The sequence below is a fragment of the Actinoplanes sp. NPDC021490 genome (genome assembly GCF_055562135.1).
The window spans coordinates 670,181-727,851 of sequence record NZ_JBVHFW010000003.1 but is presented as its reverse complement, the minus strand read 5'-3'; the positions used below and the strand labels follow the sequence as shown (position 1 = coordinate 727,851).

General features: G+C 70.4%; 48 protein-coding genes and 1 tRNA gene (1 of these 49 cut by a window edge). 34 read left to right on the top strand and 15 right to left on the bottom strand.

Features of this window, described 5'->3' with window-relative positions; genetic code table 11:
- Positions 1-331 carry the 5' portion of a TIGR03085 family metal-binding protein gene (locus ACZ3I4_RS11710; protein WP_465381832.1) on the bottom strand. Its footprint begins 281 nt before the window's first position, so the window shows 331 of its 612 coding nt (coding positions 1-331); it begins with the start codon at positions 329-331; its stop codon lies off the left edge, out of view.
- Positions 332-442: 111 nt separating this feature from the next.
- On the opposite strand from ACZ3I4_RS11710, the gene ACZ3I4_RS11705 reads away from it, so the two are divergent.
- Both ACZ3I4_RS11705 and ACZ3I4_RS11700 read left to right on the top strand, forming a co-directional pair.
- On the top strand, positions 443-2,227 hold the full coding sequence (locus ACZ3I4_RS11705) for an ABC transporter ATP-binding protein (RefSeq protein WP_465381831.1): 1,785 nt from the start codon (positions 443-445) through the stop codon (positions 2,225-2,227).
- Positions 2,228-2,291: 64 nt separating this feature from the next.
- Positions 2,292-4,049 (top strand): ABC transporter ATP-binding protein, encoded by a 1,758-nt coding sequence (locus ACZ3I4_RS11700; RefSeq protein WP_465381830.1) that lies wholly within the window; start codon positions 2,292-2,294, stop codon positions 4,047-4,049.
- Between the two features lie 224 nt (positions 4,050-4,273).
- On the opposite strand, the gene rpsD is transcribed toward ACZ3I4_RS11700, so the two are convergent.
- Positions 4,274-4,882: a 30S ribosomal protein S4 gene (gene rpsD, locus ACZ3I4_RS11695; RefSeq protein ID WP_465381829.1), complete on the bottom strand. Its 609-nt coding sequence runs from the start codon at positions 4,880-4,882 to the stop codon at positions 4,274-4,276.
- A 124-nt stretch (positions 4,883-5,006) separates the two neighbouring features.
- Between rpsD and ACZ3I4_RS11690 the strand changes: the two genes are divergently transcribed.
- Positions 5,007-5,732: a DUF2470 domain-containing protein gene (locus ACZ3I4_RS11690; RefSeq protein ID WP_465381828.1), complete on the top strand. Its 726-nt coding sequence runs from the start codon at positions 5,007-5,009 to the stop codon at positions 5,730-5,732.
- Positions 5,733-5,832: 100 nt separating this feature from the next.
- Here ACZ3I4_RS11690 and ACZ3I4_RS11685 read toward each other — a convergent pair whose 3' ends face one another.
- The 4 genes from ACZ3I4_RS11685 to ACZ3I4_RS11670 form a co-directional block, all read right to left on the bottom strand.
- Positions 5,833-6,444: a TetR/AcrR family transcriptional regulator gene (locus ACZ3I4_RS11685; protein ID WP_465381827.1), complete on the bottom strand. Its 612-nt coding sequence runs from the start codon at positions 6,442-6,444 to the stop codon at positions 5,833-5,835.
- 7 nt (positions 6,445-6,451) lie between these two features.
- Positions 6,452-7,189, bottom strand: coding sequence for an ABC transporter permease (locus ACZ3I4_RS11680; protein WP_465381826.1), 738 nt, complete (start codon positions 7,187-7,189; stop codon positions 6,452-6,454).
- Complete coding sequence (locus tag ACZ3I4_RS11675; protein ID WP_465381825.1) at positions 7,186-7,908, bottom strand: ABC transporter ATP-binding protein; 723 nt, start codon at positions 7,906-7,908, stop codon at positions 7,186-7,188. The genes ACZ3I4_RS11680 and ACZ3I4_RS11675 overlap by 4 nt, the downstream gene beginning before the upstream one ends.
- A 101-nt stretch (positions 7,909-8,009) precedes the next feature.
- Entirely contained in the window at positions 8,010-9,383 is a 1,374-nt protein-coding gene (locus ACZ3I4_RS11670) for a hypothetical protein (protein WP_465381824.1), read from the bottom strand.
- A gap of 3,066 nt (positions 9,384-12,449) precedes the next feature.
- Here ACZ3I4_RS11670 and hisI point away from each other — a divergent pair.
- The 3 genes from hisI to ACZ3I4_RS11655 are packed head-to-tail and all read left to right on the top strand — an operon-like array spanning position 12,450 to position 15,006.
- Entirely contained in the window at positions 12,450-12,839 is a 390-nt protein-coding gene (hisI, locus tag ACZ3I4_RS11665) for a phosphoribosyl-AMP cyclohydrolase (protein WP_465381823.1), read from the top strand.
- Positions 12,836-14,368: an anthranilate synthase component I gene (locus ACZ3I4_RS11660; RefSeq protein ID WP_465381822.1), complete on the top strand. Its 1,533-nt coding sequence runs from the start codon at positions 12,836-12,838 to the stop codon at positions 14,366-14,368. Before hisI ends, ACZ3I4_RS11660 begins: the two co-directional genes overlap by 4 nt.
- A complete protein-coding gene (locus ACZ3I4_RS11655) occupies positions 14,365-15,006 on the top strand; it encodes a Trp biosynthesis-associated membrane protein (protein WP_465381821.1) in 642 nt (213 codons plus the stop codon). The genes ACZ3I4_RS11660 and ACZ3I4_RS11655 overlap by 4 nt, the downstream gene beginning before the upstream one ends.
- 114 nt (positions 15,007-15,120) lie before the next feature.
- Here ACZ3I4_RS11655 and ACZ3I4_RS11650 read toward each other — a convergent pair whose 3' ends face one another.
- Positions 15,121-15,381 carry a hypothetical protein gene (locus ACZ3I4_RS11650; RefSeq protein ID WP_465381820.1) on the bottom strand — a complete coding sequence of 87 codons (261 nt, stop codon included), beginning with the start codon at positions 15,379-15,381 and terminating at the stop codon, positions 15,121-15,123.
- 375 nt (positions 15,382-15,756) lie between these two features.
- Here ACZ3I4_RS11650 and trpC point away from each other — a divergent pair, with 375 nt between their 5' ends.
- From trpC to ACZ3I4_RS11625, 5 genes are all read left to right on the top strand, one after another.
- A complete protein-coding gene (gene trpC / locus ACZ3I4_RS11645; protein WP_465381855.1) occupies positions 15,757-16,560 on the top strand; it encodes an indole-3-glycerol phosphate synthase TrpC in 804 nt (267 codons plus the stop codon).
- Positions 16,557-17,798 carry a tryptophan synthase subunit beta gene (gene trpB, locus ACZ3I4_RS11640; RefSeq protein ID WP_465381819.1) on the top strand — a complete coding sequence of 414 codons (1,242 nt, stop codon included), beginning with the start codon at positions 16,557-16,559 and terminating at the stop codon, positions 17,796-17,798. Before trpC ends, trpB begins: the two co-directional genes overlap by 4 nt.
- The gene (gene trpA, locus ACZ3I4_RS11635; protein ID WP_465381818.1) at positions 17,795-18,598 is read left to right on the top strand and encodes a tryptophan synthase subunit alpha; all 804 of its coding nucleotides are present in this window, start codon (positions 17,795-17,797) and stop codon (positions 18,596-18,598) included. The genes trpB and trpA overlap by 4 nt, the downstream gene beginning before the upstream one ends.
- A 63-nt stretch (positions 18,599-18,661) precedes the next feature.
- Entirely contained in the window at positions 18,662-19,834 is a 1,173-nt protein-coding gene (lgt, locus tag ACZ3I4_RS11630) for a prolipoprotein diacylglyceryl transferase (protein WP_465381817.1), read from the top strand.
- Complete coding sequence (locus ACZ3I4_RS11625) at positions 19,834-21,012, top strand: FAD-dependent oxidoreductase (protein WP_465381816.1); 1,179 nt, start codon at positions 19,834-19,836, stop codon at positions 21,010-21,012. Before lgt ends, ACZ3I4_RS11625 begins: the two co-directional genes overlap by 1 nt.
- Positions 21,013-21,017: 5 nt before the next feature.
- Here ACZ3I4_RS11625 and ACZ3I4_RS11620 read toward each other — a convergent pair whose 3' ends face one another.
- The gene (locus tag ACZ3I4_RS11620) at positions 21,018-21,884 is read right to left on the bottom strand and encodes a GNAT family N-acetyltransferase (protein WP_465381815.1); all 867 of its coding nucleotides are present in this window, start codon (positions 21,882-21,884) and stop codon (positions 21,018-21,020) included.
- A 191-nt stretch (positions 21,885-22,075) separates the two neighbouring features.
- Here ACZ3I4_RS11620 and gltB point away from each other — a divergent pair, with 191 nt between their 5' ends.
- The 4 genes from gltB to ACZ3I4_RS11600 all read left to right on the top strand — a co-directional run bounded on the left by gltB (position 22,076) and on the right by ACZ3I4_RS11600 (position 30,638).
- Complete coding sequence (gltB, locus tag ACZ3I4_RS11615; protein WP_465381814.1) at positions 22,076-26,626, top strand: glutamate synthase large subunit; 4,551 nt, start codon at positions 22,076-22,078, stop codon at positions 26,624-26,626.
- Entirely contained in the window at positions 26,619-28,091 is a 1,473-nt protein-coding gene (locus ACZ3I4_RS11610; RefSeq protein ID WP_465381813.1) for a glutamate synthase subunit beta, read from the top strand. Before gltB ends, ACZ3I4_RS11610 begins: the two co-directional genes overlap by 8 nt.
- Before the next feature lie 226 nt (positions 28,092-28,317).
- Positions 28,318-29,757: a pyruvate kinase gene (pyk, locus tag ACZ3I4_RS11605; RefSeq protein ID WP_465381812.1), complete on the top strand. Its 1,440-nt coding sequence runs from the start codon at positions 28,318-28,320 to the stop codon at positions 29,755-29,757.
- Positions 29,754-30,638, top strand: a complete 885-nt coding sequence (locus ACZ3I4_RS11600) for an acyl-CoA thioesterase (RefSeq protein ID WP_465381811.1) — start codon at positions 29,754-29,756, stop codon at positions 30,636-30,638. The genes pyk and ACZ3I4_RS11600 overlap by 4 nt, the downstream gene beginning before the upstream one ends.
- A gap of 75 nt (positions 30,639-30,713) precedes the next feature.
- Here the strand turns inward: ACZ3I4_RS11600 and ACZ3I4_RS11595 are convergent, their stop codons facing one another.
- Positions 30,714-31,370, bottom strand: coding sequence for a hypothetical protein (locus tag ACZ3I4_RS11595; RefSeq protein ID WP_465381810.1), 657 nt, complete (start codon positions 31,368-31,370; stop codon positions 30,714-30,716).
- Between the two features lie 147 nt (positions 31,371-31,517).
- Here ACZ3I4_RS11595 and ACZ3I4_RS11590 point away from each other — a divergent pair, with 147 nt between their 5' ends.
- The gene (locus ACZ3I4_RS11590; protein ID WP_465381809.1) at positions 31,518-32,060 is read left to right on the top strand and encodes an RNA polymerase sigma factor; all 543 of its coding nucleotides are present in this window, start codon (positions 31,518-31,520) and stop codon (positions 32,058-32,060) included.
- A 40-nt stretch (positions 32,061-32,100) separates the two neighbouring features.
- Positions 32,101-32,964 (top strand): hypothetical protein, encoded by an 864-nt coding sequence (locus tag ACZ3I4_RS11585; RefSeq protein WP_465381808.1) that lies wholly within the window; start codon positions 32,101-32,103, stop codon positions 32,962-32,964.
- Positions 32,965-33,235: 271 nt separating this feature from the next.
- Here the strand turns inward: ACZ3I4_RS11585 and ACZ3I4_RS11580 are convergent.
- Positions 33,236-33,318, bottom strand: a tRNA-Leu gene (locus tag ACZ3I4_RS11580).
- 128 nt (positions 33,319-33,446) lie between these two features.
- Between ACZ3I4_RS11580 and ACZ3I4_RS11575 the strand changes: the two genes are divergently transcribed.
- The 10 genes from ACZ3I4_RS11575 to polA all read left to right on the top strand — a co-directional run bounded on the left by ACZ3I4_RS11575 (position 33,447) and on the right by polA (position 44,817).
- Complete coding sequence (locus ACZ3I4_RS11575) at positions 33,447-34,070, top strand: ANTAR domain-containing response regulator (RefSeq protein ID WP_133872228.1); 624 nt, start codon at positions 33,447-33,449, stop codon at positions 34,068-34,070.
- A gap of 209 nt (positions 34,071-34,279) precedes the next feature.
- On the top strand, positions 34,280-35,446 hold the full coding sequence (locus ACZ3I4_RS11570) for a branched-chain amino acid ABC transporter substrate-binding protein (protein WP_465381807.1): 1,167 nt from the start codon (positions 34,280-34,282) through the stop codon (positions 35,444-35,446).
- Between the two features lie 82 nt (positions 35,447-35,528).
- Positions 35,529-36,479, top strand: a complete 951-nt coding sequence (locus ACZ3I4_RS11565; RefSeq protein ID WP_465381806.1) for a branched-chain amino acid ABC transporter permease — start codon at positions 35,529-35,531, stop codon at positions 36,477-36,479.
- Positions 36,480-36,570: 91 nt separating this feature from the next.
- Positions 36,571-37,677, top strand: coding sequence for a branched-chain amino acid ABC transporter permease (locus ACZ3I4_RS11560; RefSeq protein ID WP_465381805.1), 1,107 nt, complete (start codon positions 36,571-36,573; stop codon positions 37,675-37,677).
- Between the two features lie 73 nt (positions 37,678-37,750).
- Positions 37,751-38,644 (top strand): ABC transporter ATP-binding protein, encoded by an 894-nt coding sequence (locus ACZ3I4_RS11555; RefSeq protein ID WP_465381804.1) that lies wholly within the window; start codon positions 37,751-37,753, stop codon positions 38,642-38,644.
- A complete protein-coding gene (locus tag ACZ3I4_RS11550) occupies positions 38,634-39,344 on the top strand; it encodes an ABC transporter ATP-binding protein (RefSeq protein WP_465381803.1) in 711 nt (236 codons plus the stop codon). The genes ACZ3I4_RS11555 and ACZ3I4_RS11550 overlap by 11 nt, the downstream gene beginning before the upstream one ends.
- A 27-nt stretch (positions 39,345-39,371) precedes the next feature.
- Positions 39,372-40,277 carry an ABC transporter substrate-binding protein gene (locus ACZ3I4_RS11545; RefSeq protein ID WP_465381802.1) on the top strand — a complete coding sequence of 302 codons (906 nt, stop codon included), beginning with the start codon at positions 39,372-39,374 and terminating at the stop codon, positions 40,275-40,277.
- A gap of 8 nt (positions 40,278-40,285) precedes the next feature.
- Positions 40,286-41,290, top strand: a complete 1,005-nt coding sequence (locus ACZ3I4_RS11540) for an amino acid ABC transporter permease (protein WP_465381801.1) — start codon at positions 40,286-40,288, stop codon at positions 41,288-41,290.
- Positions 41,287-42,060, top strand: a complete 774-nt coding sequence (locus ACZ3I4_RS11535; protein WP_465381800.1) for an amino acid ABC transporter ATP-binding protein — start codon at positions 41,287-41,289, stop codon at positions 42,058-42,060. The genes ACZ3I4_RS11540 and ACZ3I4_RS11535 overlap by 4 nt, the downstream gene beginning before the upstream one ends.
- Positions 42,061-42,114: 54 nt before the next feature.
- The gene (gene polA / locus ACZ3I4_RS11530; protein ID WP_465381799.1) at positions 42,115-44,817 is read left to right on the top strand and encodes a DNA polymerase I; all 2,703 of its coding nucleotides are present in this window, start codon (positions 42,115-42,117) and stop codon (positions 44,815-44,817) included.
- 326 nt (positions 44,818-45,143) lie between these two features.
- Here polA and ACZ3I4_RS11525 read toward each other — a convergent pair whose 3' ends face one another.
- Positions 45,144-45,590, bottom strand: coding sequence for a hypothetical protein (locus ACZ3I4_RS11525; RefSeq protein ID WP_465381798.1), 447 nt, complete (start codon positions 45,588-45,590; stop codon positions 45,144-45,146).
- 288 nt (positions 45,591-45,878) lie between these two features.
- Between ACZ3I4_RS11525 and ACZ3I4_RS11520 the strand changes: the two genes are divergently transcribed.
- The gene (locus ACZ3I4_RS11520; protein WP_465381797.1) at positions 45,879-46,214 is read left to right on the top strand and encodes an ArsR/SmtB family transcription factor; all 336 of its coding nucleotides are present in this window, start codon (positions 45,879-45,881) and stop codon (positions 46,212-46,214) included.
- A gap of 4 nt (positions 46,215-46,218) precedes the next feature.
- Here the strand turns inward: ACZ3I4_RS11520 and ACZ3I4_RS11515 are convergent, their stop codons facing one another.
- From ACZ3I4_RS11515 to ACZ3I4_RS11505, 3 genes are all read right to left on the bottom strand, one after another.
- Positions 46,219-46,548, bottom strand: coding sequence for a DUF3140 domain-containing protein (locus ACZ3I4_RS11515; RefSeq protein ID WP_465381796.1), 330 nt, complete (start codon positions 46,546-46,548; stop codon positions 46,219-46,221).
- Entirely contained in the window at positions 46,541-46,759 is a 219-nt protein-coding gene (locus ACZ3I4_RS11510; protein WP_465381795.1) for a hypervirulence associated TUDOR domain-containing protein, read from the bottom strand. Before ACZ3I4_RS11510 ends, ACZ3I4_RS11515 begins: the two co-directional genes overlap by 8 nt.
- Before the next feature lie 116 nt (positions 46,760-46,875).
- Positions 46,876-47,691 carry a class I SAM-dependent methyltransferase gene (locus tag ACZ3I4_RS11505; RefSeq protein WP_465381794.1) on the bottom strand — a complete coding sequence of 272 codons (816 nt, stop codon included), beginning with the start codon at positions 47,689-47,691 and terminating at the stop codon, positions 46,876-46,878.
- A 327-nt stretch (positions 47,692-48,018) separates the two neighbouring features.
- On the opposite strand from ACZ3I4_RS11505, the gene rpsA reads away from it, so the two are divergent.
- From rpsA to ACZ3I4_RS11480, 5 genes are all read left to right on the top strand, one after another.
- Positions 48,019-49,527 (top strand): 30S ribosomal protein S1, encoded by a 1,509-nt coding sequence (rpsA, locus tag ACZ3I4_RS11500; RefSeq protein WP_465381793.1) that lies wholly within the window; start codon positions 48,019-48,021, stop codon positions 49,525-49,527.
- A 148-nt stretch (positions 49,528-49,675) separates the two neighbouring features.
- Positions 49,676-50,860 (top strand): dephospho-CoA kinase, encoded by a 1,185-nt coding sequence (gene coaE / locus ACZ3I4_RS11495; RefSeq protein ID WP_465381792.1) that lies wholly within the window; start codon positions 49,676-49,678, stop codon positions 50,858-50,860.
- Between the two features lie 349 nt (positions 50,861-51,209).
- Positions 51,210-53,321, top strand: coding sequence for an excinuclease ABC subunit UvrB (uvrB, locus tag ACZ3I4_RS11490; RefSeq protein WP_465381791.1), 2,112 nt, complete (start codon positions 51,210-51,212; stop codon positions 53,319-53,321).
- Between the two features lie 36 nt (positions 53,322-53,357).
- On the top strand, positions 53,358-54,215 hold the full coding sequence (locus ACZ3I4_RS11485; protein ID WP_465381790.1) for a GNAT family N-acetyltransferase: 858 nt from the start codon (positions 53,358-53,360) through the stop codon (positions 54,213-54,215).
- Positions 54,216-54,285: 70 nt separating this feature from the next.
- A complete protein-coding gene (locus ACZ3I4_RS11480; RefSeq protein ID WP_465381789.1) occupies positions 54,286-55,014 on the top strand; it encodes a VOC family protein in 729 nt (242 codons plus the stop codon).
- A 266-nt stretch (positions 55,015-55,280) separates the two neighbouring features.
- On the opposite strand, the gene ACZ3I4_RS11475 is transcribed toward ACZ3I4_RS11480, so the two are convergent.
- The gene (locus ACZ3I4_RS11475) at positions 55,281-55,574 is read right to left on the bottom strand and encodes an antibiotic biosynthesis monooxygenase family protein (RefSeq protein WP_465381788.1); all 294 of its coding nucleotides are present in this window, start codon (positions 55,572-55,574) and stop codon (positions 55,281-55,283) included.
- Between the two features lie 492 nt (positions 55,575-56,066).
- On the opposite strand from ACZ3I4_RS11475, the gene ACZ3I4_RS11470 reads away from it, so the two are divergent.
- Positions 56,067-57,056 (top strand): TerC family protein, encoded by a 990-nt coding sequence (locus ACZ3I4_RS11470; RefSeq protein WP_465381787.1) that lies wholly within the window; start codon positions 56,067-56,069, stop codon positions 57,054-57,056.
- The last annotated feature ends 615 nt before the right edge of the window (positions 57,057-57,671 follow it).

The window sequence follows — 57,671 nt, the reverse complement described above, 5'->3', positions numbered from 1 at the left end:
GCGCGTCCTCGTGGTGCACGAAGAACTCGATGGTGTTGGCCGCCTCATCGGTGAGAGGGTTGCTCACCGGGCTCCACCACGGCGGCGTCCGCACCTCGTGCACGACCTCCTCGTACGGGCGAGCCGCCGTGCGCAGCCGCACGCGTTCGCCGTGGTCGTGCAGGGCCTTGATCATCGCGCCGGCCGCCGCGTCGGGCCGCCGGTCCCGCACGGCCAGGTGCGCGGCGAGATCGCGAGTGGTCCATCCCTCGCACAGGGTGGGCTGGTCGGGTCCGAGGCGAAGCAGCAGGTCGGCGAGTAGGCGCCGCTCCCGCTGGGCATAGGCGGTCACAGACGTGATCGTAGACACATGTTACGAAGGTGAACCCGGGGCGGCTCGTTCGGCAGGATGGGAATGTAAGGCCGGAACAGTCGGCGAACACTTACCAGTCAGGTAGGAAATTTGAGCACCAGGACCAGCCGCGATGTGCTGGGACGGGGACTGCGGGTGCTGGGCCAGGCGATTCGGACTGAACCGCGCCTGTTCGCCATCGGGGTCGCCGGCAGCAGCCTGTTCGGTCTGCTCGTCATCGCCAACTCGTACGTGGTCGGCGCGGTCATCGGCCGGGTCGTGGTTCCGGCCTTCTCCAGCGGGTCGACCGGCCGGGGCACGCTCGCGCTGATCGCCGCCGTCTTCCTCGGGCTGAGCGCGCTGCGGGTGGCCACCATCTTCGGCCGCCGGCTCGGCGCCGGTTACATGCAGTTCCGGCTGCAGGCCCGTTACCGCCGGGCGGTGACCCGGCGCTACCTCTCGCTGCCGCCGGCCTGGCACCAGAAGCACGCCACCGGCACGCTGCTGTCCAACGCCAACTCCGACGTCGAGGCCGCGTGGGTGCCGATCGCGCCGCTGCCGTTCGCCGTCGGCACGATCGTGATGATCTTCGCCGCGGTCGCCGCGCTGTTCCTCACCGACTGGGTGCTCGCGCTGGTCGGCGTCGTGCTGTTCCCGGCCCTGTTCGCCCTCAACACGCTCTACGCCCGGCTGATGTCGCCGCGCCAGATCCGGGCGCAGCAGATGCGAGCCAAGGTCAGTGCGGTCGCGCACGAGAGCTTCGACGGCGCGCTGGTGGTCAAGACGATGGGCCGCGAGGAGGACGAGTCGCGGCGCTTCAAGGTGTTCGTCGACGAGCTGCGCGACTCGCTGATCTCGGTGGGCCGGCTGCGCGGCCTCTTCGACCCGCTGATGGATTCGCTGCCCAGCGTGGGCACGCTGGCCGTGCTGCTGCTGGGCGCGTGGCGGCTGCAGAACGGAGCCGTCACCGTCTCCGAGGTGGTCACCGTCGCGTTCCTGTTCACCGTGCTGGCCTTCCCGGTGCGCGCGATCGGCTGGGTGCTCGGCGAGCTGCCGCGCAGCGTCGCCGGCTGGGAGAGGGTGCAGGCGGTGCTGGCGGCCGACGGTGATCTCACCTACGGTTCGGCCACCGCGACCGGCGCCGGTCCGGCCACGCTGCGTTTCGATCAGGTCGATTTCTCGTACGGGGACGGGCCGCTGGTTTTGCACGACGTCTCGTTCACCGTGCCTCCGGGCAAGACCGTGGCGCTGGTCGGCGCGACCGGCTCCGGCAAGTCGACCATCGCGTCGCTGGCCGTGCGCCTCGTCGACCCGGACGCCGGTCGGGTGACCCTCGACGAGACGCCGCTGCCCGCGCTCAGTCAGGCCGCTCTGACCAGCGCGTCCGCCCTCGTACCGCAGCTGCCGTTCGTCTTCGACGACACCGTGCGCGGCAACATCACCCTCGAGCGCGACGGCCTCGGGGACGACGAGACCTGGGCCGCGCTGCGCAACGCCCAGGCCGAAGGGTTCGTCGAGAAGCTGCCCGACGGGCTCGACACGCCGGTCGGGGAGCGCGGCACGTCACTGTCCGGCGGGCAGCGGCAACGGCTCACGCTGGCCCGCGCGCTGGCCGGACGCCCGCGGCTGCTCGTGCTGGACGACGCGACCAGCGCGGTCGACCCGCGTGTCGAGGCTGCCATCCTGGCCTCGCTGCGCGGCCGGGACGCCGGTGCGTCGATCCTCGTGGTCGCCTATCGGCGGGCCACGATCGCGCTGGCCGACGAGGTCGTCTATCTGGAGCAGGGCAAGGTGGTGGCGACCGGAACCCACACCGAGCTGCTGGCACATCACCCCGGATACGTCGATCTTGTGACGGCGTACGAGAAAGCCGAAGCGGAAAGGGCCCAGGTATGAGCGACTGCACCGGAGTGAGCGAAGCGGTCGTAGGGCCAGGAGCGCATGCCATGAAGGCTCAAGCGTGAGCGAGGGGACCTACGCCACCCTCAAGCGGGGGCTGTCGCTCTCGCCGGAGCTGCGGCCTGGGCTGGCCGGCACGATCGCGCTGGCCCTGGTGCAGATGTCGGGGCGGGTCGCGGTGCCGATCGCCGTGCAGCAGGGCATCGACCATGGCATCCGCGCCGAGGGCGGGCCCGACCTGCAGTTCGTCGTCGTGGTCGTCGCGATCACCTTCGTAGCGCTGATGATCTCGACGATGGCCGGCTATCTGATGACCCGCCGCCTGTTCACGGTGAGCGAGACCGCGCTCGGCGCCCTGCGCTCGCGCACGTTCCGGCACATCCACGACCTGTCGATGCTGCACCAGCAGTCCGAGCGGCGCGGCACGATGGTGTCCCGGGTGACCAGCGACGTCGACCAGATCTCGATCTTCCTGCAGACCGGCGGCGTGCAGTTGCTGCTGGCCAGCGGGCAGCTCCTGGTCTCGACGATCGTGATGTTCGTCTACTCCTGGCAGCTCACCTTCGTGGTGCTGCTCGCGTTCGGCCCGGCCGTCGCGGTCATCCGGCTGTTCCAGAAGCGGCTGGCCGAGGTCTACGGCGCGGTCCGCGAACGCACCGGCGTGATGCTGGGCGCGATCGCCGAGAGCGTCGTCGGGGCCACGGTCATCCGGGCGTACGGGGTGGCCGGTCGTACGGAGACACGCCTCGACACCTCGATCGACCGTCTCCGGGTGGCCCAGCAGCGGGCGTTGCGCACGAGCGTGACCAGCTTCTCCAGCGGCGAGATCGGCGCGGGTCTGGCGCTGTCCGCGGTGGTGGTGATCGGCGTGCTGATCGGGGTGGACGGCGGTCTGACCGTGGGTCGGCTGACCGCGTTCCTGTTCCTGGTCACGCTGTTCATCCAGCCCGTGCAGATCGCCACCGACATGCTCAACGAAGCCCAGAACGCGGTGGCCGGCTGGCGGCGGGTGCTCGACGTGCTCGACCTGGAACCCGATGTGAAGGATCCGGCCGAGGTCGGCGTCGACCTGCCGGAAGGACCTTTGTCCGTACGCTTCCAGGACGTCTCGTTCCGCTATCCCGGCGGCCCGATCGTGCTGGCCGACGTGGACCTGACGCTCGAGGCGCGGACCAAGGTGGCCGTGGTCGGCGAGACCGGCTCGGGCAAGACGACCTTCGCCAAGCTGCTGACCCGCCTGATGGACCCGGTGGAGGGTGAGGTGCAGCTCTCCGGCACTTCGCTGCGCGACGTGAAGTTCGCGGCCCTGCGCAAGCGGGTGGTGATGGTGCCGCAGGACGGCTTCCTGTTCGACGCGACGATCGCCGAGAACATCCGCTTCGCCCGGCCGTCGCTGACCGACGAGGAGCTGCGGGAGGCCTTCGTCGAGCTGGGCCTGTCCGACTGGCTGGCCGGCCTGCCGAACGGCCTCGAAACCCCCGTGGGCGAGCGCGGCGAGGCGCTGAGCGTGGGCGAGCGACAGCTAGTTGCCCTCGTACGCGCCTACGTAGCCGACCCCGACCTGCTGGTGCTCGACGAGGCCACAAGCGCCGTCGACCCCGCCACCGAGGTCCGCCTGCAGCGAGCCCTAGACACCGTGACCCGAGGCCGAACCACAGTAGCCATCGCCCACCGCCTGTCAACAGCCCAGTCAGCAGACGAAATCCTGGTAGTAGACGCAGGCCGCGTAGTACAGCGAGGCCCCCACGCCCAACTAGTCCAAGAACCCGGTTCAATCTACGCAAACCTTTATGCAAGCTGGCTAGAGCAAACGCGCTAATTCCCGATAGCCCCGTGTTCCGTCCAGCCCCCCGCGATCGCCTCGCAAAGGAGGAGGGACCCGGTTTTTCGACGCCGCCGGTTTTGCGGCGCCGAAAAACCGGGTCCCTCCTCCTTTGCCTAAAAGAGGCGATCGCTCGGCGGAGCGAAGCGGAGCCCAAAAAGACAGTTGCTCCTGTACAGCCGCCCTACCGTCTTTGGCCTTTCTACGGCCCCCACCCTCACCTACCGGGCGTAAAACTCCACAACCAACTGCTCATCACACTGCACCCGAATCTCCGACCGCTCCGGCACCCGCAGCACAGTAACCCGCAGTTCCTCCACCACAGTCGACAGATACGGCGCGGTCGGACCGCCCAAATGCCCCCCAGCCTTGGCCACCTCGAACGGCGGCTTCTCCCGGCTGCTTTCCCGCACTTCGACAACCTGGCCCGGCTTGAGCCGATACCCCGGCCGGTCGACCTTTTTCCCGTCGACCGTGAAGTGCCCGTGCACGACGAGCTGACGGGCCTGATAGATGGTGCGGGCGAGCCCGGCGCGCATGACGGTCGCGTCGAGGCGGCGTTCCAGCAGGCTGACCATCGTTTCGCCGGTCTTGCCGTCGGCGCGGTGGGCGTCGTCGTACGCCTTGCGCATCTGCGATTCGCTGATGTTGTACTGGTGCCGCAGGCGCTGCTTTTCGAGCAGCCGGACCTGGTAGTCCGAGGCCTTGCGGCGGGATCGCCCGTGCACGCCCGGCGGGAAGGGCCGCTTCTCGAAGTACTTCACGCACTTCGGCGTCAGGGGGATGCCGAGCGCCCGCGAGAGCTTGGCCTTGGGTCGGGAGTTGTTCATGAAGTCTCCGAGTCAACTTGCACTTGAGGCTGTGTTTCCCGAGGGCCGACTTCGCCGGACCTTGGTGTTACGGTTAGCCTCACCTTACTAAGGCAAGCCTAACGTAAGCCCGGAGGTCGTCACCATGCAGCCCACTCACGCCGAGATCGCGCGGACGCTCGCCGCCGGCCACCTCCCCGGCGTCGCGCACATCGCCTGCCGCCCGGGTCCCCTTCCGGTGCGGCACGTCACCGACGCGCACGGCCGGGTGCTTCTGCTCTCCCCTCGCGACGGCGCCTTCGCCGCGGCGCTGCGGCCGCAGGAGGGCAACGACGACACCGCGATGGTGCTCGACATCTCCGACGTGCCGCCGATGGCCGGTTCGCCCGCCCTCGGCCGCGTGTGGATCTCCGGCTGGGCCGTCGCGCTGGACGGTGACGAGGCCCGGGCGGCCGCGCTCGACTACGCGGAGATCGACGCCTCGGGCGACCTGCTCGACGTCGGCGCCGGTCAGGTGCTGCACCGCATGGACGTGGCCGAGGTGCGTTACGAGCGCAACGAGAACCTGCGCGAGGTCGACGTCGACGACTTCGCCGTGGCCACGCCCGACCCGTTGTGCCGCATCGAGTTCGACCTGATCGCCGATCTGGTCGACCACCACGAGGCCGAGATGAGCGCCTACGTGCGCCGCCAGCTGGGCAAGACGTTCCAGCCGGTCGCCGAGCCTCAGGTGGTGCGCATGGACCGGTACGGCTTCATGGTCCGCCTCGACGACAAGCTGGCGCGGCTCGCGTTCCCGCGCCCGGTGACCGACCGCCACGATCTCGCGCACCTGCTGCACCCGGTGCTCTGCCACCGCTGCACCGACTGATCATCGGGCCCGAAGATCTCGGGCGACGGCTGCTCATGCGCGCTCGGACACCTTGGGCGCCGGCTGCTCATCGTGCTCGGACAACTCGGGCGCCGGCTGATCATTCGCGCTTGAAGACCTCGGGCATCGGCTCGGTGAGGAAACGCTGGACGTTGGGGCCGATCGCCGCGGCCACCGTGTCGGCGTCGGCGCTGGCCAGCGGCTCGATCCGCAGCACGTAGCGGATCAGCACGGTGCCGGCGATCTGCGTGGCCACCAGGGACGTTCGCGTGGGCGCCTCGGCCGGGTCCTCGACCAGCTCGCTCACCGCCCGGCGCAGGATCTGCGTGACGATGAACTCGCGCAGCAGGCGAGCCGTCCATTCGTTGCTCAGCGCCGAGCGGAAGACGGCCAGCGCGGCCTTGCCGGCGGGCGAGTCCCAGACGTTGATCACGAGACGGACCAGGCGTTCCCCGGCTTCCTCGCGCGGCCCGGACAGCGCCTGCGGGATCAGCTCGGCCGGGTTGATCGGCGCGTTCATCACGGCCAGGAAGAGCTTCTCCTTGGTGCCGAAATAGTGGTGCACCAGGGCCGGGTCGACCCCGGCGTCGCCCGCGATGGCGCGGATCGACGCCTTGTCGTACCCCTTCTCGGCGAAGCTCGCCCGGGCGGCCTCCAGGATGGATTCGCGGGTGTCCTGATTGCCGGGACGCCGCCCGCTGCGCCTTGCCACAGTTCTCCTAGGGTGTCCTGCGCCGCAGGGTCGCGGCCGCCAGCACCAGCGCCACCACCGCCGCGCCGGCGACGATCGTCAGGTCGCGCCACATCGTCGTGGTCGGGTCGGCCGAGCGGCCCACCTGGACCAGCGCCTCCACCGCGTACGTCAGTGGCAACGCGTCGCTGATGCCCTCGAGCCAGCCCGCCATCTGCCCGCGCGGCACGAACAGCCCGCACAGCAGCAGTTGCGGCACCACGACCACCGGTAGGAACTGTACGGCCTGGAACTCCGTACGGGCGAAGGCACTGCAGAACAGGCCGAGCGCGACCCCGAGCACGGCGTTGACCACCGCGATGAGCACCACCAGCCCGGCGTTGCCGCTGGTTTGCAGACCGAGCAGCCAGTACGCCGCCCCGGTCGCGACCGCGCCCTGCACGGCGGCCGCCAGCCCGAAGGCCAGCCCGTACCCGAAAAGCAGGTCGATCTTGCCGAGCGGGGTGGTGAGCAGGCGCTCCAGCGTGCCGCTCGTGCGCTCGCGGAGCATGGCGATGCTGGTCACCAGAAACATGATCACGAACGGGAAGATGCCGAGCATGATCAGCGCGATCCGGTCGAACGTGCCGCCGGCCCCGTCGTACATGAAATAGAGCAACGTCAACAGCAGCGCCGGTACGGCTATGAGCAGCGCGACGGTCCGGCGGTCGTGCCGCAGCTGACGCAGCACGCGACCGGCCGTGGCCAGGGTGATCCGCGGGCTCATGCCGCCACCTGCTCGCGCTCTTGGATCAACCTCAGGAACGCCTCTTCGAGGTCGTCCGTCCCGGCCGACGTGCGGATGGCGGCCGGGGTGTCGTCGCCGATCAACCGGCCCTCGCGGATCAGCAGCAGCCGGTCGCAGCGGCCGGCCTCGTCCATCACGTGGCTCGAGATCAGCAGCGTCGTGCCGGCGCGGGCCATCTCGTGGAACCGTCCCCACAGGTCGGCCCGCAGCACCGGGTCCTGCCCGACGGTCGGCTCGTCCAGCACCAGCAATTTCGGCTCGCCGATCAGCGCGCACGCGAGCGAGGCCCGGCTGCGCTGGCCGCCGGACAGGTTGCCCACGAGCTGCTGCCGGGCCGCGGTCAGCCCGACGTCGGCGATCGCGCGGTCGGCCTCGGCCGCGCCCAGGCCTAGCAGGGTGGCGAAGTAGCGCGCGTTCTCGCGTACGGAAAGGTCGGCATAGACGCTCGGAGCCTGCGTGACATAGCCCAGCTCGCGCCGCAGGGAGGTGTGGCCCGCGGCCCGGCCCAGCACCGTCACGTCGCCCGACTTGATGATCTGGACGCCGACGATCGCCCTGATCAGGGTGGTCTTGCCGCTGCCGCTCGGCCCGAGCAGGCCGGTCACCGTGCCGCCCGGGATCGTGCAGGTGATGCCGTGCAGAACTCGTCTTCGGCCGCGTTCCACGACGAGGTCGCGCACCTCGATGGCGCTGTCCATGGTCGTCCTCCCGGAATTCATCGTCTGTTGAACTCAACGGTAGATGAATTCGGCGGGCAGAAAAAGACCCCCATCGCTGGGGGTCGTTTTTCTTACAGCTCTTACAGCGCGAGGATGCGATCGAGGAACTCGCGGTAGCCGCGCATCGCCATCCGCATGCTCTCGGTGTCGGGCTTGCCGTTGCCGCGCAGCGGGTCGAGCTCGTCGCGCTCGGCCAGCAGTGCCTCGGTGAGCTCGTTGACCGCGTCCGTGAGCAGGTCGTGGGCCCGGGTCAGGGCGGTCTCGGGGTCGTCGACGAACTCGGCCTTGACCTCGTGCCAGGCAGCCCGGAAGTGCCGGACCGCGTCGTCGTCCCAGAACGCGATGTGCCCGGCCACGACGTCACCCGGGCGCAGCGCGACCTCCCCGGTCAACGGCTGCTCCTCCTCGGGCTCCTCCTCCGGGGCGGCGCGGCGACCGCGGCGGACCGGCGCGGCGTCCTCGAGGCTGGCCGACCGGCGCGGCAGAAGCCCGTCGTCCGTTTCGGCCTCACCACCGCCGATCGTGATGCTCACCTGCGGCTCACCGGTCTGCGGCTTGGCCACCGGCACCGGAATGCTGGCCGCCGCCCGCGGTGCGGGAACACCGGAGACCGGGCCGTCACCCGGGTCGGGCAGGGCCGGCGTGTACGCCGGAGGCTGGCCGTAGCCCGCGCCGGTCTTGGTCGTGCTGCTCGTTCCCGTGCCCACGTTCGTGTCCGTCTCTGTGTTCGTGCTGGGCGCGGCCGAGACCGGCGACGCCGAAACCGGCGCACCCGAAACCGGCCCGATGATGGGGTGGGTCGACGTGGGCACCGAGGCCCAGCCGGCCGCCGCCCGGCGCGCGTCGATGTCGTCCGGGGCGGCACGGCGTCCGGTGCTCTCGTCGGCACCCGCGCTGCCCGGCCCGGAGACCGGCTCCGCGGGCCCGGTGTCGGGAACCCGTCCGTTCATGTCATCACGCCCGTTCTCGTCTCGCGCTTCCACGTGCCCCGGCCCGGCCGCCCGCCCGTTCGTCCCGTGACCGTTGAGGCCCGGCTTCGACTCCGGCTCCATCGGATTGCGCCCGCCGAACAGGAACCGGTTGTTGCGCCCGCCCAGCCCGAAGCCCCCGAACTCCCGCTCCCAGGGATTACCTCGCCCGGACTCTACGGCCGCCCGATTCCGCCCCTCTTCCCCCGCATCCCGGGAGTGATCAGAATCGCGCTCCCGCCCGGCCGCCGGAGGTCCACTGACCGGTCCGCTGGCCTGCTGTGGCGGTCCGCTGGCTTGGTGGGGTGGACCGCTGATCTGCTGCGGTGGTCCGCTGACCTGGTGCGGCAGCCCGCTGACCTGGTGCGGTGGACCGCTGATCTGCTGCGGCGGCCCGCTGACCTGGTGGGGCGGCCCGCTGACCTGATGCGGAACTCCGCTCGTCTGGTGCGGCGGGACGCTGACCGGGTGCGGAGGACCGCTCACCGGGCCGGCCGGGCTCCCGTGCAGCCCGCTCGAACCGCCGGCGCTGTGAGCGCCACTCCTGTTGCTCCCGCCCAGCAGCCCATCGACGCCACGCGCCTCGCCTCGGCCGCCGCCGAGCCCCCGGTTGTCGCTGCCGAGGGTGCCGTCGCCCCCGAGCGGCCTGTTGTCGCTGACGCCGCGTGTCCGGTCGTCGCCGGCCCGGAGCGGGTCGTGCGCTCCACCCTTGAGCGGCCAGTCGTCGCTCGCACCGCGCGCCCGGTTGCCTCCAGGGCCGACGGGGTCGCCGCTGAGGGGCCGATCATCGCCGCGGGGTCGGTTCCCGGTTGCGCTGAGTGGCCCGTTGTCGTTCGCGCCGCGCGGTCCGTCCCCGGCTGCGCTGCCGCTGAGGGGCCGGTTGTCGTTCGCGCCACGCGGCCCGTTCCCGGCTGCGCCGAGCGGGTCGTTCGTGCTGCCGCTGAGCGGCCCGTTGACGTTCGCGCCACGCGGCCCGTTCCCGGCTGCGCCGAGCGGGTCGTTCGTGCTGCCGCTGAGGGGCCGGTTGTCGTTCGCGCCGCCCGGCGCGTTGCCGCTCGCGCCGAAGAGGCCGTTGCCGCTGACGGCAAGGGGGTCGTTTGTGCTGCCGCCAAGCGGCCGGTTATCCCTGACACCTGGCGATTGGTCGCCACCGAGCGGGTCGTTCGTGCTGCCGCTGAGGGGCCGGCTGTCGTTCGCGCCGCGCGGCTCGTTGCCGCCCGCGCCGAAGAGGCCGTTCCCGCTGACGCCAAACGGCCGGCTATCCCTCGCACCCCGCGATTCGGCTTCGCCGACACCCGGCGGGTTGCCCAGGCCAGGGCCGGACCGACGGTTGTCCCCGGGGCCGACCGGGTCGTTCGCTCCGCCGTCACGAGGGCCGTCGCCGCCGGACGCCAGCGGGTTGTTGCCGGACCCGGCCTGGCGGTTCCCACCCAGGCCGAAGGGATCGTTCGCTCCCCGGTCCGGACGAGAGTCTCCATCGGACCCGAGCGGGGTGCTGCCGGACTTGGCATTCCCGTTGCCGAGCGGGTCCTTCGCTCCACCGCCGAGCGAGCCCTTCCCATCGGCGCTGAGCGGTTCGTTCACTCCGCCGCCGAACAGACCGTCCTTACCGGACCCGCGGGTGCTGTCACCGCCGGGACTGGGCCGCCGGTTGTCGCCGGCACCGAGTGAACCGGCGCTGAATGGATCCTTTGCGCCGCCGCCGAACGAGCTGTTAGCGCTGCTGCCGGCCGGACCGCTCCCGCCGGCGCCGAATGAGCCGCTGGGGCTGCCCGCCGACCCACTTCCGCCGCCGATCGAGCCGCTGGGGCTGCTGCCGGCCGGACCGTTCCCGCCGACGCTGAATGGGCCGTCGGCACTGCTGGCCGGCCCACTTCCGCCGCCGAACGAGCTGCCTGGGTTCCTGCCGGCCGGCCCGCTCCCGCCTGGGCCGAATGAGCCGCTGGGGCTGCTGCCGGCCGAACCGCTCCCACCCGCGCCGAAGGGGCCGTCGGCGCTGCCTGCCGACCCACTCCCGCCGCCGAACGAGCCGCTTGGGCTGCCCGGCGAACCGCTCCGGCCCGTGCCGAGCGGGTTGTGCAAGCTGCCGCCGAACTGATCGTTCCCAGTCGCGCCGAGAGGCCCATTGCCCATCAGCGGATCGCCACCGCCGCGCCGGCCGCTGCCACTCGATGGACCGTCGGAGTTCAGCGGCGAGTTCCCCGGCTCAAGCGGATCAGGGGAGCCGTGCGCGCCTCTCGGCCCCTGGTCGCCGGCCAAGCTGTGCGAGCCGCCCGTACCCCGGGGACCACTAACGCCGCCGGCACCGGTCTCGTTGCCGAAGCTGACGCCGTTCGGCCCGGTGCCGTTCCGGGTGCCGAAGCCGTACTGGCTGCCGCTCGGTCCGGCCGGACCGGGAGAAGTGCTGTGCTGACCCGCCGGGCCAGGAACGCCGGTCGGCCTCGGCCCTTCGAACGGGGAGCCGCTCGGCGTGCCGTTCCCTGGAGCGCCCGAGGCGAACGGCGGCACGGGCACGCCCGCACGTCCGGTTCCGGGCTGAGCCAACGGCATCGCCGCTTGCCGGTTCGCCGCCGACTGCCCGATCGGAATGCCGAGATGCGGCGGCCCGCTGATCTGCCCAGGATGCGGCGGCGCACTGGTCTGACCCAGATGCGGCGGCGCACTGGTCTGACCCAGATGCGGCGGCCCGCTGGTCTGGCCGAGGTGCGGCGGCCCACTGGTCTGACCCAAATGTCCACTGGCCTGACGGGGATGCGGCGGACCGGAGACCTGACCGTTGTCCGGCGCGCCACTGACCGGCTGGTCCGTGTCCGGGTCGTCGGCGCCCAAGCCGCCGGCATTTCGTCGGGAGCCCAGCGCCACCATCTCGGTTTCACCCGTAAGAGTGCCCGACATCCCCGGCGAATCGGGCGCGACCCCTTCATCCTCGGCGTCGCGGTGAACCGGCCAGAATCGGGCCAGCCCGCGCGACGGCCGAGCGTTGTCGGGGTTGGACGTCGGCTCCATCGGTTTGAGACTCCCGTCGCTGCGGCTCCGCCACCCGCGGACTTGAGCTGCGATAACCCTCGGGGAGGCGGCTGTGAACACCCCTGACTGGGTGCAACGCAGCACGACGGTACCGTCCCGCGCTGCAAGAGGCATCCCCCGTGCCCGGATCGTGGGCCCGTCGCCCCGGCCCGTAACCGCCCAGCTCCCGATCCCGAAAGCGGACCCGCGCAGCCGCCCATCGATAGCTCCAAGATCACCCTTGGGGGGCTCGCGACCGTCCCGCCCCGGTGGGAGCGGGTCCGGGGCCATCTCCCGCCCGTACGGCCACCGGGCCGAGCACCGCTCCGGCGTCGGACTGTCGTAAGACCGGACTGTCGGAAACCAGCCAGCCGCCCCGCCCTGTGGAAACTCCGGAAAGTGATGGCCGGCCGCCTGTGGATAACTCCGGGCCTAAAGGCGATCAAGGTCTAAGGTCGGGGCCCGCCCCCGGTTGGGTGGGGTGGGGTGAGTGGAGGCGCAGCAGTTTCGGGCGGGCGGCATGCGGGCGGCAGTGATCAGTGGTGGATGGGGGAGAATCGTCGCGTGGTAGTGAAGACCGACCTTGACCCTGCGATTGCCGACCGGCTCAAGCGCACCCCCGACGGCCTGGTGGCCGCGATCGTGCGGGAGCACGGCAGCGGCGACGTGCTGATGCTCGCCTGGATGGATGACGAGGCGCTGCATCGCACGCTGACCACCGGGCGGGCGACCTACTGGTCGCGCAGCCGCCAGGAATATTGGGTGAAGGGCGCCACCTCCGGCCACTTCCAATACGTACGCGGCGTCGCGCTCGACTGTGACGGTGACGCGCTCCTAGTGACCGTCGAGCAGGTCGGTGCGGCCTGTCACACCGGGGAGCGCACCTGTTTCTTCGACGAGCTGCCGGTGACCGGCGCCGGGGTGGGGGAGCAGTGACCAGCGGCGCGGTGTTTCCTGACGAGGCCGGTTTCCTGCGGCAGCGTCGGCGGGTCGTGCCGGTCACCCGGCGTCTGCTCGCCGATGGGGAGACTCCAGTGGGGGTCTACACCAAACTGGCGGGCGGTCCGGGCACCTTCCTGCTCGAGTCGGCCGAGCAGGGTGCGGGACCGTCCGGTGCGGCCTGGTCGCGATATTCGTTCGTCGGAGTCCGCAGCGCGGCCACGCTGGTCGAGCGGGACGGTGAAGCCCTGTGGCTGGGCACTCCGCCGGCGGGTGTGCCGCTGACCGGTGACCCGGTGGTGGCCTTGCGCGAGACGGTTGCCGCGCTCGCCGACGGGCCGGCTCCGGGAGATCTGCCCCCGCTGACCGGCGGCATGGTGGGCTATCTGAGCTATGACCTCGTACGCCGTTTCGAGCGCCTGCCGTCGTCGGCGAGCGACGACCTGGCGCTGCCCGAGCTGGGCATGATGCTGGCGACCGACCTCGTGGTGCTCGACCACTACGACGGCTCGGCCATTCTGGTCGCCAACGCGGTGCTGGCCGAGGACGCGGACGACCGCGCGCGGCTCGCGGCCTATCACAACGCGGTCGGCCGGCTCGACGCGATGACGACGGCGCTGTCCCGGCCCACCCCGCCGATGATCTCCACGGTGGAGCGCCGGCCGGCCGGGGAACCGGTCAGCCGCACCGCGCCGGGGGAGTATCAGAAGGCGGTCGAGGAGGCCAAGGAGGCGATCCGGGCCGGGGAGTGCTTCCAGATCGTGGTGGCGCAGCGGTTCGAGCGGCCCACCGACGCCGACCCGCTCGACGTCTACCGCGTGCTGCGGGCGACGAACCCGAGCCCGTACATGTATCTCCTGCGCTTCGACGATTTCGACATCGTCGGCTCGTCGCCCGAGGCGCATCTGAAGGTGAGCGCCGACGAGGAGGGCACCCGCCGTGCTCTTCTGCACCCCATCGCCGGTACGCGGTGGAGGGGCGCGACGCCCGAGCAGGACAACGCTCTCGCGGCCGAGCTGCTGGCCGACCCCAAGGAGCGGTCCGAGCACGTGATGCTGGTTGACCTGGGCCGCAACGACCTGGGCCGGGTGTGCCGGGCCGGGTCGGTCGAGGTGCCGGAGTTCGCGCGCATCGAGCGGTACAGCCACGTCATGCACATCGTGTCGACGGTGATCGGCGAGTTGCGCGACGACCGGACGGCCTTCGACGCGCTGGCCGCGACCTTCCCGGCGGGCACGCTGTCGGGGGCGCCCAAGGTGCGGGCCATGGAGATCATCGAGTCGCTGGAGCCGACGCGGCGCGGGCTCTACGGCGGCACGGTCGGCTATTTCGGGTTCGCCGGCGACATGGACATGGCGATCGCGATCCGCACGGCGCTGCTCAAGGACGGCGTCGCCTACGTGGGGGCGGGCGCCGGCATCGTGGCCGACTCCGACCCCGCGTCGGAGGAGCAGGAGACCCGCAACAAGGCGGCGGCGGTGCTGGCCGCGATCGCCTCGGCCGAGACTTTGCGCGCAGCCCGATGACCGAACCGGCCGACAGCGGCGCGGCCACCGGACCAGCCGACATAGGCGCGGCCGCCGGACCGGCTGACAGCGGCGCGGCAACCGGGACGGCTGAGCGGGGGAACCGGCGGGCCTATCTGCTGGCGCTGCTGGCCTGTCTGGCCGGGGCGGGGCTTGCTGCCTATGGCGCGACGCGCACGTGGTCGGTCGAAGTCGTAGCTCGGCCGGAAATGTCGGACTTGCGGACGGTGCGGACCGGGGCCGACGTAGCGCCGTGGGTGATGGGGCTGGCCCTGGTCGGGCTGGCCGGCACGGGGGCGCTGCTGGCCACGCACGGCTGGCTCCGGCGGGCTCTGGGCGGGCTTCTCACGCTGGCCGGCCTGGGCGTGGCGGTCAGCGCGATCGCCGGCCGGGCCGGTCTGGACACCGGCGCGGCGGGGGCGGGTGGCACGGTCTGGCCGGTCGCCTGCGTCCTCGGAGGAGTGATCGTTGCGCTGGGCGGACTGACGGCGGCCCGATCGGGGCATCGCTGGGCGCGGATGTCGGCCCGGTACGAGCGCAAACCCGACACTGTCGTGACCCCGGCGCAGCCGGACAGGCCGGTCGACAACCGCGCGGCCTGGGACTCGCTGGACCGGGGAGACGACCCCACGGTGTAGACGACCCCACCGTGTAAAGGGGCTGGAGGCCGGTTCGGCCCTGTGCAGGCCAAGGGCCCGGGACGGCGGGCCGTGCGGTTGAAGCACGGCCACGTCGCGTACGGGCAAAAGGGTCTATCGGGTCTTGGCGAGAGTGCGGGCCGGGCGACGGGCCACCAGGGCGGCCACCTCGCGGGTGAGTTCCGCCCGGGCCTCGTTGCGGGCGCGGTCCTCGAGGGTCGCGGCCCAGGCGTTGTCACGGGCGGTGCGCAGGTTGGCGTCGCCGAGAACCCGGCGCTGGACCTCGATCACGAGGTCGGCGGCGGCGGAGACCAGGGCGCGGGAAGCGTTGGCGAAGCCGGTGGGAAACTCCGGCTCGGTCCGGATGGCGGCCACGGGAAACCTCCACATCGATCGCTCGGCTGGGCGCCCCGCCAGGCTGGGCGCGCCCGGACCAGTTTGCCTTGGACCCATCATGGCCGGACCCTATTTCCGGTGCGTGACGGTCGGGTCAACGCGTCGTGGTATCCACCGATCAGATGAGGTGTCCCTGCACAGCGGGCCCGAGCCGGCGGTGCCGCTGTGACCGAAGTGACACGCGCGAGCGAGCAGGCGGCATTATGCCGCAACCCTTCCGGTGAGGCGCGCCATACCCCGGGCGGCCTGGCACGACCGCCACCTCCTAGCATCGGGCGGAGGACACCCGGAGAGGGGAGTCGTTTCGTGACATCCGATCAGCAGGCGGAAGCGGGTTCTGGCGGACCGCAGAACGTGCTGGAGGAGATCCTCGCCGGAGTGCGCGAGGACGTGGCGGCCCGGCAGGAGCAGGTGCCGTTGGAGCAGGTTCGAGAGGCGGCCGCGGCGGCGCCGCCGGCCATCGACGCGTACGCGGCGTTACGCAAGCCCGGCGTGGCGGTGATCGCTGAGGTCAAGCGGTCGTCGCCGTCCAAGGGCGCGCTGGCCGACATCCCCGACCCGGCCGAGCTGGCCGGGGAGTACGCGGCGGGTGGCGCCCGGTGCATCAGCGTGCTCACCGAGGGCCGGTGGTTCGGCGGGTCGCTCGACGACCTGCGGGCGGTCCGTGCCTCGGTGCAGATCCCGGTGCTGCGCAAGGATTTCGTGGTCTCGAGCTATCAGGTGCACGAGGCCCGGGCCCACGGCGCCGACCTGGTGCTGCTCATCGTGGCCGCGCTCGAGCAGAACGTGCTCGTCGGGCTGCTCGAGCGGATCGAGTCGCTCGGCATGACGGCGCTGGTCGAGGTGCACAACGAGGAGGAGGCGGATCGTGCTCTCGAGGCGAACGCCAAGGTCATCGGGGTCAACGCCCGTGACCTGCGCACCCTCGAAGTGGACCGTTCGGTCTTCGAGCGCATCGCGCCCGGTCTGCCCAACAACGTCGTCAAGATCGCCGAGTCGGGGGTGCGCGGGCCGCACGACCTGATCCGGTACGCGTCGGCCGGCGCCGATGCCGTGCTGGTCGGTGAGGGCCTGGTGACTCAGAAGTCGCCGCGTGACGCGGTGGCCGAGCTGGTCAATGCCGGGAACCACCCGGCGACGCCGAGGCCCGTCCGATGAGCGCACCGGTTCTGCCCGACCTGTCCGGACATTTCGGTCGGTACGGCGGCCGGTTCGTTCCGGAGGCCCTCGTCCGTGCTCTCGACGAGCTCGACGCGGCCTATCGGTCGGCCAAGACGGATCCGGAATTTCAGGAGCGGCTCACCAGCCTGCTCGTGAACTACGCGGGCACCCCGTCGCTGCTGTACCGGGCGGAGAGGCTGTCCGAGGCCGTCGGGGCCGAGATCCTGCTCAAGCGCGAGGATCTCAACCACACGGGCGCCCACAAGGTGCGCAACGTGCTGGGCCAGGCCCTGCTGGCCAAGCGGATGGGCAAGCCCCGCGTGATCGCCGAGACCGGCGCCGGCCAGCACGGCGTGGCCAGCGCGACCGCGGCGGCCCTGCTCGACCTCGAGTGCGTCGTCTACATGGGCGAGACCGACACCGAGCGGCAGGCGCTGAACGTGGCCCGCATGCGCATGCTCGGCGCCACGGTCGTGCCGGTCACCAACGGCTCGCGCACGCTCAAGGACGCGCTCAACGAGGCGCTGCGCGACTGGGTGGCCAGCGTCGACACCACGCACTACCTGCTCGGCACGGCGGCCGGCCCGCACCCGTTCCCCGAGATCGTCCGCGACTTCGTGGGCGGCATCGGCATCGAGGCCCGGCAGCAGTGCCTCGACCAGATCGGGCGGCTGCCCGACGCGGTGGCGGCCTGTGTCGGCGGCGGCTCCAACGCGATCGGCATCTTCCACGCGTTCGTCCCGGACGAGAGCGTCCAGCTGTACGGCTTCGAGGCCGGCGGCGACGGCGTGGCGACCGGCCGGCACGCGGCGTCCATCACCGGCGGCTCGGCCGGCGTGCTCCACGGCGCCCGCACCTACGTGCTGCAGGACGAGGACGGGCAGACCGTCGAGTCGCACTCGATCTCGGCCGGTCTCGACTACCCGGGTGTCGGGCCCGAGCACGCCTGGCTGCACGACACCGGGCGGGCCGAGTACGAGCCGGTCACCGACGCCGAGGCGATGGCCGCGTTCCAGCAGCTGTGCCGCACCGAGGGCATCATCCCGGCCATCGAGAGCGCTCACGCGCTGGCCGGCGCGGCCCGCATCGCGCCGCTGCTCCGGGCCGAGCTCGGCCGCACGCCGACCATCCTGGTCAACCTGTCCGGGCGCGGCGACAAGGACGTGCACACCGCGGGCGCCTACTTCGGGATCCTCGACCCGGTCGAGACGCTCGTACCGGGAGAGAACTCGTGAGCATCGCGGAGATTTTCCACAAGGCGCGCGCCGAGGACCGGGCGCTGCTGATCGGCTGCATGCCGGCCGGCTTCCCGACCGTCGAGGACAGCATCGCCTCGATGGTCGCGATGCACGAGGCCGGCTGCGACGTGATCGAGGTCGAGCTGCCCTATTCCGACCCGGTCATGGACGGCCCGGTCATCCAGAAGGCCAGCGACATCGCGCTCGGCCGGGGCATCCGCACCCGCGACACGCTGCGGATCATCGAGGCGGTCGCGAGCACCGGCGCCCCGGTCGTGCTGATGACCTACTGGAACCCGATCGAGAAGTACGGGGTCAACGCGTTCGCCCGCGACCTGGCCGCGGCCGGCGCCACCGGCATGATCACGCCCGACCTGATCCCGGACGAGGCCGGCGAGTGGATCGCCGCCGCCGACGAGCACCGCATCGACCGGACGTTCCTGGTCTCGCCGTCCTCGACGGACGAGCGGATCGCCATGACGGTCGCGCAGTGCCGCGGCTTCGTCTACGCCACCGCGCTGATGGGCGTCACCGGCGCCCGGACGTCGGTGTCGTCGCAGGCGCCCAAGCTGGTTGAACGGGTCCGTCACGCCAACCCCGACATGCCGGTCGGCGTGGGTCTGGGGGTCGGCAACGGCGCGCAGGCGGCCGAGGTCGCCGCGTTCGCCGACGGCGTGATCGTCGGCAGCGCGCTGATCCGTTGCGTGCTCGAGTCGCCGGACCGGTCCACCGGCCTGTCCCGGTTGCGGGCCCTGAGTTCGGAGCTGGCGGAGGGCGTGCGTAACCCGGCGAAATGACGCCGCAACGTTACGCCGAGGGCGTGCGAAACCCGGACAGGTGACCCGGTAGCGTGTGCATCCGTGAACCTCGCCGCGATCCCGAGTCCGACAACGTCTGTCTGGCACGTGCTCGGCCTGCCCGCGCGGGCGTATGCGATCTGCATCGTCCTGGGCATCGTCGCGTCCTGCCTGATCATGGAATATCGGCTGCGTAGCCGGGGTGTGGCCCGCTGGGCCTCGCTCGACATCGCGGTGTGGGCGGTGCCGTTCGGCATCGTCGGCGCCCGCATCTATCACCTGATCACGTCGCCGCAGGACTACTTCGGCGCCGGTGGCGACCCGATCCGGGCCTTCTACATCTGGGAGGGCGGCCTCGGCATCTGGGGCGCGGTGATCGGCGGGGCGGTCGGGGCCTGGCTCGGCGCCCGCCAGCTCGGCCTGCCGCTGGGCGTGGTGGCCGACTCGCTGGCCCCCGGCCTGCCGGTCGGTCAGGCGGTCGGCCGGCTCGGCAACTGGTTCAACAACGAGCTGTACGGCAAGGAGACCACGCTGCCGTGGGGTCTCGAGGTCCACGACATGGACCGGTCGAACCCCGGGCACGCGACGGTGATCGACGGGCAGGCGGTGACGCTGCCCGACCTCTATCACCCGACGTTCCTCTACGAGCTGCTGTGGAACCTCGGCGTCGCGCTGCTGGTGTGGCTGGCCGACCGCAAGTTCAAGTTCGGCCGGGGCCGCGCGTTCGCGCTCTACGTGATGGCGTACACGCTGGGCCGGGTCTGGATCGAGGCGCTGCGGGTCGACGAGGCCAACCAGCTGTTCGGCATCCGGCTCAACGTGTTCACCTCGATCATCGTGTTCCTGGGCGCGCTGATCTACTTCCTGGTCGTGCGTGGACCCCGGGCGTACGTGGTGCCCGACGACGCGCCCGAGACCGCCCCCGAGCCCTCGGCCGCGAGCGACGTCTCCCAGGTCGACGTGAGCGCCGCCGCCGGCCCGAGCGAGACGACGCCCAAGAGCTATCAGGTGGTCAGCGAGGCGAGATTCCAGGCCTATCGCCGTACGGGGATCCTGCCGCCCGACACCCCCGAGGACATGGCCGAGGAAATCGCGGCCGGTGGGCACCCGGTCGAGCGTGATCCGGCCGGACCGGCGGGGGTGGAAGAGGCGGTGCTCGCCACGGGCGCGGCCGCCGGTTCCGACGGCGCCTCCGGTGGCGACACCGAGCAAGAGCCCCGCAAAGACCAACGCTAGTGCGCACCGCCGTGGTGGTGGGCGCGGGCATGGCCGGGCTGGCCACCGCCGGCGCCCTCGCCCGCTGCGGCTGGCAGGTCGTGCTCCTCGAGCGCGGCGAGCGGGTCGCGGCCCCGCCCACGGCGCTCGTGCTGTGGCCCAACGGCCGGCGCGCCCTCGAGGCGATCGACCCCGAGGGCGGCTGGTCGGCGATCGCGTCCCCGCTGCCCGACGGCGGGGTGCGCCGCCCCGACGGTCAGTGGCTGGTCGCCCCGCGCGGCACCGGCGCCGGTCCGGCCCCGGCCGCCGTGCACCTCGAAGACCTCTACGACGCGCTGGTGGCCGGGCTGGGTGACCTCGTGGAGATCCGCACCGGCTTCGCCGTCACCACCATCCGCACGGGCCGGCGGCGCCGGCCCGTGGTGAGCGACGGTCACACCGAGATCGAGGCCGACCTGGTCGTCGCGGCCGACGGCATCGACAGCGCCGTCCGGCGCGCGCTGGCCCCCGAGGCGGCCGCGGTCGGCTCCGGCTTCGCGGCGTGGCAGGCCGTCATCCCCGGTTACCGGCTGCCCAAGCTTCCGGCCGGCCAGGCCGCCGGGGGCGAGACGCTGGGCGCGGGCTACCGCTTCGTGTCGATCCCGCTGGGCGAGCGGGCCGCGGGCAAGGGCGGCGTCTACTGGGTCGCCACGGCGGCCGGCGCGCCCCGGCCCGAGCCGCCCGCCACCCAGCTGGCCCTGCTGCGGCGCTGGTTCGCCGAGTGGCACCCGCCGGTGGGCGAGCTGCTGGCCGCCACCCACGCCGACGATCTCGTGCCGCAAGAGGTCCGCGAGTTGAGACCCCTTCCCCGGGCGTACGGGTTCCCCTCCGGCCCGGGCGGCGTGGTGCTGCTCGGTGACGCGGCCCACGCCATGCCGCACCACCTGGGCCAGGGCGCGTGCCTGGCCTTCGAGGACGCCGCCACCCTCCGCTCGCTGGTGGCCGAGGTGGCGCCGGGCCCGGGTCTGACCGCCGCCCTCGAGGAGTACGGGCGGCTGCGGCGGCCCCGCACGACCAGCGTCGTCCGGCAGACCCGGCGCATGTCGGCCGTGGTGCAGGCGCGCGGACGCCTGGCCCTGCGCGCCCGCGACGCCGCCCTGAGCCACATGCGCCCGCGCATGCTGGGCGCCCCCGCCCCCGAGTGGACCCCGCCCGACTGAGCGCCTTAGAGGGTCGCCGCGGCCGGCTCGCCGATGCAGGCCGTGCCGACCCGGCGGAATCCCACCTTGGTGTAGAGGCGAGCCACGTCGTCGTCGCCCGCCGACAGGAAGACCAGGGTGGCCCCTTCGTCCAGCGACCGGCGGGCCAGCGCCGCGGTGAGCTGGGAGGCGTAGCCGCGGCGGCGGGCCGACGGCAGCGTGGCCACGCCGGCCACCTCGACCACGTCGCCGGAACGCATGGCGGCCCCGGTGGCCAGGATGCCCTCGGCGGAGTCGACCACGGCGGTGAAGTAGTCGCCCGAGGCGCTGCGTTCCTGCTGGCTGGCCACGAGAGCGTCGCTGAGCTGGGCGGTGGCGGCATCCCGTTCGGCCGGCCCGGCGGGCGCGGTCAGCAGCGAGCCCTGCAACGGTGACGACGGCCCGGCGGGCGCGCCGAAGCCGAGTTGCGCCACGGCGCGCGAGGCGGCCAGCTCGTCGGCGAAGGCGTCACCGTCGGGGTCGAGGAAGCGGATCGTGCCCTGATTGACCGGCAGGTCGGGCACGAGGGCGGCCGGGTCGAGCACGAGCAGCGGCGCCAGCAGCACGTCGAGCCCGGCCGAGCGGGCCACGGCGAGCAGGTCGGGGGTGGTCTCGTGCACCCACTCGAACGTCTCGGGGACGCCCAGCTCTCGTTGCCTCTGCCGGGCGGCAGTAATATCAGCGGCAGAGGGAATGCCCGCCCCCAGCCGGGGCCGGGCATAGTAGGGCCAGCCTTCGCCCTCGCGGACGAACAGCACAAGTCCGCCGAACTCCTCGGCTCGTGCGTAGGGTCGGGGTAAGGCGTCGTAAAAACGCTCGAGCCTGACGAAGACGTCGGTATCCTGTTGCGCCACCGCGCGAGACTACCCAACCGGAGCGGATGTTCGGCTACCCGTTTATGCCGCGACGGGGGATTGGTGCCGCGCCAAGTGTGATCCATCCGAACTGGCGGAGATCGGCACCCCTTAACGTAGACTCTAGAGACTTTGCAGGGCCGACGTCGTCCCGACCTTGAAACGAAACACCAGTGACGACAGGAGGCCCGGTGGCTTTTCCGCACCCCCAGGGGCTTTACGACCCCACTCAGGAGCGCGACGCCTGCGGTGTGGCCTTCGTGGCCGATCTGCACGGGCGCCGGTCGCATGATGTGGTTGCCAAGGGTCTGTCGGCGCTGATCCGCCTTGATCACCGGGGCGCACGTGGCGCCGAGTACAACACCGGCGACGGCGCCGGCATCATGATCCAGGTCCCCGACGAGTTCTACCGCCAGGTGGCCGGCTTCGAGCTGCCCGCCGCCGGTCACTACGTCACCGGCCTGGCCTTCGTGCCGGCCGACGCCGACGAGCGTGCCCGGGCGATCAAGGTCTTCGAGAAGTACGCGCTCGTCGAGGGCGGCGACATCCTCGGCTGGCGCGACGTCCCGGTGCGGCCGGACGGCCTGGGCCAGACCGCCGAGGACGCCCGTCCCGCGATCATCCAGGTGTTCCTGGCCGCGCACCGCCTCACCGGCACCCCCGCCGGTCCGGCCGGCGAGCAGCTGAGCGGCATCGAGCTCGACCGCGTGGCGTTCACCATCCGCAAGCAGGCCGAGCGCGAGTCGTCGCAGCGCGGCGTCGGTGTGTACCTGCCGTCGCTGTCCTCGCGCACGATCACCTACAAGGGCATGCTCACGCCCGACCAGCTGCCGGCGTTCTTCCCCGACCTGGTCGACGAGCGGGTGTCCAGCGCGATCGCGCTCGTGCACTCGCGCTTCGCCACCAACACGTTCCCGGCGTGGGAGCTCGCCCACCCGTACCGGTTCATCGCGCACAACGGCGAGATCAACACCATCCGGGGCAACAAGAACTGGATGGCCGCCCGCGAGGCGCTGCTGCAGTCGAAGGTGCTGCCCGGCAACATCAAGCGGCTGTTCCCGATCAACACCCCCGAGGCGTCCGACTCGGCCAGCTTCGACGAGGTGCTCGAGCTGCTGCACCTGTCCGGGCGCAGCCTCCCGCACGCCATGCTGATGATGATCCCCGAGGCGTGGGAGAACGACCCGGGCATGGAGCCGAAGCGGCGCGCGTTCTACCGCTTCCACGCCAGCCTGATGGAGCCGTGGGACGGCCCGGCCAGCGTCGCGTTCACCGACGGCGAGGTCATCGGGGCCGTGCTCGACCGCAACGGCCTGCGCCCCGGCCGCTGGTGGCATACGTCGGACGGGCTCGTGGTCCTCGGTTCCGAGGCCGGGGTGCTCGACCTGGAGCCCTCGTCGGTGGTGGCCAAGGGCCGCCTCCAGCCGGGCAAGATGTTCCTGGTCGACACGGCCGCCGGTCGGATCGTGCACGACGACGAGATCAAGGCCGAGCTGGCCGCCGCCCAGCCGTACGACGAGTGGCTGCACGCCGGCCTCATCCAGCTCGACGACCTGCCGGCCCGCGAGCACGTCGTCTACACGCACGACTCGGTCCTGCGTCGGCAGCAGGTGTTCGGCTACACCGAGGAAGAGCTCAAGATCCTCGTCGCCCCGATGGCCCGTACGGGCGCGGAGCCTCTCGGATCGATGGGCACGGACACGCCGATCTCGCCGCTGTCGAAGCGCCCGCGGCTGCTGTTCGACTACTTCCACCAGCTGTTCGCCCAGGTCACCAACCCGCCGCTGGACGCCATCCGCGAGGAACTGGTCACCAGCCTGGCCACCACCATCGGCCCCGAGGCCAACCTGCTCGACCCGGGCCCGGCGTCCTGCCGCCAGATCGTCCTGCCCTACCCGGTGATCGACAACGACGAGCTGGCCAAGCTGCTCTCCATCGACGAGGACGGCGACCTGCCCGGCTTCAAGGCCGTACGCGTCTCGGGTCTCTACCCGCTGCGCGACGGCGCGGCCGGCATCAAGGCCCGCCTGACCCAGATCTGCCGGCACGTGTCCGAGGCGATCGAGGACGGCGTCCGCATCCTGGTGCTCAGCGACCGCGACTCCAACGCCGACCTGGCGCCGATCCCGTCGCTGCTGCTGACCGCCGCGGTCCACCAGCACCTGGTCCGCGAGCAGACCCGTACGCAGGTCGCGCTGGTCGTCGAGTCCGGTGACTGCCGCGAGGTGCACCACGCCGCCGTGCTGATCGGCTACGGCGCCGCGGCGGTGAACCCGTACCTGGCCTTCGAGTCGGTCGACGATCTGATCCTCAACGGCACGCTGGCCGGGCTCGACCCCAAGGCGGCGATCCGCAACTACGTCAAGGCGCTCGGCAAGGGCGTCCTCAAGATCATGTCCAAGATGGGCATCTCGACGGTGTCGTCGTACTGCGGCGCCCAGGTGTTCGAGGCCGTCGGCCTGGACAACCGGCTGCTGCAGCGCTATTTCGCCGGCACCAACGGGCGGATCGGCGGCTCCGGCCTGACCGACATCCACGCCGAGGTCAAGGCCCGGCACGAGAAGGCGTACCCGGCCAACCCGGCCGAGCGCACGCACCGCCGGCTCGAGGTCGGCGGCGAATACCAGTGGCGGCGCGAGGGGGAGGTCCACCTCTTCAACCCCGAGACGGTGTTCCTGCTGCAGCACGCGACGCGTTCCAAGCAGTACGACGTGTTCCGCAAGTACACCGAGAAGGTGGACGGCCTGGCCGCCGAGGCCGGGTCCCTGCGCGGGCTCTTCAGTTTCAAGCAGCGGACCCCGGTTCCCCTCGACGAGGTCGAGCCGGTGTCCGAGATCGTGAAGCGCTTCGCGACCGGGGCCATGTCGTACGGGTCGATCTCGGCCGAGTCGCACGAGACCCTCGCCATCGCGATGAACCGCCTCGGCGGCAAGTCGAACACCGGCGAGGGCGGCGAGGACGTCGACCGCCTCTACGACCCGGCCCGGCGCTCCGCGGTCAAGCAGATCGCGTCCGGCCGCTTCGGCGTGACCAGCGAATACCTGGTCAACGCGGACGACCTGCAGATCAAGATGGCGCAGGGCGCGAAGCCCGGCGAGGGTGGCCAGCTGCCCGGCAACAAGGTGTGGCCGTGGATCGCCAAGACCCGGCACGCCACGCCCGGTGTCGGCCTGATCTCGCCGCCGCCGCACCACGACATCTATTCGATCGAGGACCTGGCCCAGCTCGTCCACGACCTCAAGAACGTCAACCCGATGTCCCGGGTGCACGTCAAGCTGGTCAGCGAGATCGGCGTCGGCACCGTCGCCGCCGGGGTGGCCAAACTCAAGGCCGACGTCATCCTGATCTCCGGGCACGACGGCGGCACCGGCGCGTCCCCGCTCAACTCGCTCAAGCACGCCGGCTCCCCGTGGGAGCTCGGGCTGGCCGAGGCCCAGCAGACGCTGCTGCTCAACAAGCTGCGCGACCGCGTCACCGTGCAGGTCGACGGCCAGCTCAAGACCGGCCGTGACGTCGTGGTGGCGGCCCTGCTGGGCGCCGAGGAGTTCGGCTTCGCGACCGCTCCGCTGATCGTCAGCGGCTGCATCATGATGCGCGTCTGCCACCTCGACACCTGCCCGGTCGGCATCGCCACCCAGAACCCGGTGCTGCGCGAGCGGTTCACCGGCAAGCCCGAGTTCGTCGAGAACTTCTTCCTGTTCCTGGCCGAGGAGGTGCGGGGGTACCTGGCCGAGCTGGGCTTCCGCAGCATCGACGAGGCCATCGGGCACGCCGAGGTCCTCGACGTGCGTCCCGCGGTCGACCACTGGAAGGCCAAGGGTCTCGACCTGTCGCCGATCCTGTTCGTGCCCGAGCTGCCCGAGGGCGCGGCGCGGCGCGGCATCGTCGCCCAGGACCACGAGCTCGACAAGGCGCTCGACAACAAGCTGATCGAGCTGGCCGCCCCGGCCCTGACCGACGGCAGCCCGGTGCACGCCGAAGTGGCGATCCGCAACGACAACCGCAGCGTCGGCGCGATGCTGGGTGGCGAGGTGACCCGTCGCTACGGCGGCGCCGGCCTGCCCGACGACACCATCGCGTTCACCTTGCGGGGCACCGGCGGGCAGTCGTTCGGCGCGTTCCTGCCCAAGGGCGTGACCCTGCGGCTGATCGGTGACACCAACGACTACGTGGCCAAGGGCCTGTCCGGCGGCCGGGTCGTGGTGCGGCCCGACGACGACGCGCCGTTCGTCGCCGAGGACAACATCATCGCGGGCAACACCATCCTGTACGGGGCGACGACCGGTGAGCTGTTCCTGCGGGGCCGCGCCGGCGAGCGGTTCGCCGTACGCAACTCGGGCGGCCAGGCCGTCGTCGAGGGCGTCGGCGACCACGGCTGCGAATACATGACCGGCGGCACCGTCGTGGTGCTCGGCCCGACCGGGCGCAACTTCGCGGCCGGCATGAGCGGCGGCAAGGCGTTCGTGCTCGACCTCGTGCCCGGCCGGGTCAACCCCGAGCTGGTCGACCTGGCCCCGCTCACCGACGAGGAGCAGGACACGCTGCGCACCCTCGTCGAGAAGCACTCGGCCGAGACCGGGTCGGGGGTCGCCGAGCGGCTGCTCAAGGACTGGTCCGCGGCCGTCGAGCGGTTCACCGCCGTGGTGCCGCGCGACTACAAGCGTGTGATGGAACTGATCAGGACCGCCGAAGCCGCCGGTCGCAACATCGACGAGGCGGTCATGGGGGTCAAGGGTGCCTGATCCGAACGGTTTTCTTCGCTACGAGCGGCAGCTGCCCAAGCGCCGCCCGGTGCCGGTCCGCATCCAGGACTGGCGGGAGGTCTATCCGCCCGCCGGTGAGGACCTGATCCGCGACCAGGCCACCCGCTGCATGGACTGCGGCATCCCGTTCTGCCACGAGGGCTGCCCGCTGGGCAACCGCATCCCGGACTGGAACGACCTCGTGCGCACGGGGGCCTGGGAGGCGGCGGCCGAGTCGCTGCACGCCACCAACAACTTCCCGGAGTTCACCGGGCGGCTCTGCCCCGCGCCCTGCGAGGCGGCCTGCGTGCTCGGCATCGCCGACGACCCGGTCACGATCAAGCAGGTCGAGGTCGAGATCGCCAACCACGCGTTCGGCCTGGGGTACGTACGCCCGCAGCCGGCCCCGGTGGCGACGGGCAAGAAGGTCGCCGTGGTCGGCTCCGGCCCGGCCGGCCTGGCCGCGGCCCAGCAGCTGGCCCGGGCCGGGCACGCCGTGACGGTCTACGAGCGCGACGACCGGATCGGCGGCCTGCTCCGCTACGGCATTCCCGACTTCAAGATCGAGAAGGACGTGGTGGACGCCCGCCTGGCCCAGATGGCCGCCGAGGGCGTCGTCTTCGAGACCGGCGTCGAGGTCGGGGTGGACGTGACCGCCGACGACCTGCGCGACCGGTTCGACGCCGTGCTGCTCGCGGCGGGCGCCCTGGCCGGCCGGGACGCCACCGATACGCCCGGCCGTTCGCTCAACGGCGTGCACCTGGCCATGGAGCACCTGGTGCCGGCCAACCGGGTCGTCGCGGGGCTGCAGGACACCACGCCGATCGACGCCGCCGGCAAGAACGTGGTCATCATCGGCGGCGGCGACACCGGCGCCGACTGCCTGGGCGTGGCCCACCGGCAGGGTGCGGCCAACGTCATCCAGCTCGACCAGTACCCGCTGCCCCCGTCGCTCCGGGCGGCCGAGCTGCACCCGTGGCCCACTTGGCCGATCATCCTGCGCAACTACCCCGCGCACGAGGAGGGCGGCGAGCGGATCTTCGGCGTGGCCGTCCAGGAGTTCGTCGACGACGGCGCCGGAAACGTGCAGGCCGTACGGGTGGCCGACGTGACGGTGGAGCGCGTCAACGGTGTCCGTACGGTCATCGTGGCCGAGGGTTCGGAGCGCGACCTGCCCGCCGACCTGGTCCTGCTGGCGATCGGCTTCGAGGGCACCGAGAAGCAGCCGCTGCTCGACCAGTTCGGCATCGAGCGCAACCGCCGCGGCATCCTCGACGCCGACCACACCTGGCAGACGTCGGTCCCCGGCGTCTTCGTGGCCGGCGACATGCACCGCGGCGCCTCCCTGATCGTCTGGGCGATCGCCGAGGGCCGCTCGGCCGCCGCCGCCATCCACGACTACCTGGGCGCCGCGGGCGAACTGCCCGCTCCGGTGGCCGCCTCGGCCCAGCCGATCGGCGTCTGACCCGCCTGCTGTGAACGGGCTCGCCTCCGGGTGAGCCCGTTCGTCGTTGCGCATCGAGGATGCCGATAAGCTGAGGGCGCGGTCGTTGATGCCCGCCAGGTTTGCACGGTGCAGCGCGCCGGGTTCAAGAGGAGAGACCCAGGCAGCCCGCCGTCGCCCGACAGACGCAGTTCACCCCGGGTACGGGGGTCGGCCGCCCGGCCGATGAGAAAGAGAGACTAGCCTGATGGCCGTGACACGCCGTGTAAAGATCGTCTGCACCATGGGGCCCGCGACCGCTTCGCCCGAGCGCATGCTCGGTCTCGTCGAAGCCGGCATGGACGTGGCCCGCATGAACTTCAGCCACGGAAGCCACGAGGACCACCAGAAGGTGTATGACCTCGTGCGCGCCGCCAGCGAGCAGGCCGACCGGGCCGTCGCGGTCCTGGCCGACCTGCAGGGCCCCAAGATCCGTCTCGGCAAGTTCGCCGACGGCCCGCACGTGTGGAACACGGGTGACCTGGTCACCATCACCAGCGAAGACATCCTCGGCACGATCGACCGGGTGTCCTGCACCTACACGAAGCTGCCGCTCGAGGTGAAGCCGGGCGACCGCCTGCTCATCGACGACGGCAAGGTCGCCGTCGAGGTCACCGCGGTCGACAACCACACCGACATCCGCTGCCTGGTCGTCGAGGGCGGCCCGGTCAGCAACAACAAGGGCGTCTCGCTGCCCAACGTCGCCGTCAGCGTGCCCGCGCTCAGCGACAAGGACGCGGCCGACCTGCGCTTCGCCCTCGGCCTGGGTGTCGACCTGGTCGCGCTGTCGTTCGTGCGCTCGCCCGACGACATCAAGCTCGTGCACGAGATCATGGCCGAAGAGGGCCGCACCGTCCCGGTCATCGCCAAGGTCGAGAAGCCCGAGGCGGTCGAGCACCTCGAGGCGATCGTCCTCGCGTTCGACGGCGTCATGGTGGCCCGCGGCGACCTCGGCGTCGAGCTCCCGCTCGACCAGGTGCCGCTGGTGCAGAAGCGCGCGGTGCAGCTCTGCCGCGAGAACGCCAAGCCGGTCATCGTGGCCACCCAGATGCTCGACTCGATGATCGAGAACTCGCGCCCGACCCGCGCCGAGGCGTCCGACGTCGCCAACGCGGTGCTCGACGGTACCGACGCCGTGATGCTCTCCGGCGAGACCTCCGTCGGTAAGTACCCGGTGCTCACCGTCAGCACGATGGCCAAGATCGTCACCACCACCGAGGGCGGCTCGATCCCGGTTCCGCGGCTGCAGCACGACCCGCGCACCCACGGCGGCGCGCTCACCGTCGCGGCGTCGCAGATCGCGCGCAACATCGGCGCCAAGGCGCTGGTCGCGTTCTCCCAGACCGGCGACACCGTGCGCCGCCTGGCCCGCCTGCACTGCGAGCTTCCGCTGTTCGCCTTCACCCCGGTAGCCGAGGTGCGCGACCAGCTGGCGCTGAGCTGGGGCGTCGAGACGTTCCTGACCGACTTCGTGCAGCACACCGACGACATGTTCCGGCAGGTCGACGCCAAGATGCTCGGTCTCGGCCTGGCCCGTCCCGGCGACTATGTGGTCGTCGTGGCCGGCTCCCCGCCGAACGCGCCCGGCTCGACCAACACCCTGCGGGTGCACCGGCTCGGTGACCTCACCGACCCGAACAAGCTGTGACTCAACCGCTGAGCGGGCAGGCCGCCGTCGACCAGCTGCTCGAGGTCCTCGACCTCAAGCAGCTGGAGGCGGCGACCTTCGTGGGCGAGAGCCCGCAGACCGGCGCCCAGCGCGTGTTCGGCGGCCAGGTCGCCGGTCAGGCCCTGGTCGCGGCCGGCCGCACGGTCGACCCGGAAAGGCTCGTCCACTCGCTGCACGGCTATTTCGTGCGCCCGGGCGACCCGACCGAGCCGATCCGGTTCACCGTCGAGACGATCCGGGACGGCCGCTCGTTCTCGGTGCGGCGCTCCACGGCTCAGCAGCACGGCAAAACGATCTTCTTCATGTCGGCCTCGTTCCAGGTGCTCGAGCAGGGCCTCGACCACCACACCGCGGCGCCGGTCGGGGTGCCCGGGCCCGACGAGGTGCAGACCATGGCCGACTGGGTGCGCCGATACCCCAGCCGCCGGGGCGCCTTCAACGCCGCCCCGCGGGCGGTCGACGTGCGCTACGTCAACGATCCCGGCTGGGTGCCGCCCGGCGACCGCAACGCCAGCGAGCAGCAGCGCGTCTGGATGCGGGTCGACGGCAAACTGCCCGACGACCCGCTGATCCACGCCTGCGCCCTGACCTACGCCTCCGACCTGTCGCTGCTCGACTCGGTGCTCTCGGTCCACGGCGAGGTGTGGGGTCCCGGCGGGGTGATCGGCGCCAGCCTCGACCACGCGCTGTGGTTCCATCGGCCGTTCCGGGCCGACGAGTGGTTCCTGTACGACTGCACGAGCCCCTCGGCCAGCGGCAGCCGCGGCCTGGCCAGCGGACGGATGTTCACCGAGGACGGCCGGCACATCGCCAGCGCCGTCCAGGAGGGCCTGCTGCGCCGCGTCGGCGAACGCAAATAGAGAGAAGCCCCGCCGGTGGGATCCCGGCCCGGCGACTGACCGACTGCGGATCCCGGCCCGGCGGGGCAGGGGAGACTAACGCTTCTCGGCGCTTCCCACCTGCTCCTCGAGGGCGTCCGCCCGGTGCCGCGCCGACGGCTCGACCTCGAAGTCGGTCAGACCGGCCGCGTAGCCGGTCATGCCTTCCTCCCGTTCCGGGGTCAGCCGCAGCACGTCGTGCCGGGCCGCCGCGATCTCCCGCAGCCGCAGGGCCGTCACCAGGTCGGCGATCGCGCGCAGCACGCCGAGCGCGCCCAGCGTGACGATCACCGGGTCGGCCGTCCGGGCCAGCGGGCCGGCGGCATAGAAGCCCAGCCCGGCCTGCAGCACCCCGAGACAGATCATCAGGCCCCACGTACGGTCGGTGCCCCGGTTCATGGTGGCCACGGCGATGTCGACCGTGCCCCGCACCATCAGGAACCACCCGATCAGCGAGGCCGGGGTCGTGTACGTCGAGTCCCGGTCCAGCAGCACCACGATCCCGGTCCCGATGAACAGGGCGGCCATCGCCGCGTTGACCCACCACGTCCTGGTGCCGGCCAGCGCCCGTACGACCTCGCACAGCGCCCCGAAGAAGATCACCGGCCCGGTCACCGCGACGATGTCGGCCGGTTCGAGACGCAGGACGCTCCATGCGATCGCCAGCCATGCCACGCCCGCGAACAGCAGGAACCCCCACATGCTCTCCCGCATCACGGACAGGGGCGAAGAACCGGACCACAACATGAGGCCTCCAGGAAGGTGTCCCTGCCATGACAACATCCGGCAGACGCCCGGAACCGAGGTTCGCGCAGATTCACAGCGGGGTACAAGGGGGGCCGCCCCACCCCCGGAGAGGCCGTGCCCGACGAGGAACTCGCCATTGCCCTGCGTGCCGCCCAAGACGGCGACGCGCATGGGTTCGCCATGCTCTGGCGCGCCTTGCACCCGAATGTCCTGCGTTATCTGAGGGTGCTGGCCGGCGAGCACGCCGAGGACGCCGCCAGCGAGACCTGGCTGCACGTCATCCGCGATCTGGACCGCTTCAGCGGGGATGTGGGCTCGTTCCGGGGCTGGCTCTTCCGCATTGCCCGGCATCGCGGCATCGATGAGAAAAGGCGTTCCTCCCGTACGAGGGAAACCGCCGCACCCCCGTCCGAAGCCGCCCCGGATGCCGCCGCCGAGGCGGCCGAGGGGGCCTCCACCGCATGGGCCATCGGCATGATCGCGAACCTCCCGTCCGACCAGGCCGAGGCGGTCATGCTCCGCGTCGTGGCCGGTCTCGACGTCGCCACCACCGCGGACATCCTCGGCAAGAGGCCGGGCGCGGTGCGCATCGCCACCATGCGCGGGCTCCGCAAGCTGGCCACCCACCCGCAGATCCGCACCCGGCAGGGGGTGTAACAGAATGCGCTCCCTGAACGCTCTCTTCCGTGCACTGCGTATGCGACGGCGCTCGCGCATCGACCGCGACCAGGCTGACATGATCGCTGCCGCCCACCCGCCGGGCGACGGTCATCTCGGTCTGGCCGCGCTCCTCGAGGCGGCCCGCGCCCCCGGGACACCGGAGGAGCTGGCCGGCGAGAAGGAGATGGTCGCCGCCTTCGCCGCCCACCGCAAGCGTGCTGCTCGTAGCGTCCGACGCCGCCGAACGGCGGGAATCCGGGCCGCTCTCGTGCCCGTCACGACCGGCTTGGCTCTCCTTGTTCTCGCCGGGACCGCCGTCGCCGCCCGGACCGGCAACCTCCCCCAGGGGGCCCAGCAGCACGCGCACCGCCTGTTCTCGGCGCTGGGCGTACCTGCGCCGGGAACAGGCTCCCCGAGCCCGTCCTCCCCGGCCCGGCCCGGCCCCCGCCCCTCGCTGGATGTCACCGCGCTCACCTGGTGCGAGGCGTGGCGCGGGGCGCCGGACCGGCCGTTGAGCCGGGAGGACCGGCGCAAGCTGACCGACGCGGCCGGGGGCGAGGAACGTATCCAGCGGTATTGCGACCGGCTGCACCGGTCCGCCTCGCCGGCCCCGAGCCCCACGCCGGGCGGGTCGGCGGTTCCCTCCGCGCCGGGTGAGTCGTCCGTTCCGGCGGAGCCCACCCCGGGAACGTCCGCTCCGGGAGAGCCCGTCGTGCCGGGTAAGCCGTCCACTCCCGGCAAGCCCTCGAAGTCGCGTGAGCCGTCCACGCCGGGTAAGCCCTCAAAGCCCGGAAAGTCGTCCGCGCCGGGAAAGCCGGACGTTCCGGGTAAGCCGTCCACGCCAGGAAAGCGGTCGGTGGCGAGCCCGAACGGTCATGAGGAGGTCAGCGACTCATTGTGATGGCGATCGCGTTCCGCAGATCAATGTCACGCAATGCGGTGAACGGGACCGGCCCGGGCAGTGCCGTTCGGTGTGGGAACACGGTCAAGGCCGGTCTGTAGAAAACGAACCGCCACCGCCCGCTGGCCTTTGATTGTTCTGCCCGTGGCGCATCGTGCCTAACGAACAAGTGATGGCGGCCTTCTGAAGGCGCCAAGATTTCGCCGCTCGAAACATCATGGGCATGCTGCGGAAATGCGCCGTCAGCAAGGTGAGGACAGTTGTCAGTCGGTGCCGGGGACGGGAGTCGAACCCGCATGCCCTTTCGAGCAAATCATTTTGAGTGACCCGTGTATGCCATTCCACCACCCCGGCATGCTGGACATGGCGGGACAAGGTCACGCTGATCCAAGCAGGAGACAGCGTACCCACTAGGCTTAGGGCGGCGACACCGGCATACCGGGGTGTCGCGACTTCCGGGGAATGTTGGGGGTAGGGGTTCAGTGGCCGACTCGCAGGCTGGTGCCGAGCGCAAGCGGGTGTTGATCGCCGAGGACGAGGCGCTCATCCGTCTGGACCTGGCCGAGATGCTCGTCGAGGAAGGCTACGACGTGGTCGGTGAGGCGGGCGACGGCGAGACCGCCGTGCGCCTGGCCGAGGAGTTGCGCCCCGACCTGGTCATTCTCGACATCAAGATGCCGATCATGGATGGGCTGGCCGCCGCCGAGCGGATCGCCGGCGGGCGGATCGCCCCGGTCGTCATCCTGACCGCGTTCAGCCAGCGCGACCTCGTCGAGCGGGCCCGCGCGGCCGGTGCGATGGCCTATCTGGTCAAGCCGTTCCAGAAGTCCGACCTCGTGCCGGCGGTCGAGATCGCCCTCTCGAGGTACTCCGAGATTGCGGTTCTCGAGTCCGAGGTGGCCGGCCTGACCGAGCGTCTCGAGACGCGCAAGTCGGTCGAACGGGCCAAGGGCGAACTGATGACCAAGTATCAGATGACCGAGCCGCAGGCGTTCAAGTGGATTCAGCGCACGGCGATGGACCACCGCATGACGATGCGTGAAGTAGCCGATCGGATCCTTGCCGAGGGTCAGGAAGCCGGCGGAACACAACCCGCCAATAGTTGATCAAGATCAGCCCTTGGTTGTAACACCTCCTCCCGCCTGCGGGTCAACGGACGTAACGGTTCGGTGAAAGCCCGAGTCAACTCTTTCAGCAGGCCATGAACCTGGGATAACGTCCCGCCCCATAACGGGGCACGGGTGGTCGCCGGCGCGCGCAAGTGCCAATCGACCAGCAGTGGCTCGGTGGGTTCGTATGGAGGAGGGTTCCAACCTTGAGGCAGGTTCTCGCACGAGCCATCGGCGGGGTGGCCATCATCGGGCTCATCGCCGGTGCTGCTGCTTGTAACAGCGGATCGAGCAGCGATGACACCGCGAGCGAGGGGAACTGCGGCTACAAGCTCGCGTTCTTCGGCGCTCTGACCGGCTCGGCCGCCAACCTCGGTGTGAACATCGAGCAGGGCTTCGAGCTGGCTATCGACCAGTACAACAAGTCCAAGGGTTCTACGTGTATCGAGGTCGCGAAGTTCGACTCCCAGGGTGAGGCCTCGGTCGCGCCCGGTGTCGCTCGCAGCCTGGTGGCGGACAAGAAGATCCTCGGTATCGTCGGCCCGCCGTTCTCCGGCGAGTCCGAGGCCGCCGACCCGATCTTCGAGTCGGCCGGCATCCCGACGATCACCCCGTCGGCGACCCGCGTGTCGCTGGCGTCGAAGGGCTGGAAGGTCTTCCACCGCGCCGTCGCCAACGACGACGCGCAGGGACCGGCCGCCGCGGCGTACATCAAGGACAACCTGAAGGCCCAGAAGGTCTTCGTCGCCGACGACCAGTCGGCCTACGGCGCCGGCCTGGCCGACGTGGTCAAGTCCAAGCTCGGCGCGCTGGTCGTCGCCACGGACAAGACCGAGGGCGACGGCAAGCAGGCCGACTTCTCGGCCCTGGTGCAGAAGGTGCAGTCGAGCGGCGCCACGGCGCTGTTCTACGGCGGCTACTACACGAACGCGGGCATCATCCGGAAGCAGCTCACTGCGGCCGGCTGGAAGGGCACGCTGCTCGGCGGCGACGGCATGAAGGACCCGGGCCTGTCCAAGGCGTCGGGTGTCGCGGCCGCGGTCGGCACCGTCGTGACCTGCCCCTGCTCGCCGCCGGAGGCGGCGGGTGGCACCTTCGTCAACGACTACAAGGCGAAGTGGAACCAGGACGCCGGCACGTACTCCGACGTCGCGTTCGACGCCGCGAACATCTTCCTTCAGGGCATCGACGCGGGGAACACCACCACGCAGAAGCTCAACGACTTCCTGAAGACGGTGAACTACAAGGGCATCGCGAACACCTACAAGTTCACCGAAACCGGTGAGCTGGACCCCTCGCTGATCAAGGTGTGGGCGTTCAAGTTCGACAACTCCGGCGACGCCAAGTCCGACGTGGAGATCAAGACCTCCTGATCGGTCAGCGCTAACTCTCTGTAGGGCCGGTGTGGCCGGATGATCTCCGGCCGCACCGACCTCGTCGTTTTGGAGCCCCTCTGTGGATTTTTCCGGTCTGATCAATGATTTCGGGCCGCTCACCGTGACGGGTCTGGCCCAGGGCGCGATCATCGCGTTGTTCGCCCTGGGCTACACGCTGGTCTACGGTGTGCTCCGGCTCATCAACTTCGCCCACTCCGAGGTCTTCCTGATGGGCACGTACGCGTGTCTGTTCGTGTGGGGCCTGTTCGGTCTGGACCAGAACTCGTCCGCCCCCTCGGTCGGCGGGATGCTGCTCTACCTGGTGCTCGGCCTGGTCGCGGCGATCGTCGCCTCGGGCGCGACGGCAATCGGCGTCGAGCTGGTGGCCTACCGGCCGCTGCGCCGCCGCAACGCCCCGCCGCTGGCCTTCCTGATCACCGCCATCGGCGCGTCGCTGTTCATCTCCGAGCTGACCGGTGTGCTGACGCACCGCAACCAGCGCGGTGTCCCCCCGATCATCCAGGCCAAGCCCCTGATCACCATCGGCGACACGACGATCACGAACCTGCAGGTCCTCATCATCGTGCTGGCGCTGGTGATGATGTTCGCGCTGGATCGTTTCATCAACGGCTCACGTCTGGGCCGGGGTATCCGCGCGGTGTCGCAGAACCCGGACAGCGCGGCGCTGATGGGTGTCAACAAGTCCCGGGTGATCGCGCTGGTCTTCCTGCTGGGCGGCCTCATGGCGGGCATCGCGGCGGTGATGTACGACCTCAAGATCGGTGTGACGCGGTACGACGCGGGCTTCCTGCTCGGCATCGACGCGTTCGCGGCGGCGGTGCTGGGTGGCATCGGCAACCTGCGGGGCGCCCTGATCGGCGGCCTGCTCCTGGGTGTCCTGCAGAACTACGCGGCGGGTCTGTTCGGTTCGCAGTGGCTGCACGCGGCCTCGTTCGTGCTGCTCGTCGTCATCCTGCTGTTCCGCCCGACGGGTCTGCTGGGCGAATCGCTGGGAAGGGCAAGGGCATGAGCGACTGCACCGAGCGGCACTCAGCCGCACATGACGACGGCCTCGCAGGCGAGGGCCGGGAGCGCATGCCGAAGGCGGGCACAGCATGAGCGTGAGCGAGAAGGCTACTTTCCGCTCCAACGGCGGAGTGCGGGGCTGGTTCGGCCGGCAGCCGACATGGGTGCGTGGCGTGGTCGTCCTGATCGCGCTCGTGCTGGCGTTCCTGCTGCCGTACGCGGGCGACATCCCGGGGCTCGGCCCGCAGATCGTGACCGAGGGTATCGACTGGCCGAGCGCCCTGTTCAACATGTCGTACTACGTGCTGCTGTCGCTGGGCTTGAACGTCGTGGTCGGCTACGCGGGCCTGCTCGACCTGGGTTACGTCGGCTTCTTCGCCGTCGGCGCCTACGGCACGGCCCTGCTGACCTCGCCCGACTCGGTCCTCTACGCCGACACGGGCTGGAAATGGCTGATGGCGGTGCCGGTCGCGCTGGCGCTGACGATGCTGGCGGGCCTGGTCCTGGGCTGGCCGACGCTGCGGTTGCGCGGTGACTATCTGGCCATCGTGACGCTCGGCTTCGCCGAGATCATCCGCATCTTCGCGACGAGCACGACGACGCTGCGCGGCGACCGTGGTTTCGCGAGCATCCCGCACCCGCCGGGCATCTGGAACGGCGAGCCGATCTTCGGCGTGACCGACGCGGTGCCGTACTTCTGGCTCGGCCTGGTGGTCATCATCCTGGTGATCCTGGGTGTACGGAACCTCGACCGGAGCCGGGTCGGCCGTTCGTGGCTGGCGATCCGCGAGGACGAGGAAGCCGCCGAGATCATGGGCGTTCGGACCATCAAGTACAAGCTGTGGGCGTTCGCCATCGGCGCGTTCATCGGTGGCCTGGGCGGTGTGCTGTTCGCCGGCGAGCAGGGCTTCATCAACTCGCAGACGTTCGTGCTCCAGTTCTCGATCCTGGTGCTGGCGGGCGTGGTCATGGGTGGCTCCGGCAACATGGCCGGCGCGATCCTGGGTGGTGCGCTGATCTCGTACATCCCGGACCGCCTGCGGGGCATCTCGGTGGGCGACACCGACCTGTACGAGTACCGGTTCGCGCTGTTCGGTCTCGTGATCATCATCATCATGGTGCTGCGGCCGCAGGGTCTGATCCCCAGCCGCCGCCGCGCGATGGAGCTCAAGGACCGGGAGAAGGAGGTGGCTCCGCAGTGACTGAGCGAAGCGAAGGCACCATTGGGCTCAGTACCCCAGGAACGCCGTCCCGGAGCGCAGCGGAGGGCCGGTCATGAGTGAGCCGCATCAGGAGACTCCGGAGGAGCTTGACCGCCGGAACGAGCGCCCCGTGGACGAGCCCGCTCACACGGGCGGCTCCGCAACCGAGCCCAACCCTTCCCCCGTACGGGGTGAGGACGTTCTGCTCGAGGTCGATCACGTGACGCTGCGCTTCGGCGGTGTCGTCGCGCTCAACGACGTCAGCTTCTCGCTCCGCAAGGGTGAGATCTTCGGGCTGATCGGCCCGAACGGCGCCGGCAAGACGACGTGCTTCAACGCGATGACCGGTGTCTACCGGCCGACCAGCGGAGCGATCCGGTTCCAGGGCGAGTCGGTGGTCGGTAAGAAGAAGCACGAGATCACCCGGGGCGGCATCGCCCGCACCTTCCAGAACGTGCGGCTCTTCCCGGAGATGACCGCGCTGGAGAACGTCATGGTGGGCGCGGACGCGCACCACAAGACGAGCGTGATCAGCGCGTTGTTCCGGCTGCCGCGGTTCTGGAAGGAAGAGAAGTCGGGCCGGGCCCGCTCGCTCGAACTTCTCCGCTTCGTCGGTATCGCGCACCGGGCGGGTGACGTGAGCCGCAACCTCTCCTACGGCGAGCAGCGTCGTCTGGAGATCGCGCGGGCCCTGGCGACCGACCCGACCCTGCTCTGCCTGGACGAGCCGGCCGCCGGCTTCAACCCGGCCGAGAAGGAGGAGCTGCTCGGGCTCATCCGCCGGATCCGCGACACCGGCGTGACGGTGCTGCTGATCGAGCACGACATGCGCCTGGTCATGGGCGTCACCGACCGGATCGTCGTGCTGGAGTTCGGCAAGAAGATCGCCGAGGGGACGCCCGCGCAGGTGCGGGACAACCCGGCGGTCATCGCCGCGTACCTGGGGGTGCCCACCGATGCTGCTTGAGCTGGAGAACGTGACGCTGGCGTACGGGCGCATCCAGGCCCTGCACGGCATCAGCCTGACCGTCGGCGAGGGCGAGGTCGTGGCGCTGATCGGCGCGAACGGCGCCGGCAAGTCGACCACCATGCGGGCCATCTCGGGCCTGCGGCCGGTGTCCCAGGGCACGATCAAGTTCGACGGGCAGGACATCACCAAACTGCGCGCCGACCTGCGGGTGATCCGTGGCGTCTCCCAGTCGCCCGAGGGCCGGGGCATCTTCCCGGGCATGACGGTGCGGGAGAACCTCGAGATGGGCGCCTACACGCGGCGCAACCGGGCCGAGATCGACGAGGATCTCAACCGGGCCTTCACCCTGTTCCCGCGGCTCAAGGAGCGCGAGAAGCAGCCCGGTGGCACGCTCTCCGGTGGTGAGCAGCAGATGCTGGCCGTCGGCCGGGCGCTGATGAGCCGGCCCAAGCTGCTGCTGCTCGACGAGCCGTCGATGGGTCTGGCGCCGATGCTGATCCAGCAGATCTTCGACATCATCGTGGAGATCAATCAGCAGGGCACGACCGTGCTGCTGGTGGAACAGAACGCCCAACAGGCACTGTCCCGGGCCCACCGCGCGTACGTTCTGGAGACCGGCCGGATCGTCAAGGAGGGCACCGGCGCCGAACTCCTGCACGACCCGGCGGTCAAGGACGCCTACCTCGGCGTCGCTTAAAACGATTTCTTTCGATTGGGAGTCACCATGTTGCGCACCACCCCCGGCCGCCGGGCGATCCTCGGCCTGGCCGCCGCGGCGGCGCTGACGTTGTCGCTCGGCGCCTGCGGCTCGGAGTCGGAAGACTCCAGCACGGGCTCCGCCCCGGCGCCGAGCGCGTCCGCCGACACCGGCCTCGCCGACAAGGTTCCGGCCGACATCAAGGCCGCGGGCAAGCTGACGATCGGAACCGACTCGTCGTACGCGCCCAACGAGTACCTGGACAGCGACGGCAAGACGGTCATCGGCTTCGACGTCGACCTGTTCAACGCGGTCGCGCAGAAGCTGAACCTGAAGACCGAGTGGACCTCGGCCACCTTCGACAGCATCATTCCCGGCGTGAGCAGCGACAAGTACGCGGTCGGCGTCTCGTCGTTCACGATCAACGCGGACCGGCTGAAGGAGGTCAACATGGTCTCCTACTTCTCGGCGGGCACCCAGTGGGCCGCCAAGACCGGCGTGACGATCAACCCGGACGACGTCTGCGGCAAGAAGATCGCCGTGCAGACCGCGACCGTACAGGTGGAAGATCTGCAGGCCCGGTCCAAGAAGTGCACCGAAGCCGGCAAGAAGGCCATCACGATCGACCAGTACCAGAAGCAGTCGGACGCCACCAACGCCGTCAACACCGGCAAGGACGAGGCCATGCTGGCCGACTCGCCGATCGTGGCGTACGCGGTGAAGCAGACCAAGGGCACCCTCGCGCTGGTCGGCGACATCTACGACTCGGCCCCGTACGGCTATGTCGTGGCCAAGGACCAGAAGGCGTTCGCGGACGTCCTGGGCGAGGCCGTGCAGGCGCTCATCGCGGACGGCACGTACAAGCAGATCCTCGACAAGTGGGGCGTTACCGCGGGTGCGATCACCGCGCCCGAAGTGAACCCCTCGGTCTGATCCACTAGATGAGCGAGCAGTCCACCACCGAACGGGCACGGCCTGAGGCGATCAAGGCCGTGCCCGTACGGCACCCCATGCGCTGGGTGTCGATCGCGGTCATCGCGGTGCTCGTCGCGATGTTCGTGCACATGCTGGTGACCAACGACAACTTCCGCTGGTCGTACATCTTCGTCAGTTACGAGGACGGCAAGCGCGGGGTCATGTTCACCGGCCCCGTCCTCGAGGGCCTGCGCGGCACGCTGCTGCTGACCGTCGCCTCGATGGCGATCGGCATCGGGCTCGGCGTGATCCTCGCCGTCATGCGGCTCTCGCCGAACAAGGTCCTGTCGTCGGTGGCGTTCGTCTACACCTGGTTCTTCCGGGCGGTGCCGCGGCTGATCCTGGCCATCCTGTTCGGCAACCTGAACATCCTGTGGAGCCGCATCGGCTTCGGGCTGCCGTTCGACCAGCAGATCGGCAAGCTGTTCGGCATCGACAACTTCAACGGGCAGTTCTACAGCATCCGGGCCGTCGACCTGCTCGCCGGATTCGTGGCCGGCATGCTCGCGCTGGGCCTGTCCGAGGCCGCGTACATGGCCGAGATCGTCCGGGCCGGCCTGCAGTCGGTCGACACCGGCCAGAGCGAGGCGGCGGTGGCCCTGGGCATGAGCCGCTTCCAGGTGCTGCGCCGCATCGTGCTGCCCCAGGCCATGCGGGTGATCGTGCCGCCCACCGGCAACGAGACCATCGCGATGGTCAAGGACACGTCGCTGGTGGCGTTCGTGCCGGTCGCCGGCGAGCTGTGGTTCCAGCTCAACAACATCTCCGCACGGACCTTCGTGGTGTTCCCGGTGCTGGTGGCGGCCGTGATCTGGTATCTGATCATCTGCACCGTGCTGATGGTCGGCCAGTACTTCCTCGAGCGGCACTACGGCCGGGGCTATGGCGCCGGCGCCCGGGCCAAGCAGCACCTGCGGAACATCCAGGTCGAGCAGGGCGGCCGGATCACCACCACCGGGGAGGGGACATGAGCGACACCACGGCCGAGATGGTCCGGGCCGACAACGTCCACAAGTCGTTCGGCTCGCTGGAGGTCCTCAAGGGCATCGACCTGGTCGTCAAGGCCGGCGAGGTGTGCTGCGTGCTGGGGCCCTCGGGCTCCGGCAAGTCGACGTTCCTGCGCTGCGTCAACCACCTCGAAAAGATCAACGCGGGCCGGATCCTCGTCGACGGCGACCTGGTCGGCTATCGCGAGCGCGGCGGCAAGCTGCACGAGCTGGGCGAGCGGGACGTGGCCAAGCAGCGCCAGTCGATCGGCATGGTCTTCCAGCGCTTCAACCTCTTCCCGCACATGACGGTGCTCGAGAACGTCATGGAGGCGCCCTGCCGGGTCAAGCGGGAGAGCAAGGCCGAGGTCCGCGACCGGGCGACCGCCCTGCTCGAACGGGTCGGCCTGAGCGACAAGATCAGCAACTATCCCGGGCAGCTCTCCGGCGGCCAGCAGCAGCGCGTCGCCATCGCCCGGGCCCTGGCCATGCGGCCCAAGCTGATGCTGTTCGACGAGCCGACCAGCGCGCTCGACCCGGAGCTGGTGGGCGAGGTGCTCGACACGATGAAGGACCTGGCCGCCGACGGCATGACCATGGTCGTCGTCACCCACGAGATCGGCTTCGCCCGCGAGGTGGGCGACAACCTGATCTTCATGGACGGCGGTGTGGTGGTCGAACAGGGACCGCCGCGCGAGGTCATCGGCAACCCGCAGCATGAGCGAACCAGGGCATTCCTCAGCAAAGTGTTGTAAGGCCAGCGGGGTGGTCCCCGTGCTTGTCGTACCCCACGACTAGAGTTCCTGGACGTGAGCGACGACGCCCAGACCCCCCGTTTGCTGCTGCTCGACGGCCACTCGCTGGCCTACCGGGCCTACTTCGCGCTGCCGGTGGAAAACTTCAGCACCCAGACCGGCCAGGCGACGAACGCGGTGTTCGGCTTCACGTCGATGTTGATCAATATGCTTCGCGACGAGAAGCCGACCCACATCGTGGTCGCCTTCGACGTCTCCCGGGTCTCCTTCCGCACCGAGCAGTACGCGGAATACAAGGCCGGCCGGTCCGAGACGCCCAAGCCGTTCCTGGGTCAGGTCAGCCTGATCAAGGAGGTGCTCGAGGCGCTGCGCATCCCCGTGGTCGAAAAGCCCGGCTACGAGGCCGACGACGTGATCGCCACCCTGTCGACCCAGGCCCGTGAGGCCGGCTACGACGTGGTCATCTCGACCGGCGACCGCGACGCGTTCCAGCTGGCCGGCGACAAGACCACGATTCTCTACCCGGTGCGTGGCGTCTCCGAGGTCTGGCGCATGACGCCCGAGGCGATCGAGGCGAAGTATTTCGTGCCCCCCGAGCGCTATCGCGACAAGGCGGCCCTGGTCGGCGAGACCAGCGACAACCTGACCGGCGTGCCGGGGGTCGGCGACAAGACCGCCGCCAAGTGGATCAATGAGTACGGCGGCCTCGACGGCATCATCGCCAACGCCGACAAGATCAAGGGCAAGGCGGGGGAGAGCCTGCGCGCCCACCTGGCCGAGGTCATGCGCAACTACGACCTCAACCGCCTCCACACCGACCTCGAGCTGCCCCTGCGCCCCGAGGACGTGCGCTGGCACGGGTGGGACCGCGAGGCCGTCCACCAGGTGTTCGACGCCCTCGAGTTCCGGGTGCTGCGCGAGCGGCTCTATTCCTATCTCGACGCGGTCGAGCCCGAGGCCGAGGCCGGTTTCGACCTCGCCGGTCAGGTGCTGGCCGCGGGCGAGGTGGCCGGCTGGCTCGAGGAGCACGCGGCCCAGGCCCCCGTCGGCGTCGCCGTCACCGGCACGTTCGGCCGCGGCACGGGCTCGCTCACCGGGGTCGCCGTGGCGACCGGCGACGGCCCGGCAGCCTGGTTCGACCCGGCCGCGCTCGACGAGGCCGACGAGCGCGCGGTCGCCGGGTGGCTCGCCGACCCGGCCCGGCCCAAGGTGCTGCACGACGCGAAGCCGGCCTCGCTGGCCATCCGCGCGCACGGCTGGAGCCTGGCCGGCGTCCGCGTCGACACCGCCCTCGCGGCCTATCTGGCCAAGCCCGACCAGCGGGCCTACGACCTGACCGATCTCGCCCTGCGCTATCTCAAGCGTGAGCTGCGGGTCGAGGAACCCGAGACCGGCCAGCTCGACCTGCTCTCCGGCCTCGGCGACGACGACAACAACGGCGCCGCCGAGCAGAACGTGATGCTGCGCGCCCGGGCCACGCTCGACCTGGCCGACGTGCTCACCGAGGAGCTGTCGCGCGACGGCGGCGAGTCGCAGAAGCTGCTCGTGGAGGTCGAACAGCCGCTCTCCGAGGTGCTCGGCGAGATGGAGCACCTGGGCATCGCGGCCGACACCGAATACCTCTCCGAGCTCGAGGCGCACTTCGCCGCCGAGGTGAAATCGGCCCAGCAGGCGGCGCACGAGGTCGTCGGCCGCGAGTTCAACCTGGGGTCGCCCAAGCAGTTGCAGCAGATCCTGTTCGACGAGCGCGGCCTGCCCAAGACCAAGCGCATCAAGTCGGGTTACACCACCGACGCCGACGCCCTGCAGAACCTGTTCGCCCAGACCGGCGACCCGGTCCTCGAGCACCTGCTGCGCCACCGCGACGTCGCCAAGCTCAAGTCCACGGTCGACGGGCTGCTCAAGTCAGTCTCCGACGACGGGCGCATCCACACCACGTTCAACCAGACCGTCGCCGCCACCGGCCGGCTCTCGTCGACCGACCCCAACCTGCAGAACATCCCCATCCGGACCGAGGAGGGCCGCCGGATCCGGCGCGCGTTCGTCGTCGGCGAGGGCTTCGAGCAGCTGATGACGGCCGACTACAGCCAGATCGAGATGCGCATCATGGCGCACCTGTCCGGCGACGAGGCGCTGATCGCGGCGTTCAACTCGGCGTTCGACTTCCACGCGGCCACCGCCTCGTCGGTGTTCCACGTGCCGGTCCAAGAGGTCGTGCCCGACCAGCGCCGCAAGATCAAGGCGATGAACTACGGCCTGGCCTACGGGCTGAGCGCGTTCGGCCTGTCCAACCAGCTCAGCATCCCGACCGAAGAGGCGCGCGGGCTGATGGACGAATACTTCGAGCGCTTCGGCGGCGTCCGCGACTACTTGCAGGCCGTCGTGCGGCGCGCCGTGCAGGACGGTTACACGGCGACGATCCTGGGCCGCCGGCGCTACCTGCCCGACCTGTCGAGCGACAACCGCCAGCGGCGCGAGATGGCCGAGCGGATGGCCCTCAACGCCCCGATCCAGGGCTCCGCGGCCGACATCATCAAGATCGCGATGCTGCGGGTCGACAAGGCGCTCAAGGAGACCGGCCTCAAGTCCCGCATGCTGCTGCAGGTGCACGACGAACTGGTCTTCGACGTCGCCCCGGGCGAACGCGAGCCGCTCGAGGCGCTGGTGCGCCGCGAGATGGGCCAGGCCTACCCGCTGTCCGTGCCCCTCGAGGTCTCGGTCGGCTCCGGCCAGGACTGGAACGGCGCCGACCACTGACCACCCTGCGGCATCGAGCGCGGGCCGCGGGCGGGCGCGGGCCGCGGGCGGGCGGGAGCCGTGTGGTGGTGCCGGCTGTCCGGGCTGCGGGCGCGGGCCGCGGGCGGGCGGGAGCCGTGTGGTGGTGCCGGCTGTCCGGGCTGCGGCCGCGGGCTGAGGGCTGGCGCGAGCCGTGTGGTGGTGCCGCCTGTCCGGGCTGCGTGGTCGCGGGCTGAAGGCTGGCCGTCCCGGCTGTGTGCGGTCGCGGGCTGAGGGCGGGCTGTCCGGGCTGTGCGGTGGCGGGCTTCCGGGCCGTGCCGTCGCGGGCTGTGTTGGCAGGCGGCGGGCTAGCGGCGTGCCTTGCGGGTTGAGACTGCTCCGAAGACGGCGCCGGCCACGAGACTGGCGGCGGCCAGGGCGGTGAACCATGGCCAGAAACCGGCGCCGGGCTGGACGGTCCGCGCGACGGCGGCGATCAGCGCGCCGGCGGGCAGGGCGGCGGCCAGCGGGATCGGCGCGGCGGCCGGGTGGCGGGCCACGGCGATCGCGAGCGGGATGACCAGGAACAGATAGGGGAGCGGCCAGGTCGCCGGCACCGGGTCGTCCTTGGCGACGGCGTAGAGGGCGGAGGCCAGGACGGCCAAGGCCACGGCGGCGACGGTCTGCACGATCAGGAAGGCCACGCCGGTGCGGGCGGGCGGTTCCGCGGTCGCGTCGGGCTCGCCGAAGCCCAGCCACATGGTGGCCACCTGCACGAGCTCCCGAATGCCCGACCGCGCCCCGTTGTCCCCCACGGGCCCAGCCTAGAGGGGGAGGCGTTGGTGATGGGCGCGCCGAGTTTCAGGTCGTCCGCACGGCCCTCGGCTCGATCCGTAACGGCCGGCGTCGGGCAACTGCAGCCCGGACCGGGCCGGCCGACGGGGGCAGCGGGGAAGATTGCGCGTCGCCGCCGGGCGGGCTTCTGGCGTACGCTTCCCCGCGGCCGTGCATGCCGCGGCCGACAGGGGATGCGCACCGTGACCGGGCTGGATCACGCCGTGGTTGCGGGGCTTTGCAAGGGTGTGGCCATGGGGAGCCAAACGATGGGGATTTCCAGTGGCGGAGGCGGGTCGCTCACCCGCGAGCCGCTCAATTCGAGTCAGGCCGACACGTTCGCGCCTATGTTCAAGGCCTTGGGCGATCCGGTCCGCCTGCGGCTGCTGTCGATGATCGCCTCGGCCCGCGGCGGCGAGGTGTGCGTGTGCGACCTCACCGGCGAGTTCCATCTGACCGGCCCGACCATCTCGCATCACCTCAAGGTGCTGCGCGAGGCCGGCCTGGTCGACAGCGACCGCCGTGGCACGTGGGTCTATTACCGCATGATCCCGGCGGCGCTGGCCGTGATGGGCACCCTGCTCGAGACCGGCATCCCGATCTGAGGCGTCACTTCTTGAGCGGGTCGTGCCCCCAGTTCATCAGTGAGTAGCGCCACTTCGTCTCCTTCACGTCGCCCTGCGGCCGCTGGGCGAGGTGCCGGTGCACGTATCCGACGACCTTGCGCATGTGGGCCTCGTCGGCGTCGGTCAGGTCGGCCTTCTTCATGCCGAGGATCTTGATGATCTTGCGGCCGGAGTCGTGGCCGATCGATTCGCTCCCCGGCGACGACTTCTGGCCCACGTCCTTGGCCTCGTCGGTCTCGAGCCACTTCCCGAGCTCGCCCGCGGTCATGTTCACCGCGTCCTTGAACTCGGTGTAGGTGTCCGGATCAGCCATCCTTCTTCAGCGCCCCCGGCTTGTGGACCGCCTCGCGCCCGGTCTTGTCGCTCTTGACCTTGAACTGGGGGTCGTCGGGGGAGGCGTCGACCGTGCGGCCGGCCGCCTCGGTGCGCTTGGTGATCTTCTGCTCGACCTCGCCGTGGACGTTCTGCCCGTGACTCTTCCAGGTCACGTCGTCGCCCTTTTTGAGATTGTTCGCATCGGCCATGACCGGCGGATACCCGGCAGTTCGCGGTGGAAACGGCCGCCGGGTGGACCGTCACCGGGCGGGTGACCAGGGAAGAGGCGGCGCTGATCTCTGCTTCGGTAGCCGCGGCAGGGAGGTCAGCGCAGGTCGGACACGAAGATCGCGGTGCCCGGGAACAGCCGGCCCCGCAGCGGGCTCCACTGGCCCCAGATCCCCTCGTGCCCGGCGGGCCACTCCGGTTCGATCAGGTCGCGCAGCACGAACCCGGCGGCCACCAGTTCGCGCACCCGGTCGCCCAGGGTGCGGTGCTGTTCGACGTACGAGGGAACGCCTTTCTCGTCGGTCTCCACGTAGGGCGTGCGATCGAAGTAGGAGTTGCGCGCGACCAGGCCCGTCTCGTCCGGCTCGTCCCAGAAGATCCAGCGCATCGGGTGGGTGATCGAGAAGACCCACGTTCCCCCCGTACGCAGGACGCGTGCGACCTCCCGCATGGCGGCGCCCGAGTCGGCCACGAACGGGATCGCCCCGAAGGCGGTGCAGACGATGTCGAATACGCTGTCCGCGAACGGCAGGGCCAGTGCGTCGGCTTGCACCAGCGGCACCCTTACGTCCGTACGCGCCCCGGCCTCGCGGGCATGCCGCAGCATTCCGGCCGAGAGATCGAGGGCTGTCACCTCGGCGCCCTGCCCGTCGAGCCATCGGGCGCCGGCCGCCGCGCCCGCCCCGAGTTCCAGAACGCGCCGGCCGCGCACGTCACCGAGCAGCCGCGCGTCGGCCTCCCGCAGCCCTTCGGGGCACCAGACGAAGTCGAGATCGCCCAGGAAGGCGCCGTGTTCGGCCTGGTAGTCGTCGGCGTCGGAGTCCCACCAGCCGCGGCTGGCGACCCGGCTCTCGTCGTCGGTGATCTCCTGCCGGAGGGGCGCGTCGGATCCCGTCGAGTTGATCTCGGTCACCCGAACACGGTACGGCACCGCGTGGCAGCGGCACTTTTGCCGACATAACGGGCATGCTGCGGGGTTTCCGCCGAACATTGTGCCTGGCTCGTCAGGAGGGCTTGCAACCTGTGGTAATGCGCACGGTAAGCTAGTCGATGCGCTCGCGGATCGTGTGCCTCGGCAGGGAGCAGGTTCCGTGGTCGTCGGTCTCGACATGATCGACTGCAAGGATTCTGGTCCTCTTGGGTTGCCTGGTCCTTCGGATGTTGTTCGTGCCGTGCCCGCCGGCAGTTCCGCGGCGCGCGAGAGACACCACGAATCCATCCGTTCGGAGCAACAGTCCACATGACGAGCAGCATCGAGGCCACCTCGAGCGCCAACAGGGTCACCGTCGACGATCTCGGGTCCGAGGAAGCATTCCTCGCCGCCATCGACGAGACCATCAAGTACTTCAACGACGGCGACATTGTCGAAGGCACCGTCGTCAAGGTCGATCGGGACGAGGTCCTGCTCGACATCGGCTACAAGACCGAGGGTGTCATCCCCTCGCGCGAGTTGTCGATCAAGCATGACGTGGACCCCGCGGAAGTGGTGTCGGTTGGCGACCACATCGAAGCCCTCGTCCTCACCAAGGAGGACAAGGAAGGCCGTCTGATCCTCTCGAAGAAGCGCGCTCAGTACGAGCGCGCCTGGGGCACCATCGAGAAGATCAAGGAGGACGACGGCGTCGTTCGCGGCTCCGTCATCGAGGTTGTCAAGGGTGGCCTCATCCTCGACATCGGCCTCCGCGGCTTCCTGCCGGCCTCTCTGGTCGAGATGCGTCGTGTCCGCGACCTCCAGCCCTACGTGGGCCGCGAGCTCGAGGCCAAGATCATCGAGCTGGACAAGAACCGCAACAACGTGGTCCTGTCCCGCCGCGCCTGGCTCGAGCAGACGCAGTCCGAGGTTCGCACCGAGTTCCTCAACAAGCTGCAGAAGGGCCAGGTCCGCAAGGGCGTCGTGTCCTCGATCGTCAACTTCGGCGCGTTCGTCGACCTCGGCGGCGTCGACGGTCTGGTGCACGTCTCCGAGCTCTCCTGGAAGCACATCGACCACCCGTCCGAGGTTGTCGAGGTCGGCCAGGAGGTCGAGGTCGAGGTTCTCGACGTCGACCTGGACCGTGAGCGCGTCTCCCTGTCGCTGAAGGCGACCCAGGAAGACCCGTGGCGCCAGTTCGCCCGCACCCACGCGATCAACCAGATCGTGCCGGGCAAGGTCACCAAGCTGGTTCCGTTCGGCGCCTTCGTCCGCGTGGACGACGGCATCGAGGGCCTGGTGCACATCTCCGAGCTGGCTGAGCGTCACGTCGAGCTGCCCGAGCAGGTCGTCCAGGTGGGTTCGGACGTTCTGGTCAAGGTCATCGACATCGACCTGGAGCGCCGCCGGATCTCGCTGTCGCTCAAGCAGGCCAACGAGGGCTTCGTCGAGGGCGAGGAGCACTTCGACCCGACCCTCTACGGCATGGCCGCGACGTACGACGCCGAGGGCAACTACATCTACCCCGAGGGCTTCGACCCCGAGACGGGCGAGTGGCTCGAAGGCTTCGACAAGCAGCGCGAGACGTGGGAGAAGCAGTACGCCGACGCCCGCGAGCGCTGGGAGGCCCACACCAAGCAGGTGCAGGCGTCCCGCGACGCCGACGCCGAGGCCGCGCTCAACCCGGTTCCGGCCGGCGGCACGACCACCTCGACGTCGTCCAGCACCTCGTCGAGCTCGCCGGCCCCGGCCCGCGCGTCCGAGGAGCCGGCCGGCACCCTGGCCACCGACGAGGCCCTCGCCGCCCTGCGCGAGAAGCTCGCCGGCGGCAAGAGCTGAAGTTAGCTCGCTAGTTCAGGTCAGCTGAAGGCCGCTCCGACTCCGGTCGGGGCGGCCTTCGCTGTTCCGGGTGACTGGTTTCCTCGGTCACCGGAATATCACCGCGGCGGGTGAGCGGCCGGTCGCTCCCGCCGGGATACTGGGTCCTGTGTTGAAGGTGGGCCTGACCGGCGGCATCGGGGCCGGCAAGAGTGCCGTGGCGCGGCGTCTCGCGCGCTGCGGCGCGGTGATCATCGATGCCGACGTGCTGTCCCGCGAGGTGGTGGCCCCCGGCACCGAGGGGCTGGCCGAGATCGTGGCGGCGTTCGGGCCGGGCGTTCTGACGAGCGAGGGCGCCCTTGATCGTCCGGCACTCGCGGCCGAGGTCTTCGGCGACGACGCGGCCCGGCGTGCGCTCGAAAAGATCATTCATCCCCGCGTACGGGCGCGGACGGTCGAACTGACCCGGGGCACGCCGCCGGACGCGATCGTCGTCAACGATGTGCCGCTGCTCGTGGAGACCGGGCTGGCTCCCTCCTATCACCTGGTGATCGTCGTCGAGGCCGACCGTGAGCAGCGCATCCGCCGGCTCGTCGAGACCCGCGGCATGACCGCCGAGCAGGCCGGGGCCCGCATCGCCGCGCAGGCCGCCGACACCGACCGCCGCCGCGCCGCCGACGTGGTGCTCGCCAACGACGGCACCCTCGACGACCTGAACGCCCGGGTCGACCAGCTCTACAAGTGGCGCCTCCGGCCGTACGAGGAGAATCTGCGCGCCGGGACCTGCGCGCGGCCCGACCGCCGGTTGCACATCGCCCCGGCCGACCCGACGTGGCCCGACCAGGCCGCCCGCCTGATCGCCCGGATCCGGCACGCGCTGCCCGACGGCCCCACGGTGTCGCACATCGGCTCGACCGCCGTGCCCGGGCTGCCGGCCAAGGACATCATCGACCTGATGCTGGCCGTCCGGACCCTCGACGAGGCCGACGCGCTGGCTCCCCGGCTGGGCACGGTGGGCTTCCCGCAGCGCTCGGGCGAGTGGGTCGACAATGCGCGCGGCATGCCCGGCCAGACCTGGCCCAAGCGTCTGCACGGCTGCTCCGACCCCGGCCGCCCGGTCAACCTGCACGTCCGCGTGACCGGCTCCCCGGGCTGGCGGTTCGCCCTCCTGATGCGCGACCACCTGCGCACGGTGGCCGAGGCGCGCGAGGGTTACGCGAACGCGAAACAGCGGTGGGCGGCCGAACACCAGGACCGCTACACCTACGCCGACGCGAAGGAACCGTGGTTCGACGAGGAGGCGCGGGCCGCCGACGAGTGGGCCGAGGCGACCGGCTGGCAGCCGAGCCCCTGACGCCGGGGCCCCTGGGGGATTTGGGGCGCGCGGGGAGGCGTACGGAATGCCGGGTTTGATCGTGGGGTTGAAGGAAGGGCGCTCGCGGCGGCTGGTCAGCGCATGGCGCGACCATCAGCGGGTGCGCTCGCCGTGAGCCGGGGCGCAACAACCAACAGGCCGGCCGAGGGGACCGTTTGATGATCCCGCTCGATGCCGGGCGACCGCCGCGAGCGGCCTACCCGAACAGGTTAGGCGGGCCGCGCAACGCCGGACAATGCCGCCGGACGGGGCGAATGTGCACCCATCGCACGCGGGCCCCGCAAGCGGCGGCGAAAACTTGTCAGACCCTCGACGTACGGTGGTTTCCATGGCGCTCGACATCCCACGACTCGATGGCCGCTTCGAGGTCATCAGCGAATTCCAGCCGGCCGGTGACCAGCCGACGGCCATCGCCGAGCTTGACCGGCGAGTTCGGGGCGGCGATCGTCACACGGTCCTGCTCGGCGCGACCGGCACCGGCAAGAGCGCGACGACCGCGTGGCTGATCGAGAAGCTGCAGCGGCCCGCGCTCGTGCTGGCCCCCAACAAGACGCTGTGTGCCCAGCTCGCCAAGGAGTTCCGCGAGCTGCTGCCCAACAACGCCGTCGAATATTTCGTCAGTTACTACGACTACTACCAGCCCGAGGCCTACATCGCCCAGACCGACACCTACATCGAGAAGGACTCGTCGGTCAACGAGGAGGTCGAGCGGCTGCGTCACTCGGCCACCATGTCGCTGCTCACCCGGCGCGACACGATCGTGGTGGCGACCGTCTCGGCGATCTACGGCCTGGGCACCCCGCAGGAATACCTCGATCGCTCGGTCGCGGTCAAGGTCGGCGACGTGGTCGACCGTGACCAGGTGCTGCGACGCCTGGTCGACATTCAGTACTCGCGCAACGACATGGCCTTCCAGCGGGGCACGTTCCGGGTCCGGGGCGACACCCTCGAGATCATCCCGGCCTACGAGGAGCTCGCGGTCCGCATCGAGCTGTTCGGCGACGAGATCGAGAAGCTCTATTACCTGCACCCGCTGACCGGTGAGATCGTCCGCGAGGTCGACCAGCTGGTCATCTTCCCGGCGTCGCATTACGTGGCCGGTCCCGAGCGCATGGAGCGCGCGATCCGCCAGATCGAGGCCGAGCTCGAGGAGCGGCTGGCCGAGTTCGAGCGGCAGGGCAAGCTGCTCGAGGCGCAGCGGCTGCGCATGCGCACGCAGTACGACGTCGAGATGATGCGGCAGGTCGGGTTCTGCAACGGCATCGAGAACTACTCGATGCACATGGACGGCCGATCGCCCGGGGAGCCGTCGTTCACGCTGCTCGACTACTTCCCCGACGACTACATCACCGTCATCGACGAGTCGCACGTGACGATCCCGCAGATCGGCGGCATGTACGAGGGCGACGCGTCCCGCAAGCGCATCCTGATCGAGCACGGCTTCCGGCTGCCCAGCGCGGCCGACAACCGTCCGCTGCGGTTCGACGAGTTCCTCGAGCGGGTCGGCCAGATGGTGTTCCTGTCGGCCACGCCCGGCCCGTGGGAGATGCAGCAGGCCCAGGGCGAGTTCGTCGAGCAGGTGATCCGCCCGACCGGCCTGATCGACCCGCAGGTGGTGGTCAAGCCGACCAAGGGCCAGATCGACGACCTCATGCACGAGATCAAGCTGCGCACCGAGCGCGACGAGCGGGTCCTGGTCACGACGCTGACCAAGAAGATGGCCGAGGACCTGACCGATTACCTCCTCGAGAACGGCATCCGCGTGCGCTACCTGCACTCCGAGGTGGACACGCTGCGCCGCGTCGAGCTGCTGAAAGAGCTGCGCAAGGGCGACTACGACGTGCTCGTCGGCATCAACCTGCTGCGCGAGGGCCTCGACCTGCCCGAGGTGTCGCTGGTCGCGATCCTCGACGCCGACAAGGAGGGCTTCCTGCGCTCGGGCCGGTCGCTGATCCAGACCATCGGCCGCGCCGCCCGTAACGTGTCGGGCGAGGTCCACATGTATGCCGACAAGATGACGCCGTCGATGCGCGACGCCATCGACGAGACCGATCGGCGCCGGGCCAAGCAGATCGCGCACAACGAGGCCAACGGCATCACCCCGCAGGCCCTGCGCAAGCGGATCCACGACATCCTCGACGACATCTACCGCGAGGCGGAGGACACCGACGCCGCGGTCAACCCGATGGTCGGCGGCGGTGGCCGGCAGATCTCCCGCGGCAAGGCGCCGGTGCCCGAGACGCGGTCCAAGGGCCGCGGCGCGGCGCCCGCCCGCCAGGGCATGGCCCGGGCCGAGCTGGCGCAGCTCATCCAGGATCTCAACGAGCAGATGCTGGGCGCGGCCCGCGAGCTGCAGTTCGAGCTGGCCGCCCGCATCCGTGACGAGATGTCCGAGCTCAAGAAGGAGCTGCGGGGCATGGACGCTGCGGGGGTGAAATAGTTCGATCCGCCCGGGGGCCGTGGCTACTCTGGCCGGGTGACTTCGACCGGCGAAACCACGTGGACCGAGCTGACCGGCCTGTCCGAGGAACTGCTCGCCCTGGCCGAACGGTGTTATGCCGCCGACGGCGGGATGCCGCTGGCGACCGACCCGGGGTTCCTCGGGCGGCGCTGGGCCGGGACGGTCTTCGGGCTGGCCGCCGGCGACGGCTCCCTGCTCGCCGCCGGGGCCGTCCGGCCCGGGCCGTTCTTCACCGGGCTTGTCGACCCGGCTGCCCGGGGCCGGGGACTGGGCGCCGAGGTGCTCGACCGGGGGCTCGCGCTGGCCCCCTCGGCCACCGTCGAGTCCGAGACCCTCACCGACGACGCGGTGGCGCTGTTCGAGTCGCGGGGGCTGCGGCAGACGTTCGCCGAGGACGTCATGCGCATCGACGATCTGACCCTGCCTCCGGTGACGTGGCCCGACGGGGTGACCGTCTCGACCTGGGACGGGCCCGGCATCGCCCGGCGGTTCCACACGACGTATGACGCGTCGTTCCGCGACTGGCCGGGCTTCCCCGGCGACCCGGCCGACGAGTGGATCGCCGAGAACGAACAGGACGAGGACTTCCTGCCCTCCTGCTCCCTGCTCGTGACCCTGCCCGACCTGGGCGACGCCGGCTTCGTCGTGGCCGCCCGGGGCTGGATCGTGCAGGTCGGCGTGATGCCGTTCGCCCGCCGCCGGGGCCTGGCCGCCGCGCTGATCACCGAGGCGCTGACCCGCATGCGCTCCTCCGAAGGTGTCGATCACGCTTGGCTGACCGTCAACGTCGACAACCCGGGTGCGGCGGCGCTCTATCGGCGGCTGGGCTTCGAGGAGCAGGGCCGGCGCGCTCGTTACCAGCGGCCCGCCTGACTTCGTCCAGGCGCGTCACCTGGGCCGTGGTGAGGCGCATCAGGCGCTGAGGGCCGGGTATGTGCGTTTGATGATTCGCTGGGTGGATGCCTTCCTCGACCGGCCGTCCGACAAGCTCGACGCCGCCGTCGCGTTCTGGGCGACGGTCACCGGTTCCGAGCCCGCGCCGCAGCAGCACCCCGGGTTCGTGCGGCTGCACACCGCGGCCGGCGACGACTGGCTCGAGATCCAGGGCGTACGCGAGGGACCGGGCGGCCACCATCCGGACATCTGGGTCGACGACCTCGCCGCCTTCAACGGCCGGGCCCTCACCGCCGGGGCCACGGTCCGCGCCGACCACGGTGACTGGCAGACGCTGAGCTCCCCGGCCGGCCTGCTCTTCTGCACGGCGGCCTGGAAGGGTCAGCACGTGCGGCCCCGGCCCTACAACGGTCCCGGCGGCATCAGCCTGCGCCCGCACCAGCTCTGCTTCGACCTGTCCCCGTCGGTGTACGACCAGGAGGTGCGTTTCTGGCAGACGCTGACCGAGTGGGAGCTGGACGTGGGCGTGCAGGTCGACGAGTTCGTGCGCCTGCAGCCCCGGCCCCCGATCCCGGTCCGGTTCCTGCTGCAGCGCCTCGGCGAGGAACGTCCCGCCTCGGCCCATCTCGACGTGTCCTGCTCCGACATCCCGGCCGCACGGATCTGGCACGAGTCGCTGGGCGCGACGTTCCTGGGCGAGTGGCCGCACTGGTCGACGTTCCGCGACCCGGCCGGCGGCCTCTACTGCCTCACCGAGGGCGACCCGTCGAGCGACTGACCCGTCCCCGACCCGGCCGGCTTGGCCCGGCCGGCTTGGCCCGGCCCGGCTTGGCTCGACCCGGCGGGCTTGGCCCCCGGCGTGCGCCGCCAGGTCAGGCCAGGCCCGGCTTGGTTCGGCCCGGCCGGCTTGGCCGGGCCCGGCGTGCGCCGCCCGGCTTGGCCCGGCCCGGCGTGCGTCGGTCGGCCTGCCCCCGGAGGTCGCCTGGCGCGCAGCCCGCGGGTTGGTAAGCCGCGCGGCGTGCGGCTATCAGCCACGTCCCGCGATCAGGGAACGACGTCCAGGTAGTGCTCGACCAGCGGCGGCTTGGCGAAGTACGGACCGATCAGGCCACGCCACTGCTCGAAGCGTTCGGTGGCGCGGAAGTTCTTCTCGTGGGCTTCGACGTCGTCCCACTCGACCAGCAGCACGAATCGGGACGGCGACTCGATGCCGCGCGTCATCCGCACCGAGCGGCAGCCCGGCGTGGTGGCCAGGATGGGGTGGGCGGTCTGGTAGGCGGCGGCGAAGGCGTCTTCCGAGCCGGGCGTGATGTCGATCAGGGCGACCTCGAGAACCATGCCGGAAGCCTGCCACAGGACCCACCAAACTAGCCTCCTAGGAAGCCCGCCTCATATGGGTGGGACATCACATCAATATTGTCGGCGCCCCGCGACCAAGTGGAGCCCGCGGGCCTCCCGCCGCGGCATTTGTCCAGGTCAGCACGGGAGCGAACAGGAGTGAAGGGCTTCAATGGGTGAGGCGGAAGAGACCGCGAGGTACCGTGAAAGGGAGCATATGGGCGTGTTGAGCCGAGAGACTCGACACGGTTTCCCGGGGTGCTCTGCCGTTGTGCCATTCGATGAGACACAATGGCTGCCGTAGGAGGGGAGTATTCCCCCGTGCCGGTCTCGTCAACACGGAGCGCCCACCCCTGAGGGCGTGCCCGGGGCCGGCGGTCGCCAGTGACAGAGGCGGCGGAAGAGACCTCCGACAGTCGCACGACGCTGTTCCGAGCCGATTACCCCCGGTGCGGGCGCGCAGCGCCGAACCGTGTCTGCCGGAGGTCCTTGTTGAACATCTCCGCCTGGGTGTGGATCGTCACCCTGGTTGCCGTTGTCGCCGTTCTCGCCGTTGATCTTCTGATCATCGGGCGGCGACCGCATGAGCCCTCGATGAAAGAGTCGGGCGGCTGGGTGGCCTTTTACATCGCCCTGGCGCTGGCCTTCGGTGGCGGCCTCTGGTTCTTCGCGGGCGGCCAGCCCGCCGCGGAGTTCTACACCGGCTGGCTCACCGAATACTCGCTGAGCGTCGACAACCTCTTCATCTTCATGATCATCATGGGGCGGTTCGCCGTGCCCCGGCAGTTCCAGCAGAAGGTGCTGCTCATCGGCATCGTGCTGGCTCTGATCATGCGCGGCCTGTTCATCGCGGCCGGCGCGGCGCTGATCTCGCAGTTCTCCTGGGTGTTCTACATCTTCGGCGCGTTCCTCGTGTACACCGCGATCACCCTGCTCAAGGAGGGTGAGAACGACGAGGAGGACTTCAAGGAGAACATCCTGATCCGGTGGGCCAAGCGGGCCCTGCCGGTGTCGTCGTCGTTCGACAGCGGCAAGATGACCGTGGTCACCGAGACGGGCAAGCGCCTGTTCACCCCGCTGCTGATCGTGATGATCGCGATCGGCACGACGGACCTGCTGTTCGCGCTCGACTCGATCCCGGCGATCTTCGGCATCACCAAGGAGCCGTACCTGGTCTTCACGGCCAACGTGTTCGCCCTGATGGGTCTGCGGCAGCTGTTCTTCCTGCTCGGCGGACTGCTCGAGCGGCTGGTCTACCTCAACTACGGCCTGGCCGCGGTGCTCGCCTTCATCGGCGTGAAGCTCTTCTTCGAGGCGCTGCACACGAACAACCTGTCGTTCATCAACGGCGGCCACGGCGTGCACTGGGCGCCCGAGATCCCGATCTGGCTCTCCCTGGTCATCATCATCGGCACCCTGGGCATCGCCACGGTCGCCAGCCTGGTCAAATCCTCCCGCGACCGCAAACGCGAGCTCGTGTAGTCGTGGCCAAGTCATAACCCTCAAGAGTCATAACCCTCAAACCGATGTCGTGGCGGGGTGGTGGGTGCAGACCGCCGCTCACGCCGAGGGCCCGGCCGGGCCGAGCTGGCCGCTGGCGCGTCCAGAGCGCTCAGCCCACCCGCGCGACGTGCGTGAGGGGTAACGCTCGAAAACACAAAGACGCGTCCAGAGCGCTCGCCCCACCCGCGCGACGTGCGTGAGAGTGACGCTCGAAAACACAAAGACACGTCCGGAGCGGGGGCGCTCGCGGTCCACCCGCGCGACGTGCGTGAGGGTGACGCTCGACAACGCAAAGACACGGCCGCAGCGCTCGGCCCACCCGCGCGACCTGCGTAAGGGTGACGCTCGACAACGCAAAGACGCGTCCAGCGTTCGGTCCAACGCGCGCGACGTGCGTGAGGGTGACGCTCGACCACGCGAAGACGCGTCCGGAGCGCTCGGCCCACCCGCGCGACCTGCGTGAGGGGTGACGCTCGAAAGACAGAGCGGCGGGGGGGGGGGGACGAGATCGGGGGCCGGCGCGGGGGGGGCGAAGTGTGAGGTTTGGTGGTGGGGTGGGGGGGGGGGGGGGGGGGGGGGGGGGTGGGGGGGAAT

Excerpts from the sequence above, each read along its gene's own strand:
- rpsD (WP_465381829.1), bottom strand. The coding sequence starts at position 4,882 with ATGAACAACTCCCGACCCAAGGCCAAGCTCTCGCGGGCGCTCGGCATC.
- ACZ3I4_RS11690 (WP_465381828.1), top strand. The coding sequence starts at position 5,007 with ATGCAGCCCACTCACGCCGAGATCGCGCGGACGCTCGCCGCCGGCCAC.
- ACZ3I4_RS11680 (WP_465381826.1), bottom strand. The coding sequence starts at position 7,189 with ATGAGCCCGCGGATCACCCTGGCCACGGCCGGTCGCGTGCTGCGTCAG.
- ACZ3I4_RS11675 (WP_465381825.1), bottom strand. The coding sequence starts at position 7,908 with ATGGACAGCGCCATCGAGGTGCGCGACCTCGTCGTGGAACGCGGCCGA.
- hisI (WP_465381823.1), top strand. The coding sequence starts at position 12,450 with ATGGGGGAGAATCGTCGCGTGGTAGTGAAGACCGACCTTGACCCTGCG.
- ACZ3I4_RS11655 (WP_465381821.1), top strand. The coding sequence starts at position 14,365 with ATGACCGAACCGGCCGACAGCGGCGCGGCCACCGGACCAGCCGACATA.
- trpB (WP_465381819.1), top strand. The coding sequence starts at position 16,557 with ATGAGCGCACCGGTTCTGCCCGACCTGTCCGGACATTTCGGTCGGTAC.
- pyk (WP_465381812.1), top strand. The coding sequence starts at position 28,318 with ATGGCCGTGACACGCCGTGTAAAGATCGTCTGCACCATGGGGCCCGCG.
- ACZ3I4_RS11595 (WP_465381810.1), bottom strand. The coding sequence starts at position 31,370 with ATGCGGGAGAGCATGTGGGGGTTCCTGCTGTTCGCGGGCGTGGCATGG.
- ACZ3I4_RS11585 (WP_465381808.1), top strand. The coding sequence starts at position 32,101 with ATGCGACGGCGCTCGCGCATCGACCGCGACCAGGCTGACATGATCGCT.
- ACZ3I4_RS11555 (WP_465381804.1), top strand. The coding sequence starts at position 37,751 with ATGAGTGAGCCGCATCAGGAGACTCCGGAGGAGCTTGACCGCCGGAAC.
- ACZ3I4_RS11550 (WP_465381803.1), top strand. The coding sequence starts at position 38,634 with ATGCTGCTTGAGCTGGAGAACGTGACGCTGGCGTACGGGCGCATCCAG.
- ACZ3I4_RS11545 (WP_465381802.1), top strand. The coding sequence starts at position 39,372 with ATGTTGCGCACCACCCCCGGCCGCCGGGCGATCCTCGGCCTGGCCGCC.
- ACZ3I4_RS11540 (WP_465381801.1), top strand. The coding sequence starts at position 40,286 with ATGAGCGAGCAGTCCACCACCGAACGGGCACGGCCTGAGGCGATCAAG.
- ACZ3I4_RS11535 (WP_465381800.1), top strand. The coding sequence starts at position 41,287 with ATGAGCGACACCACGGCCGAGATGGTCCGGGCCGACAACGTCCACAAG.
- ACZ3I4_RS11520 (WP_465381797.1), top strand. The coding sequence starts at position 45,879 with ATGGGGATTTCCAGTGGCGGAGGCGGGTCGCTCACCCGCGAGCCGCTC.
- ACZ3I4_RS11515 (WP_465381796.1), bottom strand. The coding sequence starts at position 46,548 with ATGGCTGATCCGGACACCTACACCGAGTTCAAGGACGCGGTGAACATG.
- ACZ3I4_RS11510 (WP_465381795.1), bottom strand. The coding sequence starts at position 46,759 with ATGGCCGATGCGAACAATCTCAAAAAGGGCGACGACGTGACCTGGAAG.
- rpsA (WP_465381793.1), top strand. The coding sequence starts at position 48,019 with ATGACGAGCAGCATCGAGGCCACCTCGAGCGCCAACAGGGTCACCGTC.
- uvrB (WP_465381791.1), top strand. The coding sequence starts at position 51,210 with ATGGCGCTCGACATCCCACGACTCGATGGCCGCTTCGAGGTCATCAGC.
- ACZ3I4_RS11480 (WP_465381789.1), top strand. The coding sequence starts at position 54,286 with ATGATTCGCTGGGTGGATGCCTTCCTCGACCGGCCGTCCGACAAGCTC.
- ACZ3I4_RS11475 (WP_465381788.1), bottom strand. The coding sequence starts at position 55,574 with ATGGTTCTCGAGGTCGCCCTGATCGACATCACGCCCGGCTCGGAAGAC.